The 51497-nt window shown below is 69.6% G+C and carries 48 protein-coding genes, 1 tRNA gene and 1 riboswitch (1 of these 50 only partly in view); of the genes, 20 read left to right on the top strand and 29 right to left on the bottom strand.

Annotated features, from left to right (window positions below; genetic code table 11):
* Positions 1-494: 494 nt before the first annotated feature.
* From G361_RS47585 to G361_RS0138255, 3 genes are all read right to left on the bottom strand, one after another.
* Positions 495-914 carry a DUF4189 domain-containing protein gene (locus tag G361_RS47585; protein WP_081635754.1) on the bottom strand — a complete coding sequence of 140 codons (420 nt, stop codon included), beginning with the start codon at positions 912-914 and terminating at the stop codon, positions 495-497.
* A gap of 160 nt (positions 915-1074) precedes the next feature.
* Complete coding sequence (gene groL, locus G361_RS0138260) at positions 1075-2700, bottom strand: chaperonin GroEL (protein WP_026344017.1); 1626 nt, start codon at positions 2698-2700, stop codon at positions 1075-1077.
* A 331-nt stretch (positions 2701-3031) separates the two neighbouring features.
* Positions 3032-3322: a DUF222 domain-containing protein gene (locus tag G361_RS0138255; protein WP_019932438.1), complete on the bottom strand. Its 291-nt coding sequence runs from the start codon at positions 3320-3322 to the stop codon at positions 3032-3034.
* Positions 3323-3415: 93 nt separating this feature from the next.
* On the opposite strand from G361_RS0138255, the gene G361_RS0138250 reads away from it, so the two are divergent.
* Positions 3416-4180, top strand: coding sequence for a trans-aconitate 2-methyltransferase (locus G361_RS0138250; protein WP_026344016.1), 765 nt, complete (start codon positions 3416-3418; stop codon positions 4178-4180).
* A gap of 217 nt (positions 4181-4397) precedes the next feature.
* Here G361_RS0138250 and G361_RS0138245 read toward each other — a convergent pair whose 3' ends face one another.
* The 7 genes from G361_RS0138245 to G361_RS50010 form a co-directional block, all read right to left on the bottom strand.
* Positions 4398-5147, bottom strand: a complete 750-nt coding sequence (locus G361_RS0138245; RefSeq protein ID WP_019932436.1) for a Clp protease N-terminal domain-containing protein — start codon at positions 5145-5147, stop codon at positions 4398-4400.
* Between the two features lie 91 nt (positions 5148-5238).
* Entirely contained in the window at positions 5239-5409 is a 171-nt protein-coding gene (locus G361_RS50015) for a hypothetical protein (RefSeq protein ID WP_019932435.1), read from the bottom strand.
* Positions 5410-5549: 140 nt separating this feature from the next.
* The gene (locus tag G361_RS0138235) at positions 5550-6002 is read right to left on the bottom strand and encodes a hypothetical protein (protein WP_063711931.1); all 453 of its coding nucleotides are present in this window, start codon (positions 6000-6002) and stop codon (positions 5550-5552) included.
* Positions 6003-6100: 98 nt separating this feature from the next.
* Entirely contained in the window at positions 6101-6451 is a 351-nt protein-coding gene (locus G361_RS0138230; RefSeq protein ID WP_019932433.1) for a UBP-type zinc finger domain-containing protein, read from the bottom strand.
* 1 nt (position 6452) lies between these two features.
* Positions 6453-7916: an ATP-binding protein gene (locus tag G361_RS0138225; RefSeq protein ID WP_019932432.1), complete on the bottom strand. Its 1464-nt coding sequence runs from the start codon at positions 7914-7916 to the stop codon at positions 6453-6455.
* Positions 7917-7935: 19 nt separating this feature from the next.
* Positions 7936-9609, bottom strand: coding sequence for an FAD-dependent oxidoreductase (locus G361_RS0138220; protein WP_026344014.1), 1674 nt, complete (start codon positions 9607-9609; stop codon positions 7936-7938).
* A gap of 90 nt (positions 9610-9699) precedes the next feature.
* The gene (locus G361_RS50010) at positions 9700-9882 is read right to left on the bottom strand and encodes a hypothetical protein (RefSeq protein ID WP_155981988.1); all 183 of its coding nucleotides are present in this window, start codon (positions 9880-9882) and stop codon (positions 9700-9702) included.
* A gap of 224 nt (positions 9883-10106) precedes the next feature.
* Here G361_RS50010 and G361_RS0138210 point away from each other — a divergent pair, with 224 nt between their 5' ends.
* The gene (locus G361_RS0138210; RefSeq protein ID WP_019932429.1) at positions 10107-10559 is read left to right on the top strand and encodes an SRPBCC family protein; all 453 of its coding nucleotides are present in this window, start codon (positions 10107-10109) and stop codon (positions 10557-10559) included.
* Positions 10560-10590: 31 nt separating this feature from the next.
* Here G361_RS0138210 and G361_RS0138205 read toward each other — a convergent pair whose 3' ends face one another.
* Positions 10591-11619 carry a beta-ketoacyl-ACP synthase III gene (locus tag G361_RS0138205; protein ID WP_019932428.1) on the bottom strand — a complete coding sequence of 343 codons (1029 nt, stop codon included), beginning with the start codon at positions 11617-11619 and terminating at the stop codon, positions 10591-10593.
* A 419-nt stretch (positions 11620-12038) separates the two neighbouring features.
* On the opposite strand from G361_RS0138205, the gene G361_RS0138200 reads away from it, so the two are divergent.
* The 10 genes from G361_RS0138200 (at position 12039) to mnhG (ending at position 23611) form a co-directional block, all read left to right on the top strand.
* Positions 12039-12755 carry a phosphatidylserine decarboxylase gene (locus G361_RS0138200; protein WP_019932427.1) on the top strand — a complete coding sequence of 239 codons (717 nt, stop codon included), beginning with the start codon at positions 12039-12041 and terminating at the stop codon, positions 12753-12755.
* Entirely contained in the window at positions 12752-13621 is an 870-nt protein-coding gene (locus tag G361_RS0138195) for a phosphatidylcholine/phosphatidylserine synthase (RefSeq protein ID WP_019932426.1), read from the top strand. The genes G361_RS0138200 and G361_RS0138195 overlap by 4 nt, the downstream gene beginning before the upstream one ends.
* 14 nt (positions 13622-13635) lie before the next feature.
* Complete coding sequence (locus G361_RS46155; protein WP_052172958.1) at positions 13636-15897, top strand: AAA family ATPase; 2262 nt, start codon at positions 13636-13638, stop codon at positions 15895-15897.
* A gap of 102 nt (positions 15898-15999) precedes the next feature.
* Complete coding sequence (locus tag G361_RS0138185; protein WP_019932424.1) at positions 16000-17373, top strand: hypothetical protein; 1374 nt, start codon at positions 16000-16002, stop codon at positions 17371-17373.
* A 252-nt stretch (positions 17374-17625) separates the two neighbouring features.
* Positions 17626-20460, top strand: a complete 2835-nt coding sequence (locus G361_RS0138180) for a Na+/H+ antiporter subunit A (RefSeq protein WP_019932423.1) — start codon at positions 17626-17628, stop codon at positions 20458-20460.
* A complete protein-coding gene (locus G361_RS50600; RefSeq protein WP_019932422.1) occupies positions 20457-20837 on the top strand; it encodes a Na(+)/H(+) antiporter subunit C in 381 nt (126 codons plus the stop codon). The genes G361_RS0138180 and G361_RS50600 overlap by 4 nt, the downstream gene beginning before the upstream one ends.
* Positions 20834-22450 (top strand): Na+/H+ antiporter subunit D, encoded by a 1617-nt coding sequence (locus G361_RS0138170; RefSeq protein ID WP_019932421.1) that lies wholly within the window; start codon positions 20834-20836, stop codon positions 22448-22450. Before G361_RS50600 ends, G361_RS0138170 begins: the two co-directional genes overlap by 4 nt.
* Entirely contained in the window at positions 22447-22986 is a 540-nt protein-coding gene (locus G361_RS0138165; protein WP_019932420.1) for a Na+/H+ antiporter subunit E, read from the top strand. Before G361_RS0138170 ends, G361_RS0138165 begins: the two co-directional genes overlap by 4 nt.
* The gene (locus tag G361_RS0138160; RefSeq protein ID WP_019932419.1) at positions 22983-23243 is read left to right on the top strand and encodes a monovalent cation/H+ antiporter complex subunit F; all 261 of its coding nucleotides are present in this window, start codon (positions 22983-22985) and stop codon (positions 23241-23243) included. The genes G361_RS0138165 and G361_RS0138160 overlap by 4 nt, the downstream gene beginning before the upstream one ends.
* Positions 23240-23611, top strand: a complete 372-nt coding sequence (mnhG, locus tag G361_RS0138155) for a monovalent cation/H(+) antiporter subunit G (protein ID WP_019932418.1) — start codon at positions 23240-23242, stop codon at positions 23609-23611. Before G361_RS0138160 ends, mnhG begins: the two co-directional genes overlap by 4 nt.
* 22 nt (positions 23612-23633) lie before the next feature.
* On the opposite strand, the gene G361_RS0138150 is transcribed toward mnhG, so the two are convergent.
* From G361_RS0138150 to G361_RS0138130, 5 genes are all read right to left on the bottom strand, one after another.
* A complete protein-coding gene (locus G361_RS0138150) occupies positions 23634-24920 on the bottom strand; it encodes a phosphatase PAP2 family protein (protein WP_019932417.1) in 1287 nt (428 codons plus the stop codon).
* Positions 24921-25149: 229 nt separating this feature from the next.
* Positions 25150-26295 carry a glutamate--cysteine ligase gene (locus G361_RS0138145; RefSeq protein WP_019932416.1) on the bottom strand — a complete coding sequence of 382 codons (1146 nt, stop codon included), beginning with the start codon at positions 26293-26295 and terminating at the stop codon, positions 25150-25152.
* Positions 26296-26307: 12 nt separating this feature from the next.
* Complete coding sequence (locus G361_RS0138140) at positions 26308-27006, bottom strand: superoxide dismutase[Cu-Zn] (protein ID WP_026344011.1); 699 nt, start codon at positions 27004-27006, stop codon at positions 26308-26310.
* A 160-nt stretch (positions 27007-27166) separates the two neighbouring features.
* On the bottom strand, positions 27167-27769 hold the full coding sequence (locus tag G361_RS0138135) for a LytR C-terminal domain-containing protein (RefSeq protein ID WP_019932414.1): 603 nt from the start codon (positions 27767-27769) through the stop codon (positions 27167-27169).
* A gap of 39 nt (positions 27770-27808) precedes the next feature.
* Positions 27809-28168: a DUF3263 domain-containing protein gene (locus G361_RS0138130; RefSeq protein ID WP_019932413.1), complete on the bottom strand. Its 360-nt coding sequence runs from the start codon at positions 28166-28168 to the stop codon at positions 27809-27811.
* A 194-nt stretch (positions 28169-28362) separates the two neighbouring features.
* On the opposite strand from G361_RS0138130, the gene G361_RS0138125 reads away from it, so the two are divergent.
* Genes G361_RS0138125 through G361_RS0138115 form a run of 3 tightly spaced genes read left to right on the top strand, consistent with a single transcriptional unit; the run spans position 28363 to position 30806 of the window.
* Positions 28363-28971, top strand: a complete 609-nt coding sequence (locus G361_RS0138125; protein WP_019932412.1) for a peptide deformylase — start codon at positions 28363-28365, stop codon at positions 28969-28971.
* Positions 28961-29956 (top strand): GNAT family N-acetyltransferase, encoded by a 996-nt coding sequence (locus tag G361_RS0138120; RefSeq protein WP_019932411.1) that lies wholly within the window; start codon positions 28961-28963, stop codon positions 29954-29956. Before G361_RS0138125 ends, G361_RS0138120 begins: the two co-directional genes overlap by 11 nt.
* Before the next feature lie 25 nt (positions 29957-29981).
* Positions 29982-30806: an exodeoxyribonuclease III gene (locus tag G361_RS0138115; RefSeq protein WP_019932410.1), complete on the top strand. Its 825-nt coding sequence runs from the start codon at positions 29982-29984 to the stop codon at positions 30804-30806.
* On the opposite strand, the gene G361_RS0138110 is transcribed toward G361_RS0138115, so the two are convergent.
* Positions 30787-31425: a hypothetical protein gene (locus G361_RS0138110; protein WP_019932409.1), complete on the bottom strand. Its 639-nt coding sequence runs from the start codon at positions 31423-31425 to the stop codon at positions 30787-30789. The two genes, G361_RS0138115 and G361_RS0138110, sit on opposite strands and share 20 nt — an antisense overlap.
* 94 nt (positions 31426-31519) lie before the next feature.
* Positions 31520-33352 carry an acyl-CoA dehydrogenase gene (locus tag G361_RS0138105; RefSeq protein ID WP_019932408.1) on the bottom strand — a complete coding sequence of 611 codons (1833 nt, stop codon included), beginning with the start codon at positions 33350-33352 and terminating at the stop codon, positions 31520-31522.
* Positions 33353-33547: 195 nt separating this feature from the next.
* Between G361_RS0138105 and G361_RS0138100 the strand changes: the two genes are divergently transcribed.
* Entirely contained in the window at positions 33548-34183 is a 636-nt protein-coding gene (locus tag G361_RS0138100; protein WP_036496227.1) for a TetR family transcriptional regulator, read from the top strand.
* 26 nt (positions 34184-34209) lie between these two features.
* Here G361_RS0138100 and G361_RS46150 read toward each other — a convergent pair whose 3' ends face one another.
* The gene (locus tag G361_RS46150; protein ID WP_063711930.1) at positions 34210-35706 is read right to left on the bottom strand and encodes a hypothetical protein; all 1497 of its coding nucleotides are present in this window, start codon (positions 35704-35706) and stop codon (positions 34210-34212) included.
* Between the two features lie 198 nt (positions 35707-35904).
* Positions 35905-36033: riboswitch (TPP riboswitch) on the top strand.
* On the opposite strand from G361_RS46150, the gene thiC reads away from it, so the two are divergent.
* Positions 36026-37684, top strand: coding sequence for a phosphomethylpyrimidine synthase ThiC (gene thiC, locus G361_RS0138090; protein ID WP_019932405.1), 1659 nt, complete (start codon positions 36026-36028; stop codon positions 37682-37684). It overlaps the preceding riboswitch by 8 nt.
* 143 nt (positions 37685-37827) lie before the next feature.
* Here thiC and G361_RS0138085 read toward each other — a convergent pair whose 3' ends face one another.
* Positions 37828-38481 (bottom strand): TetR/AcrR family transcriptional regulator, encoded by a 654-nt coding sequence (locus tag G361_RS0138085; protein WP_019932404.1) that lies wholly within the window; start codon positions 38479-38481, stop codon positions 37828-37830.
* An 86-nt stretch (positions 38482-38567) separates the two neighbouring features.
* Here G361_RS0138085 and G361_RS0138080 point away from each other — a divergent pair, with 86 nt between their 5' ends.
* The gene (locus G361_RS0138080; RefSeq protein WP_026344009.1) at positions 38568-39704 is read left to right on the top strand and encodes an epoxide hydrolase family protein; all 1137 of its coding nucleotides are present in this window, start codon (positions 38568-38570) and stop codon (positions 39702-39704) included.
* 31 nt (positions 39705-39735) lie between these two features.
* On the opposite strand, the gene G361_RS0138075 is transcribed toward G361_RS0138080, so the two are convergent.
* Entirely contained in the window at positions 39736-40737 is a 1002-nt protein-coding gene (locus G361_RS0138075) for a 2-hydroxyacid dehydrogenase (protein ID WP_019932402.1), read from the bottom strand.
* 180 nt (positions 40738-40917) lie between these two features.
* On the opposite strand from G361_RS0138075, the gene thiD reads away from it, so the two are divergent.
* Together thiD and G361_RS0138065 are read left to right on the top strand one after the other, a co-directional pair.
* A complete protein-coding gene (gene thiD / locus G361_RS0138070) occupies positions 40918-41787 on the top strand; it encodes a bifunctional hydroxymethylpyrimidine kinase/phosphomethylpyrimidine kinase (RefSeq protein WP_019932401.1) in 870 nt (289 codons plus the stop codon).
* 121 nt (positions 41788-41908) lie between these two features.
* A complete protein-coding gene (locus G361_RS0138065; protein WP_019932400.1) occupies positions 41909-43150 on the top strand; it encodes a bifunctional glycosyltransferase family 2/GtrA family protein in 1242 nt (413 codons plus the stop codon).
* A 1-nt stretch (position 43151) separates the two neighbouring features.
* Here G361_RS0138065 and G361_RS0138060 read toward each other — a convergent pair.
* The 8 genes from G361_RS0138060 to G361_RS0138025 form a co-directional block, all read right to left on the bottom strand.
* Positions 43152-43224: transfer RNA gene (locus G361_RS0138060), tRNA-Glu, on the bottom strand.
* A gap of 59 nt (positions 43225-43283) precedes the next feature.
* Positions 43284-43919: a TetR/AcrR family transcriptional regulator gene (locus G361_RS0138055; protein ID WP_019932399.1), complete on the bottom strand. Its 636-nt coding sequence runs from the start codon at positions 43917-43919 to the stop codon at positions 43284-43286.
* A 6-nt stretch (positions 43920-43925) separates the two neighbouring features.
* Positions 43926-44714 (bottom strand): enoyl-CoA hydratase family protein, encoded by a 789-nt coding sequence (locus G361_RS0138050; protein WP_019932398.1) that lies wholly within the window; start codon positions 44712-44714, stop codon positions 43926-43928.
* A 9-nt stretch (positions 44715-44723) separates the two neighbouring features.
* On the bottom strand, positions 44724-45884 hold the full coding sequence (locus G361_RS0138045; protein WP_019932397.1) for an acyl-CoA dehydrogenase family protein: 1161 nt from the start codon (positions 45882-45884) through the stop codon (positions 44724-44726).
* A 4-nt stretch (positions 45885-45888) separates the two neighbouring features.
* Entirely contained in the window at positions 45889-47949 is a 2061-nt protein-coding gene (locus G361_RS0138040; RefSeq protein WP_019932396.1) for a biotin carboxylase N-terminal domain-containing protein, read from the bottom strand.
* 8 nt (positions 47950-47957) lie between these two features.
* Positions 47958-49556 carry an acyl-CoA carboxylase subunit beta gene (locus tag G361_RS0138035; protein ID WP_026344007.1) on the bottom strand — a complete coding sequence of 533 codons (1599 nt, stop codon included), beginning with the start codon at positions 49554-49556 and terminating at the stop codon, positions 47958-47960.
* Entirely contained in the window at positions 49553-50701 is a 1149-nt protein-coding gene (locus G361_RS0138030) for an acyl-CoA dehydrogenase family protein (protein WP_019932394.1), read from the bottom strand. Before G361_RS0138030 ends, G361_RS0138035 begins: the two co-directional genes overlap by 4 nt.
* Positions 50698-51497 carry the 3' portion of an acyclic terpene utilization AtuA family protein gene (locus G361_RS0138025; RefSeq protein ID WP_081635786.1) on the bottom strand. It continues 970 nt past the right edge of the window, so 800 of the gene's 1770 nt are visible here — the last part of the coding sequence; the start codon falls outside the window, past its right edge; the stop codon is at positions 50698-50700. Before G361_RS0138025 ends, G361_RS0138030 begins: the two co-directional genes overlap by 4 nt.

Genomic DNA, 51497 nt, shown 5'->3' with positions numbered 1-51497 from the left:
AGGCGAATCAGAAAAATTCAAAGGCCAGAGTCCGAAAACCCGACATTCAAAAACAACGCCAGCTCAAAAAAGCTGACTAAATGTCCAGTCCCCCACACGGGGGTATGAGAAACCGGAACCAAAAATATTTGGCACTGACATTCATCGACACACTATTGAGTTCTCAAAGAACACACGCACAAACAAAACCCACCAGCAACAACCAGAGAGTCTCAGTAAGGCAACTTTTCAAGCTTAGCCCACCCCGTGATCCCGATCCAAATCGGGGTCCCGGTCGAGCCGTGTGATCCTATCAGGCGCTCATCGTCCGGCCTCGTGTCCCGGGCCTTTCGGCTCCGGGTCGGCGTCCGTGTCACTCTGACCTGGAATAAGTTACGTGCGAACCACTTTCGATGTCAAATCGCCTGGTCATCCGGCCAAAATGAGCGGAGCCGACCCGCCCGCACAGGGGCGAATCGGCTCCGAAAAGGTCGATCGGCAATTCAGCGCGGACCCTAACCGTTGCAGGCGGAGTCGAGCAGTTCGGTCTGGCTGCCGTCCGAACTCAGTGTGGACGGCGTCGGCGGTCCGAACAGTCCCATCGCCGCGTTCTCGGCGTCCCGCTTCGACGATCCGAGCGCGCCGAGAACCCGGCCGTCCCGCGCCGAGATCGCACCGCAGCCATCCACATAGCGCAGCACCACCCAGCAGTTGGCGTAGTGACACTGCCCCATCGCGGCCGCATCGGCCTCGGCCTGGCTGCCGTAGTTCCGGGCGCCGCCGATGATGTAGGCGTCGTCCGGGTTCTCCGTCGATACGGCGAAGGCGCCGTAGAGGTGCCCGTCGTCCGCCGCGGCGGGCCCGGCGGTGGCCGTCAGTGCGACGGCCGCCGCCCCCAGCGCGAGACCCGCGATCGTCTTCCCCGACACAAGCATGTTCGTCTCCCGTTCCCATGGCCACGTTGCGAGGCCAACGGAACATCATCACGAAACCCACCGACAAATCCAAATCATTTGGCGCCCAGTAACGCCGGGAGCCAGCCCGTCCCGTGGGACGGACCGGCTCCGCGGTCGAGAAAGTGCCTGGCGGCGGGACTCAGAAGTCCATGCCACCCATGCCGCCGGTCGGATCGCCGGCCGGGGCGGCCGTCTTCTCCGGCTTGTCGGCGACGACGGCCTCGGTGGTGAGGAACAGGGCCGCGATCGACGCCGCATTCTGCAGCGCGGAACGGGTCACCTTCACCGGGTCGGCCACGCCGGCCGCCAGCAGGTCCTCGTAGACGCCGGTCTCGGCGTTGAGGCCGGAGCCGGACGGCAGGTTCGAGACCTTCTCGGCCACCACGCCGGGCTCCAGGCCCGCGTTGAAGGCGATCTGCTTCAGCGGCGCGCCCAGCGCGACGCGAACGATGTTCGCGCCGGTGGCCTCGTCGCCGGTCAGCGACAGCTCGTCCAGAGCCGGGGCGGCCTGCAGCAGGGCCACGCCACCACCGGGGACGATGCCCTCCTCGACGGCGGCCTTGGCGTTGCGCACCGCGTCCTCGATGCGGTGCTTGCGCTCCTTGAGCTCCACCTCGGTGGCGGCGCCGGCCTTGATCACCGCGACACCGCCGGCCAGCTTGGCCAGGCGCTCCTGCAGCTTCTCACGGTCGTAGTCCGAGTCCGAGTTCTCGATCTCGGTGCGGATCTGCGCCACGCGGCCCTGGATGGCCTCCGCGTCGCCCGCGCCGTCGACGATGGTGGTCTCGTCCTTGGTCACGACGACCTTGCGCGCCTGGCCCAGCAGCTCGAGGCCCGCGGTCTCCAGGGAGAGGCCGACCTCTTCGCTGATGACCTCGCCGCCGGTCAGGATGGCGATGTCGGCCAGCTGCGCCTTGCGGCGGTCACCGAAGCCCGGCGCCTTGACGGCGATGGACTTGAAGGTGCCACGGATCTTGTTCACGACCAGGGTCGACAGGGCCTCGCCCTCGACGTCCTCGGCGATGATGAGCAGCACCTTGCCGGCCTGGATGACCTTCTCCAGCAGCGGCAGCAGATCCTTGACGGTCGAGATCTTCGAGCCGACCAGCAGGATGTACGGATCCTCGAGGACCGCTTCCTGACGCTCCGGGTCGGTCACGAAGTAACCGGAGATGTAGCCCTTGTCGAAGCGCATGCCCTCGGTCAGCTCCAGCTGGAGACCGAAGGTGTTGCTCTCCTCGACGGTGATGACGCCTTCCTTGCCGACCTTGTCCATGGCCTCGGCGATCAGCTCGCCGATGGACGGGTCGCCGGCGGAGATCGCGGCGGTGGCGGCGATCTGCTCCTTGGTCTCGACCTCCTTGGCGGAAGCCAGCAGGCGGCTCGTGACCGCTTCCACGGCCTTCTCGATGCCGCGCTTCAGACCCAGCGGGTTCGCGCCGGCCGCGACGTTGCGCAGACCCTCACGCACCAGCGCCTGCGCCAGCACGGTCGCCGTGGTGGTGCCGTCGCCCGCGACGTCGTCCGTCTTCTTGGCGACCTCTTTGACCAGCTCGGCGCCGATCTTCTCGTACGGGTCCTCGAGCTCGATCTCCTTGGCGATGGACACACCATCGTTGGTGATCGTGGGGGCGCCCCACTTCTTCTCCAGGACGACGTTGCGACCCTTCGGGCCGAGCGTCACCTTGACAGCATCGGCGAGGCTGTTGAGGCCCCGCTCGAGGCCGCGACGGGCCTCTTCGTCGTACGCAATTGTCTTGGCCATGGCGTTGTTGAGATCCTCCACGTGTATGGCTGACACACAGAGCGACCGCAGGGTTGGATCGCTCCATTGACGCTGGCCAGGTTTCGGTGCCCGCGACGGACGACCGGGGGTGTCGTGGTACCCGGTCTCACCGTCCCGACCTGGCACTCACATGAAGGGAGTGCCAGGTCCATTTTTAGCACTCGCCGATACCGAGTGCAAGGCTGTGTCCTTGGCCTCCGCTCCGCTCCGGCGGGTTCGCGGCCCCCTTTGCCCCGGTCCTTCCCTCCTCCGGTCGGTCGCTGCGCTCCCTCCCTCCGTCAGTCCAGGACCGGGACGGGCCGCGAACGCCTCAGGTGTCGGTGACTCGGAGGGCGAGGGCGAGGAAGGCGTCGGCTCGGCGCTCCTCGGGGGTGCGCGGCTCGCCGCGGTCGATGGTGACCTGCTCCGCGTCGTGCAGCAGCAGTTCCGCCTCGATGCGCATGATGGCGCGGATGAACGGCGGAGCGACCTCCGGGGGGAGGTCTCCGTTCACTATGTAACTCCCGTCGGGACCGGACTCCGTGGACACATAGGTCAACGCATGCAGCAGGTCACCGCGTGATTCTCCGGCAATCATGTCGGAATCCCGGTCATCCGCCATAGCTACATGGTATCCATATCGCCCTTGTGGGAGCGGCATATGGCTAATACAGTACGTACGTACGGTTTGGTGAATGACGCGACGGGAGTCACCGTGTGGGATCCACAGCAGTATCTGACCTTCGATGATCACCGATCCCGCCCCTTTTTCGAACTGCTGAATCGGATCGGCGCCGAACGCCCCCGGCGTGTCGTGGACCTCGGGTGCGGACCGGGACATCTCACCGGCGTGCTGGCCGAGCGGTGGCCCGAGGCGGTGGTCGAGGCCTCGGACTCCTCGCCGGAGATGGTGGCGGCGGCGCGGGCGCGGGGTGTGCACGCGACCCTGCTCGACGTGCGCGACTGGCAGCCCGAGGCCGATACCGATGTGATCGTCACCAACGCGGTGCTGCAATGGGTGCCCGGCCATCCCGATCTGCTGCGGCGATGGGCCGCCGAACTGCCGGTCGGCGCCTGGCTGGCGTTGCAGGTTCCGGGGAATTTCGACGCGCCCTCGCACAGCAGCATCCGTGAGGTGGCGGGTCGGCCGCACTGGCGGGATCGGCTGGCGGACACCGGCATCCTGGAGGCCCGCAGCGTGCTGGAGCCGACGGAGTACGCGGAATTGTTCGCGGCGGCCGGGCTGACCGTGGACGCCTGGGAGACCACCTATGTTCAGCACCTCTCCGGGGAGAACCCGGTACTGACCTGGGTCACCGGCACGGCGCTGCGGCCGGTGCGGGATGCGCTCGACGATGCCGATTGGGACCGGTTCACCACCGAACTCGGCACCCTGCTGCGCGCCGCCTATCCACAGCAGCCCGACGGTGGCACCTGGATGCCGTTCCGCCGGGTGTTCGCCGTCGCGCATCGGCCCTGACGGCTAGCGGCATCCTCACCGAGGCATAGGCAGCACCGCCACCAACGCGCGGGCAGCACCGCCACCAAAGCGCGGGCAGCACCGCCACCGTGGCGCAGACAGTACCGCCGCCGCGGTACAGGGCCGCCCCACCGTCATGCACAGGGCCGCACTACCGCCGAGGCACGGACCGGCACCGCCGCCGCCGGACCGTTCGGTTCGAACGATCCCACCTGCTTCAGGCGGAGGGTTCCGGCGGGTTCGGAGACTGTGCGGGGCCGGTGGGTATCGTCGCGAGCAGTGCGGCCAGATCGCGTTCGATATCGGGTTTGTTCAGGCCGAGGCCGGAGAGCACGCCGGTACCGTCCTCCAGTTCGAGCAGTGCCAGCAGCAGGTGTTCGGTGCCGATATAGTTGTGCCCCAAGCGAAGTGCCTCGCGGAAGGTCAGTTCCAGGGCCTTGCGCGCCGGGCCGTTGTAGGGGACGAGGGCGGGTACCTCACCGGCCGCCGGCGGTAGCGCCGCGGTGGCGACCCGGCGGACCGCGTCCAGTCCGATGCCCTTGCCGACGATGACCGCCGCCGCCAGCGAGTCGGGCTCACTGAGCAGTCCGAGTACGAGATGTTCCGGCGCGATCTCGGCATTGCCGGCGGTCCGCGCCTCCTCCATGGAGGCCACCACGACGTGCCGGGCTCGTGTGGTGAATCGCGCGAAGCCGGCATTCGGATCCAGCGCCGCCGGATTACTCGATTCCTTGGGTACGAAGCGTTTCTGGGCGGCCTGTTTGCTCACACCCATGCTGGTACCGATCTCGGTCCAGGACGCACCCGAGCGCCGGGCCTGATCGACGAAGTGACCGATCAGATGATCGGCGACCTCGTCCAGATGGCCCGCGACCACGACGGCGTCCGACAGTTGTTCCAGTGCGTTGTCCGGCCGGGCCCGCTTGATTCCCTCGATCAGATCGTCGAGGCGGAGATTGTCTGCCATTCGTCAACGATAGGTTGACCATCGCGGCTTCGTCAACACTTGGTTGACGATTGTGCGGGTGCGGATTCCGGGTCGGCCGATGGGGTCCGGTTCAGTGCGGCGGGCGGACCGTGAAGTGCGGGAGGTGCCCGCGCAGGCCCGGGGCGCCGGAGGTCGGTGTCGGGTGGGGATGTGTGTGCACATCGCGGTTCGCCGCCGGACCGCAGGCGGCGCACAGGGTCAGGACGCCGCAGGCCAGGACGGCCACCACCAACTTCTTCACGGGACTCTCCCAGGCACGGCAGCGCCGCGCGTTCGACAGCGTTCGGTGTGCGCGGAGCGCGCCACCGCTGCCCTCACGGTCCCTCGCGATCCTTATCGCCGGCCCATCGATCACTTAACGGGTCGGGTTCCGCCGCGAAACTATCCGGCGGCGATACCGATCGCGACGGCGACGGGAGTGTCGGCGCGGCTGGCCGACAGGCACACCAGCTTCGCGGTACCCAGCGCGACGTTCGGGCTGCCCTCGAACTTCGATCCCGGATTCTCCGCCAGCACCTGATTCATCAGCGTCTTCTCCGCGTCGACGTCCAGGGCCTTGAACTGGCTGCAGGGCGTGCGCGAGGCCGGGCCGAGCGTCCCGCCGGCGACCGGCGTGGTGCTCGCGGCAGCGGAAGTACCGGCGGCGGCAGGGGTTTCGGGGACGGGGGTCGCGGACGCGACGGGTGCGGGGCTACCCGGCGCCGGGGTGACGGCGGCGCCGGCGGTGGACGCCTTCTGGCGCAATCCGCTGGCGTCGGTGGGCGAGTCGTTCCCGCCACACGCGGCGAGCGTCACCGTGCCCGCCACGACGGCGAGTATCGCGATTCTTCTCATCACCGATTCATTCCCCGCTACGGTCGACATACACCGAGAGTGCCCGGCGCGCTGGCAGCGTACCCGGCACGGCGCGGCGAGGTGACGCGACCTGGGCCTCAGTGCACGTGTTCGCGCCAGTCCGCCGGCACCCGCTCGCGCGGGCCGGGGACCGTCTGCTCACGCGGATGATGTTGCGGCGGAACCAGTTTCGGGCCCTCGTCGAACATCTCGTTGGACCCGTAGTCCCAGAACCACTGCTCGCCCGGCTCGAAGCTGCGGACGAACCGATGGCCGGTCTCCGCGAAGTGTTTCGTGGCGTGCTGGGCCGGGGAGGTATCACAGCAACCGATGTGGCCGCACTGGGCACATCGGCGCAGATGCACCCACCAGCCCTGGGCCTGTTCACATTCCACACAGCCGGTGCCGCTGGGCGGGACCGCCGGGTCGATGCCCTCGATGTTCGCCATATCACTCACTTCCGGTAATCGGCTGTGCCGGTTCGGGTTCCGCCTGCTCCAAAGGCAGGCGGACAACGAACCGGGTATCGCCGGGGACCGATTCCACCCGAATGTCGCCACCGTGCTTCTTGGCCACGATCCGGAACGAAATGTCCAGGCCGAGACCGGTTCCCTCGCCTACCGGTTTCGTGGTGAAGAACGGTTCGAAGATGCGATGCCGCAGCTCCGGTGGGACGCCGGCACCAGTGTCGCAGATTTCCACTGCCGCGCAGTCGTTCTCGCGATATGTGCGGACGGTGAGTGTGCCCCGGCCGGACATCGCGGCCACCGCGTTGTCGATCAGGTTGGTCCACACCTGGTTCAGCTCCGCCGCGTAGCAGGGCACCGGCGGCAGCGTGCGGTCGTATTCCTTGACCACCTCGATGCCGTCGCCGATCTTGCGGGCCAGCATCACCAGCGTGCTGTCGAGCAGGTCGTGGATGTCGACCACCTGGAACGGGGCCCGATCCATCTGCGAATACTGTTTGGCCGCGTTCACCAGCGAGGAGATGCGGGTGGTCGAGTCGGTGATCTCGTTCATCAGCAACTCGGTCTCGACCGTGTAGTTCAGCCAGCGGATCGCGCCCTCCACGGTGCCGCTCTCACAGCCCTCCAGGGTGCCGGCCACCTTCTCCAGCCAGTCGATGTCGAATCCGGCCTGGACGAAGTTGGGGGCGATATCCCAGCCGCCGCCGATATCGTGGTCCTCGAGCCAGCCGCCGAGCTCGTCCTCCCGGTCGGCGGCCTCCAGCGGGGTCAGCACGGGGGCCTTGCCGACCTGCGCGGCCGCCTCCTCCTGGAGCTGGACCAGCGCCTCCAGGGTGTTCGAGTCGAACTTGCCGCGCGCCATCATTTTCAGCTTGCTGCGCATCCCGGCGACCCGCTCGCGCAGCGAACCGGTGGCCCGGACCGCGGCGGCGGCCGGATTGTTCAGTTCGTGTGTCAGCCCGGCGGACAGCTGGCCCAGCGCGAGCAGCCGCTCCCGCTGGCCGATGATCTCGTTGGAATTGCGGTTACCGAAGAACAGGCCCTCGAGCAGGTGCACCGCCATCGGGAACCACTCGTGCATCATCTCCGAGAAGGTGGACGCGTCGACGACGAAGAACGTGGACGGTTCGGTGACGTAGAACGAGCCGGTATAGGTCGTCTCGGCCCGATCGCCCAGGTAGGCGGTCCAGGCGCCCGCGTAGGAGCCGCGGTGGCCGGTGCGGACCAGTTCGATCTCCTCCCCGGCGGACAGCCGGGTGAGCACGACCTCGCCGGACATCAGCACGTAGAAGTTCTCCGCCGGATCGCCCTCCCGGAAGACCAGGCCCGGTTCGAACTCCTCCATGCGGCCGTCGCGGCACAGCCAGGCCAGCTGGTCGGGGCCGAGCTTCTCGAACAGGAACAGCGACCGCAGTTCGTCGGGGTCGCACACCACACGCGTGCCCATGTCCGTTTCCTCCTACCTGCTACTGCTTCGCCAGATACCGGTGGACGAGCATCACCGCCATGGCGCCCTCGCCGACCGCGGACGCCACCCGCTTCGCCGACTCGGAGCGCACATCACCGGCGACGAACACACCCGGGACGTTGGTCTCCAGGTGGCCCGGCGGTCGCGGCAGCTCCCAGCCGGGCGGCCGCGCGCCGTCGACCATCAGATCCGGACCCGCCAGCACGTATCCATACTCGTCCCGAATGACCAAACCGTCCAGCCAGTCGGTTTCGGGGGCCGCGCCGATGAACAGGAACAGCCGTTCCGCGTCCACCTTCTCCTCGCTGCCCGTGGCGTTGTTGCGCAGCACGATCCGCTCCAGGTGGTCGTGGCCGTCGGCGGACACCACCTCGGTGCAGGGGTGCACCACGATGTTCGGGATCTGCTCGATCTGCTGGATCAGGTAGTGCGACATGGACTGCTCCAGCGAGGCGGCGCGCACCAGGATGTGCACCGCACGCGCGTTGCGGGACAGGAACACCGCCGCCTGACCGGCGGAGTTCGCGCCGCCGACGATGTAGACGTCACGGTCGGCACAGTCCGCGGCCTCGGTCATGGCCGACCCGTAGTACACGCCCCGGCCGGTGAAATCGTCCACCCCGCGCGCCGGATGGTGCCGGTAGTTGACCCCGGTGGCGATGAGCACCGAATGCGCGGCGATGGAACTGCCGTCGCCGAAGTGCACCACGCGCGCCGAACCGCAGGCCTCCAGCGCGGTCACCTCGCGCGCGGTGATCAGCTCGGCGCCGAATTTCACCGCCTGCCGCCGCGCCCGGTCGGCCAGCTGTGCGCCGGACACGCCGTCGGGGAAGCCCAGGTAGTTCTCGATGCGGGAGCTCTGCCCGGCCTGACCACCGGTGGCCGTGCGCTCGACCAGGACGGTCCGCAGACCCTCCGACGCGCCGTAGACCGCGGCGCCGAGTCCGGCCGGTCCGCCGCCGACCACGATCAGGTCGTAGAACTCACCGACCGGATCGGTGTTCAGGCCGACGCCGACGGCCAGTTCGCTGTCGCTGGGTGTGATCAGCGCGCGGCCGGTGGCATCGATCACCACCGGGCACTGGTCGGGACCGGCGCCGGCGGCCTCCAGCAGACGTTCGCCCTCGGGCTCGTCGGCCAGATACCAGCGATACGGTAATTGGTTGCGCGCCAAGAACTCCCGGACCTCCGAGCAACGCGCGGACCAGCGATGGCCGATCACCTTGGTCTCGTGCACCGGGCGGCGTTCGTCGCTGCGCCACGAATCGAGCAGCGCGTCGATCACCGGATAGAGCTTCTCCTCCGGCGGATCCCACGGCTTGAGCAGATAGTGGTCCAGATCGACCACATTGATCGCATCGATCGCCGCGCTGGTGTCGGCGTAGGCGGTGAGCAGTACCCGCCGGGCGTAGGGATGCAGATCCATCGCCTGTTCGAGGAATTCGATGCCGTCCATTCCCGGCATCCGGAAATCGGCGATCAGAACGGCCACCGGCTGACCACGCAGTTTCATCTCGCGCAGCGCCTCGAGTGCCGAGGCTCCGGACTCCGCGCGGATGATCCGATACTCCTCGCCGTAGCGGCGGCGCAGGTCCCGCACGACAGCGCGGGAGACGCCGGGATCGTCGTCGACGCTCAGGATCGCGGGTCTGGCCGCTGCTGGTGAAGTCACGTCAAAAGTATGGAGGTCACCGGCGCCGGTGACGAGCCGAGTTCTCTACCAGTGGATTTTCCACCGGCGCCGGGACGGGATCGAAGGGGTTCACAGGTCGTGGTGTTCGACGAGGTCACGTTCGGTGGGCGTCAGCAGACGTTCCAGTCGTTCCTCCCGTTCTGCGCGCGCCTGCCGCGTCCACTGACCCGGACGCCGGCGGGCATCTTCGGAGAGCGGTAGGAGCGGTAGGGATTCCGCCTGCCGGCGGTTGAGGAGAAAGCGCAGCTTCACGGCCGATCACCTCACGTCTGAATGAATAGCTCGGGTCGGATGCTTCGTTTGCCTGCGGCTTGTCTATGGATAATTGTCCGTCGCGCATTACGTGCTCGGGTACCTCCGGACGCAGACTGTGATGCAGTTGATTTTCAACGAGGTGACACCTGCCGGGCCCTTCCGCGGCGACGACCCGCCGGTAAGCTGTGTGGTACTTGACGTCACACCTCTCGGAGTCAGCGTTGCCGAACATTCTCGAAGCCACCGTCGACATTTCCGCGCCCCCGGAACAGGTCTGGCGAGTCATCTCGGATCCGAAGCGGATGCCGGAGTTCAGTCCGACCACCAAACGCATGATCCCACTCGGCACGCCCGGAGCCGGGACCTGGACGATCAATCTGAATCGAGTCGAGGGCAAATACATCTACCCCACCACCTCTCGCATCGTCCGATACGTGCCCAACCACACGTTCGCCTTCCGGATGAACGAGAACGGCGTGGTCTGGAGCTACACGATCGAGCCGATCGAGACCGGCACCCGGCTGATCGAACGCCGCGACGTCCCCAACGGCGTACGCCGGCCGGTCCGGGTGCTGATCAATTCCTTCCTCGGCGGTGAGCAGAAGTTCGAGGCCGATCTGGTGCGCGGCATGAACGAGACGCTGGAACGGATCAAGGCCGTCGTGGAGAGCTGAGATCCACACGGCCGCAACACTTTCCGGTGGGTCACTGCCAGTTCGGCAGCTTCACCACCTGCGCGGCCCAGGACAGTCCGGCGCCGAACGCGACCAACAGCGCGTCGGCGCCCGGCTTGGCGTCGCCCTTGCGCAGCAGCGCCTCCATCGCCAGCGGGATCGAGGCGGCGGAGGTGTTGCCCGAATCCTCGATGTCGTGGGCGAGCGCGCAACTCGGCGACAGATCCAGTTCCCGGGCCATGATCTCGATGATCCGGCCGTTGGCCTGATGCGGGATCATCGCCTCCAGGTCGCCCGGGACCAGCCCGGCGGCCCCGATCGCGTCCAGGCAGACCTGCTTCAAAGAGTGTGCGGCCCAACGGAATACCGCGGTGCCCTCCATCGCGAGCCAGGGCCGTACCGCGTCCGCGCCTCGCTCGTCGAATTCGGCGAAGAACTCCACCCAGTTCTTGTCCTGCCGGATGGCGTGGTGCTGGGTACCGTCGGAACCCCAGACGGTCGGGCCGATGCCCGGCTCGTTTGCCGGGCCGACGACCACCGCGCCGGCGCCGTCGCCGAACAGGAACGCGGTCGCCCGATCGGCGGGATTGACCGTGGCCGACAGCAGTTCCACGCCGATCACCACCACGTGCCGGGCGGTGCCGCCCTTGATCAGGTCGGAGGCCACGGCCAGGCCGTGACAGAAGCCGGCACAGCCGGCGGCCAGATCGAAGGCGGGCGGGTGGCCCATGCCGAGTGCGGTGGCGACCTGCGGCGCCGCCGCCGGGGTGAGCAGCGGCCAGGTGGAGGTGGCCAGGACCACACAGTCGATCTGCTCGGCCGCGACCTGCGCGGATCGCAACGCGCCGCGCGCCGCCTCCGTGGCCATGGTGACGACGGTCTCCGAGCCGGTGGCGAACCGGCGGGTGTGGATGCCGGAGCGCGTGCGTATCCATTCGTCGCTGGAGTCGATCGGACCGGCGACCTCGTCGTTGGTGACGATCCGCTGGGGGCGATACGCCCCCAGCCCGAGTAGTGCGGTGTGTTCGGAACCAGTGATGTGCGCGAGTCGAGCAGCCATCGTGCGTCTCCTAGGTACACCCTGGCAGGTGTCGCCACGACTCGCGGCCGCACCCGCGCATGGAACGTTTCCTTCGTCGGACCCGCGCTGCGACACCGCGTCGACACGAATCACGCCGACACCGCAACCGGATGAACACGCACTGCACCGTCCACCGCGGAAGCCGCAGACATGAGGCCACCTCATATTACCGGCAAATCGGTCGCCGGCACCACGTTCTTCCCGGCAACCGACAGGTCCAGTGTGCGCCGCCCGCGGTCGCCGCTGCGCCCGGCGGGGTGCCGCGGCGCCCGGATCGCACCTGTTCCCCCGCTCCGACCGGCGGAACGGGCCTTGGGCACGGCCACACAACCGGGCCCCGGGGGACCTCGGTCCCGTAAGGTGTGAACGCGATTACCCCCAGCACGAAAGAGGAGCCTGTGGCCCGCCGACCCACCCCGCCCGGCACTCCCGAACGCACCGGACTCGGCCATGTCGCCGATCTGGTCCGGGATGCGATTCCGCCGCTGCACCCGGCCGGCCTGCCCTTCGTGGCGGGTCCGCTGGCGGTCGCGGCGCTCGCGGGCCGCCGGAAGTGGTTGCGCCGGGCCGGACTGGTGACCGCCGCGGCCTCGGCGGCCTTCTTCCGCCACCCGGACCGGGTCCCGCCCAACCGGGCGAATGTGGTGGTGGCGCCGGCCGACGGGCAGATCGCGCTGGTCGACACCGCGGTCCCGCCCGCCGAGGTGGATCTCGGCGAGCAGCCGCTGCCGCGGGTGAGCATCTTCCTGTCGGTGCTGGACGTGCACGTCCAGCGCACCCCGGTGTCGGGCATCGTGCGGGAGGTCGCGTATCAGCGCGGTCAGTTCCGTTCGGCCGACCTGCCCGAGGCCAGCTCGGTGAACGAGCGCAACACGATGCTGTTGGAGACCGAATCCGGACAGCTCGTCACCGTGGTGCAGATCGCGGGCCTGCTGGCGCGCCGCATCGTGTGCGACGCCCGGACCGGCGACAAGCTCACCATCGGTGACACCTACGGCCTGATCCGCTTCGGTTCCCGGGTCGACACCTACTTTCCGGCCGGGACCACGCTGCTGGTCGAACCCGGTCAGCGGACGGTCGGCGGGGAGACGGTGCTGGCCGAACTGCCGTCATGATCGGTAAAACCGCGATCGGCAACGGCCGGCGCCGCACGGTCCTGCTCCTGCCCAGCGTCGTGACGATCCTGGCGCTGTGCGCGGGTCTGTCCGCGGTGAAATTCGCCCTGGACAACTCGCTCGGCGGCGCGCTGGCGATGATCGGCGCCGCGGCCGTGCTGGACACCCTCGACGGCCGCCTGGCCCGCATGTTGTCGGCGACCACCAAGATCGGCGCCGAACTCGATTCGCTGTCGGACGCCATCTCCTTCGGCGTCGCGCCGGCGCTGGTGCTGTACGTGACGCTGCTGCGGCAGGAGGGCGCGGGCTGGATCATCGCGCTGATCTACGCGGTCAGCATCGTGTTGCGCCTGGCCCGGTTCAACACGCTGATGGACGACGACACCCGGCCGGACTGGGAGCGGGACTACTTCGTCGGGGTACCCGCCCCCGCGGCCGCGCTGATCTCGCTGCTGCCGGTGGCGCTGCACGAACAGTTCGGCGCCGGCTGGTGGGCCGACTTCCCGGTGGCCGCGGCCTGGACGGTGTTCGCGGCGCTGCTGGCGGTCAGCACGATCCCGACCCTGGCGATGAAGTCGGTGTCGGTGGCGCCGCAGGCCGCGGCCCTGCTGCTGGTCCTGGTCGCACTGGCGGCGGCCGCGCTGATCACCTATCCGCTGATCCTGCTGGTGGTGCTGGTCGTGCTGTACATCGTGCACATCCCGTTCGCGTGGCGCTCACAACGCTGGGTCGCCGCCCGCCCGGAGACCTGGCATCACAAACCGGCCGAGCGCCGGGCCCAGCGCCGCGCCTCCCGCCGCCGACCGGCCGTCCTCGACTACTCCTCGGCGCGGCTGCGGCTGCGGCGTCCCGGCGGACGCCGCTGAGCCGTACGGGCAGAATGGGGTCCGTGCCCGAACTGTCGCTGACTGCCCGGTTGAACCATTCGGCTGCGGATGCCCGGCGGGGGGTGGTCCGGGTGCACCCGGAGGTACTGGCCGCGCTGGGACTGCGGGAGTGGGACGGGATCGCGCTCGTCGGATCGCGGCGGACCGCCGCGGTGGCCGGGGTCGCGCCGGCCGAGACGCCGACCGGGGTGATCCTGCTCGACGATGTGACGCTGTCCAACGCCGGTGTGCGGGAGGACGCGACGGTGGTGGTCTCGCGCGCGACCGTCTACGGCGCGCGGCAGCTGTCGGTGACCGGATCGGCGCAGGCCACCCGGGCCATCGCCGAATCGACGCTGCGGCAGGCGCTGCTCGGGAAGGTGGTGACCGTCGGCGACGCGGTATCGCTGCTGCCGCGCGACCTCGGGCCGGGGACCAGTACCGCCGCGGCCAGCCAGGCGCTGTCGCGGACCTTCGGCATCGCGTGGACCTCGGAGCTGCTCACCGTCACCGCCACCGATCCGGCGAACGGGCCGGTCAGCGTGCAGCCCAACAGCGCGGTGGTGTGGGGTGCGGGGGTGCCGGAGACGCATCGCGCGCCCGAGGTGCGCAGCGGCCGGGAGCCGGACGCGGCCGAGCCGGTGCCCGGTACCCGGATGCGGGTGCGGGAACGGCCCTCGGTGGTCCCGATCGCGGAACTGACCGGCGTCCGCGCGCAGGCGGCGAAGCTGTCCGAATGGCTGAGCCTGGCGCTGGACAAGCCGGAGCTGCTGAAAACCCTCGGCGCGCCACCGCATCTCGGGGCACTGATCACCGGCCCGGCCGGCGGCGGCAAGGCGACGCTGGCCCGGGCGGTGTCCGCACCGCGGCGCATGGTCGAACTCGACGGGCCGACCGTGGGCGCCACCGATGCGGGAACCCGGCTGCGCGAGGTCGGGCTCGCGGTGTCCGAGGTCTGCTCCGGCTCCGGCGGGGTGCTGCTGATCACCGATATCGACGCGCTACTGCCCGCCGAGCCGGAACCGGTCGCGGCCCTCATCCTCGATCAGCTGCGCGCCGCGGTCGCCACGGCCGGGGTCGCCTTCCTGGCCACCACCTCGCATCCGGCCGGTGCCGACAGCCGGTTGCGCGCCCCGGAACTGTGCGATCGCGAGGTGGCGCTGACGCTGCCGACCCCGGCCGTGCGCAAACAGCTGCTCCAGCAACTGCTGCGCAAGGTGCCCACCGACAACGCGCCGCTGGACGAGGTCGCCGCGCGCACACCGGGATTCGTGGTGTCGGATCTGGCGGCGCTGTGCCGGGAGGCCGCCCTGCGCGCGGCCTCGCGGGCCGACCGCGAGCACACCGAGCCGGTACTCACCCTGGCCGATCTGCTGAGCGGCCTGGAGGTGATCCGGCCGCTGTCCCGGTCGGGCACCGAGGAGTTGTCCACCGGCGGTCTCGGTCTCGACGACGTCGGCGATATGACCGAGACCAAACAGGCCCTCACCGAGGCGGTGCTGTGGCCGCTGCAACATCCGGACTCGTTCGCCCGGCTCGGCATCGATCCGCCGCGCGGCGTGCTGCTGTACGGCCCGCCCGGCTGCGGTAAGACCTTCCTGGTCCGGGCGCTGGCCGGCAGTGGGCAGCTGAGCGTGCACGCGGTCAAGGGCGCCGAGCTGATGGACAAGTGGGTCGGTTCGTCGGAACGCGCGGTGCGCGAACTGTTCCAGCGGGCCCGGGACTCGGCGCCCTCGCTGATCTTCTTCGACGAGGTGGACGCGCTGGCGCCGCGGCGCGGGCAGAGCGGCGATTCCGGCGTCGGCGACCGGGTGGTGGCGGCGCTGCTCACCGAACTCGACGGGGCCCAGCCGCTGCGCGACGTCGTGGTGCTGGGTGCGACCAACCGGCCGGAGCTGATCGATCCCGCGCTGCTGCGGCCGGGCCGGTTGGAGCGGCTGGTATTCGTGCCGCCGCCGGATGCCGCCGCCCGCGCCGCGGTGCTGAAGACCGCGGCCCGCTCGGTGCCGCTGGCCGCCGATATCGACCTGACCGCGCTCGCCGCCGAGCTGCACGGCTATTCCGCCGCCGATTGCTCGGCCCTGTTGCGCGAAGCGGCACTGGCCGCGATGCGCCGCGATGTCGACGCCGCCGACATCACCTCCGCCGATATGGCCGCCGCGCGCGCCGCGGTCCGGCCGTCACTGGACGAACAGCAGGTGGCGGCGCTGCGGCGGTACGCCGACCGCCGGGCCGGCATCGACGATCCCGAGGCCTGGCCCCGCGACTATATGTAGCTGACAATTTGCCACCGTTGCCTTCGCGTGATCTGAAATGCGGCTATACGGTTATCCGGCAAGTTGATCTCACCCTGTCCGTTTTTGGGGTATTTTCAGGTCGTGGCGACCAATCGCAGCATCTTCGAGATGGTCACGGCCTTTCTGGCCATGATGGTTGCTGGAATGTCGCTGCTACTGCCCATCGACTTCCCGTGGACGACCGGGGCGACCGCTGTCGAGCTGGATCTGCTGGCCTACAGCCTGCCGCGATCGATCGCCGCGGGTTGCCTGATCGCCCTGATCGTCGCGGTGTTCGCGACCACGATCAACCACGGCCTGGCCGCCTGGGGGGCGGCCTCCTGCGGGATCGTGATCCTGTTCCTGAACCATCTGATCGGGCATTTCGGCAATCCGACCGGCTCCCTGTCCACGGTCAACTTCCTGGATTCGGTGGCCGGGGGCATCCTGCTCGGCGGCATCGCGACGGCCGTGCTGCACGGGCGATTACAGGTGTTCGGGTGGACCCTCGGCGCACTCGGCAGCGTCGTGGTCGGCGCCGCCGGACCGGTGCCCTCCGTCGGCGAGATCGATATGCCGGCCACCCCGCACAGCGACTGGCCGGCCGTCGATTCGATCCCGCTGTGGCTGCTCGCGGTGACCCTGGTGCTGGTGGCCGCCGGCACCTTCGTCAACCGGCATCGGCAGGGGCTCGAGCGGCGCACGGTCGAACTGCCGCTGGCGCCGGTCGTGGCGGGCGTCCTGTTCGTCGGGGTGACCCTGCTCGTCTCCGAGTGGCTGGCCCGGCACGCCGACAGCCTGGCCGCCATCGTGCTGAGCGTGGTCGCGACGGTGCTCTCCGGTTTCGTCGCGGCGATGTTGTTGCCGCGCCGGGACGGGATCCTGGTACTGCTGGCCATCGCCGCCATCGCGGTCGACAGCGCGATCCAGCCGCCCTCCTTCCCCACCTGGTCGATCTGGCCGCTGGTGGCCGTCATCGGGGTGGGACTGGTCCTCGGTTTCCGGCTGCCCGGCCCGCTGACCGCCCTCGGCCTGCTCGCTGGGCTGGCCGCCTACGCCGCCGCCACCGAATACAGCCAGACCCGAGCCGGCACCGCGGTGTCCGGAGTGCTGCTGGCACTGGTCGTCGGCTACGCCTTCGGCAGCGCGTCCCCGCGCTACAACCCCACCCGAGTGCTCGGCGTGACCATCGTGCTGCTGCCGTCGGTGGTGCTGGCGCTGCGCGACCACGTCGACCGCGGCGATATCGCCTCCGGCACGATCGACGGCAACCATTGGCATATCCTGCCCGCGCCCGCCGCGAGCTCGCCGACACCGGACTGGGTGGCCCTGGCGATCACGCTCGGCTGCGCGGCGGGCCTGCTGGCCCTGCGGCACTGGCGCGAGCCGGTCGTGTACGGACCGCCGCCGGTGGCGGCCGACACGTCCGAGACGACGGCCCGAGCGGGTCATCGGCCGAAACCCACAGGTCACTGAGGCGAGCCGAACCTTTAGGCACTGAGGGAGCCGAACCGCAGGTCACCGAGGCGAGCCGAACCATCGGCACCGAGGCGAGCCGAACCACAGGCACCGAGACGCACCGAAAGTTGCAGGCGCATAGCCTCTCCGGCGGATATGCGCCGGGCGGCGGGAACATGGCCGACGCCATACTGTGGCCGGTCTCGAAACGTCCTGGCGGCACGTAGGATCGACAACGCCCACCCCGCCGCCGACCCGACGGAGTGATGTTTGCTCGCGATCCTGCTCGCCCATGCCGCCGCCGCTGCCGTCGCGCTGCCGTGTGTGCGACTGCTGGGCCGGCGGGCCTTCTACGTCCTGGCGCTGGCGCCGCTGGGTGGCCTGGGCTGGGTGGCCGCGCATTGGAACGACGGACAGCGGCTCGCGATCGGCTGGGCGCCGGCCATGCACATGGACCTGGATCTGCGCTTCGACGCGCTCGCCTCGATCATGTCGGCGCTGGTACTCGGCATCGGCGCGCTGATCCTGATCTACTGCGCCGGCTACTTCCACGACGACGACGCGCAGCGGCTGGGTATCTTCGCGGGCTATCTGGTGGCCTTCGCCGGGGCGATGTTCGGCCTCGTCGTGAGCGACAACATGTTGCTGCTGTACACCTTCTGGGAGGTCACCACCGTCCTGTCGTTCCTGCTGGTGGGACACCATTCGGAACAGGGACCGGACCGCCGCGCGGCGATGCAGGCGCTGCTGGTCACCGCCGCGGGCGGGCTCGCGATGCTGGTCGGCATCGTCATGGTGGGTGAGCACTACGGCAGTTATCTGCTGTCGGACGTCCTGCTGCGGGTGCGGCCGGGCGACGGGTGGACCGCGGTCGCGCTGGTGCTGATCCTGGTGGGCGCGCTGAGCAAATCGGCGATCGTCCCGCTGCACTTCTGGCTGCCCGGCGCGATGGTCGCGCCGACGCCGGTGAGCGCCTATCTGCACGCGGCGGCGATGGTGAAGGCCGGCGTCTACCTGGTGGCCCGGCTCGCGCCGGGATTCGCCGGGAGCGCCCCCTGGCATCCGATCATCCTGTGCCTGGGCCTGTTGTCGATGATCCTGGCGGGCCTGCGCGCACTCCAGGTGACCGATCTGAAACTGGTGCTCGCCTTCGGCACCGTCAGCCAGCTCGGCTTTCTCATGGTGCTGCTGGGCGTCGGCACCGCCGGCGCCGCGCTGGCGGGTGTGACCATGGTCGTGGCGCACGCGCTGTTCAAATCCGCGCTGTTCATGGTGGTGGGCATCATCGACCACAGCGCCGGGACCCGCGATCTGCGCCGGCTGTCCGGACTGGGCCGGCGCGAACCGGTGCTGTGCGCGATCGCGATCCTGGCCGCGCTGAGTATGGCCGGTATTCCGCCGCTGCTGGGCTTCGTCGGCAAGGAGAGCGCGCTGGAGGCCCTGCTGACCGCCGACGATCTGTCCGCGCCGGTGCGCGGGCTGGTGACCTTCGGCGTGGTGATCGGTTCCACGCTGACCGTGGGCTACAGCCTCCGATTCCTGTGGGGCGCTTTCGGAACCAAATCGACCCCGGCGGAACCGCCGGTGCCCGAACGACTTCGGCGTCGGACGGGCCCGATGTCGCTGCTGCCCCCGGCGATCGCCGCGGTGCTGAGCCTGGTCGCGGGGGCGGGTGCGCCCTGGCTGGATCGGCTGCTGCGGCCGTACGCGCAGACCCTGCCCGGACACCCGCCCGCCGGGCTCGCCCTGTGGCACGGCTGGGGACACGCCCTGGCGTTGTCCATGGTCGTGATCGCCTGCGGCATGGTGCTGTTCGAGATCCGCGACCGGTTCGGCGAATCGGCGAATCCGCGTCTGGGCAACGCGGACCGCGTCTACGACCGGGTGCTGGCCACGATGGACATCCTGTCGCTGCGGATGACCGGCGCCACCCAGCGCGGTTCGCTGCCGCTGAACCAGGCGCTGATCCTGATCACCCTCGGCGTACTGCCGACGGCCATGCTGCTGTCCGGCGCGCGGGCCCGAGTCTCGTTGCGCTGGTGGGATTCTCCGGCCCAGCCGGTGATCGCGCTGATCATGGCGGCGATGGCGATCGGCGCCACGGTGATGCGCAACCGCCTGGCCGCGGTGCTGCTGGTCGGGGTCACCGGCTACGGCTGCGGCGTGATCTTCGCGCTGCACGGCGCCCCCGATCTCGCGTTGACCCAATTCCTGGTCGAGACACTGACTCTGGTGATCTTCGTGCTGGTGCTGCGCAAATTCCCGGCGGACGTCGAGCCGAGCCGCACCGCGGCGCTGCGGTTCCGCCGGGCCGGGCTCGCGATCGCGGTCGGCGCGGTGGTCGCGGTGCTGGGCGCGTTCGCCACCGCGGCGCGCACCGCCGAGCCGATCTGGCACCGGATCCCCACGGCCGCTTATCAATTCGGCGGCGGCAAGAACGCGGTCAACGTCCTGCTGGTGGACGCGCGCGGCTGGGACACCCTCGGCGAGATCTCGGTGCTGGTGGTGGCCGCCACCGGGGTGGCCTCACTGGTGTTCCGCAGTCGCCGTTTCGGTCTCGCTCCCCGGGTCGCCGACGCACCCGGCTACCACCCGGATCCGGCCACGCCGGACTGGCTGACCGCCGCCTCGCTGCTGCCCGCCCGCGAGCGCTCGATGGTGCTCGCGATCACCACCCGGCTGGTCTTCCCGACGATCATGGCGATGTCGGCGTACTTCTTCTTCGCCGGGCACAACGCGCCGGGCGGCGGCTTCGCGGGCGGCCTGACCGCCGGCTTGGCGCTGGTCCTGCGCTATCTGGCCGGCGGCCGTTACGAACTGGGCGAGGCGCTGCCGCTGGACGCCGGGCAACTGCTCGGCACCGGGCTGGTATTCGCCGCCGGTACCGCGACGGGATCGATGTTCCTCGGCGTACCGCCGCTGTCCTCGGCCGTCGTCCAGGTGACCCTGCCGGTACTCGGCACGGTGAAATTCGTCACCGCGATGCTGTTCGACCTGGGCGTCTATCTGATCGTGGTCGGACTTGTGCTCGATGTGCTGCGCAGCCTCGGCGCCGGCCTCGACAGCGATGTGCACGTACCCGCTCGTGAGCAGGAGATGCGATGACCTCCAATCTGACGCTGCTGATCCTGATCGGGATACTCGTCGCGGCTGGCGTGTATCTGGTGCTGGAGCGCGCGGTCTCGAAGATGCTGCTGGGGATGATCCTGTTCGGCAATGCGGTGAACCTACTGATCGTGACCGTCGGCGGTCCGGACGGCCGCGCGCCGATCCTCGGCGAGCAGGACCGCGTCCACCGGGACACCGCCGATCCGCTGGCCCAGGCGATGGTGCTGACCGCGATCGTGATCACCATGGGCGTGGCCGCGTTCGTCATGGCGCTGGCCTATCGGGCCTACCGGCTGACCACCACCGAGACCGTGGAGAACGATCCCGAGGATCTGCGGGTCGCCGCGCAGCGGGAGGGGGACCGCGACACGTGACCCCCTCGCCCGCGCTGGCACCGATCCTGACCCCGCTGCCGGTGCTGATCCCGCTGCTGACCGCCGCCGGGACGCTCATCGCCGGCCGCAAACCGCGCCTGCAGCAGACGATTTCGGTGGCCGCCCTGATCGCGGTGGTGGCGATCGACGGACTGCTGCTGTGGCTGGCCGACCGCTACGGCATGTCCGCGCTGCAGATCGGCGGCTGGCGCACCCCGATCGGCATCACCCTGGTGGTGGACCGGCTCTCGGCCGCCATGCTGCTGGTGTCGGCGATCGTGCTGCTGGCGGTGCTCGTGTACGCCGTCGGGCAGGGCATCAGCGACGGCGCCGAACGCCAGCCGACCTCGATCTTCCAGCCCACCTATCTGGTGCTGAGCGCGGGCGTGTCGATCGCGTTCCTGGCCGGGGACCTGTTCAACATGTTCGTGGGCTTCGAGGTGCTGCTGACCGCGTCGTTCGTGCTGCTGACCCTCGGCGCCAGCGCGGACCGGGTGCGGGCCGGGGTGTCGTACACGATGGTGTCGATGCTGTCGTCGCTGGTCTTCCTCATCGGTATCGCGCTGGCCTACGCGGCGACCGGCACGCTGAATCTGGCCCATATGGCCACCCGGCTCGGCGAGGTGCCGGGCGGGGTGCGCAACGCCATCTACGCGGTGCTGCTGGTGGCCTTCGGCATCAAGGCGGCGGTGTTCCCGCTGTCGAACTGGTTACCGGACTCGTATCCGACCGCGCCGGCGCCGGTCACCGCGGTGTTCGCGGGCCTGCTGACCAAGGTCGGTGTGTACGCGATCATCCGGATGCACACGCTGCTGTTCCCCGCCGCCCGCTTCGACCGGGTCCTGCTGATCTGCGGACTGCTGACCATGCTGATCGGCATCCTCGGCGCGGTCGCGCAGAGCGATATCAAGCGGCTGCTGTCGTTCACGCTGGTCAGCCACATCGGCTATCTGATGTTCGGCGTGGGGCTCAACACCGTCGCGGGCCTCACCGGCACCGTCTACTACGTGGCCCACCACATTCTGGTGCAGACCACCCTGTTCCTGGTGGTGGGGCTGATCGAGCGGCAGGCCGGATCGGCGTCGCTGGAACGGCTCGGCGGGCTGCTGGCCGCGAGTCCGGTGCTGGCCGTGCTGTTCGGCATCCCGGCGCTGAATCTCAGTGGCATACCGCCGTTCTCGGGCTTCATCGGCAAGACCGTCCTGCTCGAGGCCGGCGCCGCGGACGGCAGTGTGCTCGCCTGGGTGCTGGTGGCCGGCGCGGTGCTCACCAGCCTGCTGACGCTGTACGCGATGGCCCGGGTGTGGAGCAAGGCGTTCTGGCGGCCCCGGACCCAGGCCCCGGAGGGCGAATTCGCCGATGCCGCACCGTCGGCGCTGATCGACGAGTCCACCGATGTACTGTTCGCCGATCGGCGCGATCCCGGCCGGATCCCGCGCCTGATGTTGCTGCCGACCGTCGCGCTGATCGCCGTCGGGCTCGGCCTCACCGTCTTCGCCGGACCCATTCTCGACATCGCCGGGCGGGCGGCCACCGATCTCGGCCATCGCAGCGACTATCTGAACACCGTGCTGGGACCGGCCGATTCGTGGCAGTCCGGGGGCGACCGATGAGCCGGGAGATCGCGGTCCGGATCGGCGTGCTGGTGTGGCTGGCGGTCGTCTACACGGCACTGTGGGGCGATGTCAGCGTCGCCAATCTGCTGGCCGGCTTCGCGATCGGGGCGGTGGTGATGCTGACGCTGCCGTTGCCGCGGGTGTCGGTCACCGGCCGGGTGCGCCTGCGGCCGCTGCTCGAACTGCTGGTCGCCGGAACGTATTACGCGCTGGAATCCAGTCTGCAGATCGCCTGGTTCGCGATCCGGCCGGCCGGTGCGCCGACGTCGGGGGTGCTGAGGGTGCGGCTGGCCATCCGCTCGGATCTGGTGCTGGTGTTGTGCGCGGATGTGCTGAACCTGATCCCCGGCACCATGGTGCTGGAGATCGACCGGACGAATCCGACCGTCTGGGTGCACGTCCTGAACGTCGGCAGCGATGCGGCGGTGGCGAAGTTCTACCGCGACACCCGGCGGCTGGAACGGTTGCTGATCGACAGTTTCGAGCGGCCGCCGGACCCCGGAACACCACCGATCCCGGAGGAGAGACCATGATCGTCGCCGCGACCGTCGCGGGGGTACTGCTGGCCGCCGCGGCCCTGCTCACCTCGTATCGCATCCTGGCCGGGCCGAATACGCTGGACCGGGTCGTGGGCATCGACTCGCTGATGGCGATCGCGGCCGGCGGACTGGCGGTCTGGGCCGCCTACACCGAGGACACCATGGTGCTGCCCGCCATCGCGGCGCTGATGCTGGTCGGCTTCCTCGGGTCGGCCGCCGTCACCCGCTTCCGGGTCCGGGACGACCGATGACGGCCTCGCTGCCGGCCACCGCGCCCTGGGTGCACGCCGCCGCGCACTGGGTGGCCGGCACCCTGATCGTGTCCGGTGCGGCGCTGGCGTTCACCGCGGCCCTGGCCATGATCCGCTTCCCGGACACCCTCTCCCGCATGCACGCCGCCACCAAACCCCAGGTGGTGGGGCTGGTCCTGATGCTGGCCGGCACCGCGATCCAGGTGCACGGCCATCGCAGCGTCTGGGTGCTGTTGCTGGTCGGCCTGTTCACGGTGGTCACCGCCCCGGCGATCGCACATCTGGTGGGCCGCACCGCCTATCGCGAACAACGCCATCGCGACGGCCTGCTGCTGGTCAACGAACTCGGCGACGACGAACTCGAATAACCCTCGCGCACAAGGGTTCCGGCTATCCGGCGGCGGGCACCGCCGGCCGCGCCGGTTCGGCCGTCCGGGTCCGGGCGAACCAGGTGGCATGAAAGGCCCACGCGTAGCCCGCGACCAGGCCCACCGCGATGAGACCCGCGGGCAGCGCGTGCTGCGACATCCACACCGCCAGGTACCGGTAGGACAGCAGCAGCCCGGCGAGCAGCGCCACGCCGCTACCGACCAGGGTGATCCGGGTGCGATCCCAGCCGCGGGCGGGGGCGCGCAACGCCGACTCGACGGTGAGGCACAGCACGAATCCCGCGACCAGATCACTGCCGTAGTGGTAGCCGAAGCCCAGCGTGGCCGTCAGCGTGCACACCAGCCAGAAGGCGCCGGCCCAGCGCAGCCAGCGCGGCGCGCGCGCCTCGTCGGTATCGCGGCGGGAGTGCAGGAACAGCGAGGTCGCCCAGGCCGTGTGCATCGAGGGCATGCAGTTGCGCGGGGTGTAGGTGTCGAACGGCAGCGCGGCCGGCGCGTGATCCAGCGGCGGCACGGCGTGCGGCCAGTAGTCGCCGAGTTGCAGGCCGTGGCCGTCGGGCCCGAATGCGAAGGCCGGGCCCACCACCGGGAACAGCACGTAGATGATCGGCCCGACCAGGCCGACGGTCAGGAAGGTCCGGACCAGGTAGTGTTGCGGCCACACGCCGGTGCGCACCACATGGCGCAACTGCCACACCGCGACCACCATCGCGGCCACCGGCAGTTCGATGTACACCCAGTGCAGCACCGCGTAGACCTGCGGCCCGAGCGCCGCGACCACCCGGCCGAGCAGCCAGGACGGTTCGCCGAAGGCGTGATCGGCGAGCACCACGTAGCGATCCAGCACCCGCGGCCCGGCCAGCACCGTGATGTGCAGCCAGACGTCGCCCACCTTGGTGGCGAGGATCAGCAGTGCGCCGAGGGCGGCGGCGTGCAGCGCGTTGCTCTTGTCCCGGCCCTCCCAGCCGAACCAGGCCACCAGCGCCAGGCCGGTCAGCGCCAGTACCGGACCGTTGCCGAAGGTCAGCGGGCCGCCGAGCAGCACCCGGACGATCGCGTACGCCGCGTCCAGGGCGATCGCCGCGCCGAGGGTGAGAAAGCGCCGCCGCCAGGACAATCCGATCAGCGCCAGCGCGAGACCCGCCCACGGCACCGAAACCGAGGCGGGGGTACCCGCGTAATCCGACCAGAGGCTCTGCAGCGGACCCTCGAATCCGCGCCGGGCCGCCACGAATTGCAGGGCGAGCAGGAACAGGGGTACGGCCGCGACCGCGGCGACCACCAGCATCTGCCTCGACGGCATCCGGGGTCGACCACGGCGAGCCACACCACCGAGGTCGGAGCGGGGGTCGTCGAGAAGCACGACGACAATAGTAAACATACGATGAACGTCACCCCCCTGGGCAACTGAATCAGCGGCCACCGTACGGCAACGACAACCTCACCGCGGGTCACGAAACGCACCCGATCGCGATCCGGCCGGATGATCCGGCCGAGCGCCCCGGGCAGGGGACGGTTCAGGAATCGAGTTCGCGCACCAAGGCGTCGACGACGGCGACCAGATCACCCTGGGTGGCGGCCGCCACCCGGCGTTGCCGCTGGTAGGAGGCGCCGCGCTTGGGGATTTCGGCGACCGAGGCCAGCTCCTTCTCGCAGCCGAGCAGCTTCGCGGTGGGCTCCAGCCGGTTGAGCAGATCGGTCAGATCCTCGGTGACGAGCCGCTCGTTGCTGTCGGCGTCGGTGATGACGATCGCGTCCAGTCCGTAGCGAGCCGCCCGCCACTTGTTCTCCTGGACGTGCCATGGCGGAATAGTGGGCAATGTCTCACCGGCGCCGACCCGCGCATCGATATCCACGACCAGGCAGTGGATCAGCGCCACCAACGCGGAAAGTTCGGTGCGCGTGGGCATTCCGTCGCACACCCGGACCTCGATGGTGCCCCACTTCGGCGCCGGGCGGATATCCCAGTGCATACCGCCGAGCTGCTCGATCACCCCGGTCTTCAACTGATCGCGCACGAAAGACTCGAACTGCGACCAGTGCTCGAACTGGAACGGCAGTCCGGCGGTCGGCAGCTGCTGGAACATCAGCGCGCGGTTGCTGGCGTATCCGGTGTCGAGACCGGACCACATCGGCGACGAGGCCGACAGCGCGAGCAGATGCGGATAGGACAGCAGCAGGTGGTTGAGGATCGGAAAGACCTTGTCCGGGTGCGAAACTCCCACGTGCACATGCACGCCCCAGATGAGCATCTGCCGGCCCCACCACTGGGTGCGCTCGATCAGCTCGTCGTAGTGCGGGGACCGGGTGAGCACCTGCGTCGACCACTGCGCGAAGGGATGCGTTCCGGCACAGAACAAGTCGACGCCCAGCGGATCGGCGGCGCGGCGGACCGCGTCCATCGTGCCGGACAGATCGTCGACGACCTCCGCGACGGTGTCGTGGATACCGCTGACGATCTCGACGGTGTTGCGCAGCAGTTCCTTGGTGACCTGCGGGCGGCCGTCCGCGGCGCGCAGATCACCGACCTCGTCGAAAACCGCTGCGGCGGTGTTGGACAGATCGCGCGTGCGCTTGTCGACGAGCGCGATCTCCCATTCGACGCCCAGAGTGGGGCGAGGCGAGCTGTTCCAGTGAACCGTGTGATGGCCTGCCCCGCCCATGTTCTCCCCCGTTTACCCGACGACGCCGCAGGCCACCCGGGCGCCCGCGTCACCCGTGGCCATGGTCTCCGCATCCGGGCCGGTGGCGCCACCGGCCTGCGTGTACCGGCTGGGAATGTTGCCGAAATTGTCCGCACCGGCGTGGACGATGACGGCCTTACCCTTCACATCGTCCAGGGTGACGGAATCGGTGGTGGTGACCAGCTTCGCGGTGCCGTCCTGACGCACCTCCAGCGAGGTCAGATCACCGCTGGCCGGCTTGGTCATCGTGTCGCCGAGCTGCAGATGTCCACCGGCGGAAAGGAAGTCGCCCGCCGGGCCGCCGGTCGGGGCGACCGAATTGGCCTCGCACTTGCCGACCGAATGGAAGTGCAGACCGTGGAAACCCTGCTTGAGTCCGTGCGCATCGATGGTGAGCTCGAGGTGGTTACCCGACTTCACGATGGTGACGGTGCCGACCGAGGCGCCCCCGGCGTCCTTCAGATCCGCCTTCAGCGAATCGCCCGGGTTGGCGCCGTGCTCGCCGCCCTGCTGACCCGTGGCCGTCGCGGCGCCGCTCGGCGCCGCGGCGCCGGTCCACACCGGGGGCGTGGTGCCCTTGACGTCACTCGACTCCTGGCTGTTGGAGCAGGCCGCGAGGCCGAGCACCGCGACCGCCAGCACCGGGGTCACAGTCCACCAGGAGGGGCGACGAGTTGTGGACGGGGCCATCGGGGAACTCCTTTACGAGTACCGAGTTTACGAGGTTGAGCTGCCTATCGGATTCGTTACCGGACAAGATGATGCCAGAGCCGTTATGCAGTCCGCGCAGGGGCTCGCTTGCCTGTGCTGCCGCGCTCCGGTACCACCCGGGTACCCCGCGATCAGTGTTTCAGTTGCCCGTGACGATCACGATCACGCCCGGCGGCGAGTCGGCTATCCCGGGGAACCGGGGCTCGGCCGTGACACCCAGATCGGCCGCGATGGCCTGCGCCGCCGCCTTCTCCTGCGGCGATGTGCCGTAGTAGACGGTCGTGCGCGCCACCACGCCCTCCGGATAGTTGCCCGTCTCGGTGACATTCCAGCCACCGGAGGTCAACTGGGTACCGGTCTTCGCGGCCAGGCCCGCGATGGTGCTGTTGTTGAGCACCCGCACCGGCACCGACTTGTCCACCGGCGCAGGGGAATTCGCAGGTGGCGGGGGCGGGGCGGGGGCCGCGGTGGTGGTCGGCGCGGCGGGAGCCTCGGCGGCCGGGGACGATTCGGCGGTTGTGGTGGATGTCACCACCGGCGCGGACGTGGCGGCGGGCACCGCGGAGCGCGATACCGGGACGGTCGAGGTGGGCGCCTGCGCGACCGTCGTCTGCGAGCCCGAGGACTCGGACTTGGACAACGACATCGCGCCGAGACCGGCGAACACGATGGCCACGGCGATCAGAACCATCGCGAGCGCACGCAGCGGCGGTCCACCCGATGGCGGATTCGGGGTGCTCACCGGCTCAACCCTAGTAGCGACCATGTCCGGATGCCCGCATCACACCTGGAAGCCGAGCTTGCGTGCCGCTCGGGCCTTCTGGCGGCTGGCCCGCAACCGGCGCAGCCGTTTGACCAGCATGGGGTCGGCCTCCAGCGCCTCCGGCCGATCGACCACGGCGTTGAGTACCTGGTAGTAGCGGGTGGCGGACAGGCCGAACAGCTCGCGGATGGCCTCCTCCTTGGCGCCGGCGTACTTCCACCATTTGCGCTCGAAGGCGAGGATGTCGAGTTCGCGGCGGCTGAGGCCGTCGGCCTCGTCCGGGTCGGAGGCCGCGGCGGATGCCGCAGTGACGTCGGAGGAGGCCGGAACCGAATCGTCCACCGGTGCGGACAGATTCCGAGCCGCTGCGCCGTCCATATCGCTCCCTCGCCGTAGAACCACCAGACCGATACGTTGCCGCCCATTGAACCACGAATGCGCGCGTACCCAGATCCGCTCCGGCGTGTCCGGGCCCGATCGGCGCGTATCCGGGCGCGTCCGCATCGCCGGGGCGAGGGTCGGCGCCGGTAGGGATTCGGCGGCGCAATCGCTCCTCAGTAGAGTGACCCCTTATGGCGATTCTCCCGATCCGCATCGTCGGCGACCCGGTACTGCACTCCCCGACCCATCCGGTCACCGCGTCCCCGGACGAGCTCGCCCAACTGATCGCGGACATGTACGAGACCATGGACGCCGCCCACGGGGTGGGCCTGGCGGGTAATCAGGTCATCATCGAGCACGAGGACGAGAAGTCACCGCGGCTGTTCGTCTTCGACTGCCCGGATCCGGCCGCCGACGGCGCGACGACCCACCGCCGCGGCGTGGTGGTCAATCCGGTGCTGGAGACCTCGGAGATTCCGGAGACCATGCCCGATCCGGACGACGACGACGAGGGCTGCCTCTCGGTGCCGGGCGAGCAGTTCCCCACCGGCCGCGCCGATTGGGCGCGGGTCACCGGCACCGACGAGACCGGCGCGGAGGTGACCATCGAGGGCCGCGGCTTCTTCGCGCGCATGTTGCAGCACGAGGTCGGCCACCTGAACGGATATCTGTACACGGACGTGCTGATCGGCCGCAACGCCCGCGCGGCGAAGAAGGCCATCAAGCGCAACGGCTGGGGGCAGCCGGGGCTGAGCTGGGTGCCGGGCACGGTGCCGGATCCGTTCGGGCATGACGACTGAGTTCTCCGGCGATCCGATGTTCGAGCAGAATCCGATCGGGCACCGGGTGGTGGTGCGTTATCGCCTGCCCGCCGGGCAGTCCCATGCGTTCACCGATGTGATCGGCGTACTGGTGGCCCTGGATCCACCGACCGTGCGCACCGCCGACGACGCCGTCATCGCCATCGCGCCCGATTCGATCGTGGCGCTGAAGCCCTTGGGCCCCAGGCCGATTCGCATCGGTGAGATCCGCGCGCTGGAGGCCGCGGCCGCCGACGGCTGGCCCGGACTGGAGTACGAGCTCATCGACGGCTGGCTCGCGGCGGCCGGTCACGGCTATACCGGCCGCGCCAATTCCGCTGTGCCGCTGGGTGATTCGCACACCGGCGCACCCGCGGCCGAGCTCGACCCGAATGTGCTGCTGCGGCTGGACCTCTGGTATTCCGGGCACAGCCTGCCGCTGCGCCTGCGGCTGCCGGACCGGCTGGGTACGGTGCCGCCGCACTGGCACGTCTGGGGCGAGACCCGGGTGCTGGGCGTCGACATCGGGAACGTGGTGCTGCCGCAGGGACCGGCGATGGTGCGGATCGATCCCGTGCCGGCGCCGGAATGGCTGGAGCTGCGCCGCTTCTCGGGTGAGGACGCCGCCGACGTGGTCCCGCCGGAACCGGACGAGGCGGTGCTCACCGCGGTGCGCGACGGCGTCGTCGGTTTCGCGGCGCTGGGCCTGCCGAATCCGCTCGCGATCGGCCGCGGCGCGGTGACCACCGCACCGGACGGCCGGCGCTGGGTGGGCCTGACGGGCATCACGGTCGCGGCCCCGCACCGCCGCCAGGGTCTGGGCACGCTGGTCTGCGCGGAACTGCTGCGCTGGGGCCACAAGCACGGCGCCACGCACGCCTACGTCCAGGTCGACGCCGCCAACGAACCGGCCCTGGAGTTGTACCGCGACATGGGTTTCCTGGACCATCACGGCTACCGCTACGCTGCACCGACACCTCCGTGAGCCGAGAGAAGGCGGGGCGCCCCTGATGCGGTTGGCCACCTGGAACGTGAATTCGATCCGGTCCCGGCTGGATCGGGTCGTCGACTGGCTGGATCGCGCCGATATCGACGTGCTGGCGATCCAGGAGACCAAGTGCCGCGACGATCAGTTCCCGGCCGAGCGCTTCGCCGAGGCCGGATACGAGGTGGCGCACATCGGGCTCAGCCAGTGGAACGGGGTGGCGATCGCCTCCCGGATCGGCCTCGACGACGTCGAGATCGGCTTCCCGGGTCAGCCCGGATTCGACAAGGACGCGGCGGATTCGCTGTTGAGCGCCCCGGTGGTCGAGGCCCGCGCGATCGGCGCCACCTGCGGCGGGGTCCGGGTATGGAGCCTGTACGTGCCCAACGGCCGCGCACTCGACGATCCGCACTACACCTACAAGCTGGAATGGCTTGCCGCCCTTCAGGAGACGAGCGAGCGATGGCTGGCCACGGATCCGGAGGCGCAGATCGCGCTGGTCGGCGACTGGAATATCGCACCCACCGACGACGATGTCTGGTCACCGGCCTTCTTCGCCGGGAAAACCCATGTGTCCGTACCGGAACGGAACGCCTTCGCCGCCATCGTGGACACCGGATTCGCCGATGTGCTGCGCCCGTTCGCACCCGGCCCCGGCGTCTACACCTACTGGGACTACACCCAGCTGCGCTTCCCCCGCAAGGAGGGCATGCGCATCGACTTCGTCCTCGCCTCCCCGGCGCTGGCCGCCCGGGTCACCGACGCATCGGTCGACCGGGAGGAGCGAAAGGGCAAGGGCGCCAGCGATCATGCGCCCGTCGTGGCCGAACTCAGGCCGGACGGGTCTTGATCGCGTCCTGCGAGATGTACACGTCCCAGCTGCCGGTGGTGGCGATCACCGCGTTGCCGTAGGCCGAGCGCACGAACGGTTTCGTGTACCAGGAGTGCTGCTGCATGTCGTTGAAGAAGTTCTCGTCGCTGCCGCCGACGAAGGTCTGGTTCTGCTTCACCGCGACCCCGTCGAGCCGCTCACCGAACAGCCGGGTCACCTGATAGCCGGAGTGGAATCCCATGGTGTTGACCCAGTGCTGCAATTCGACGATATCGGCCTGCAGGACCCACATATCGCCCTCGATCCGATACTTCTGGTGCTGCTCGGCGTGACCGCGGTCGCCGAACAGTGTGAGATCCACATCCAGGCTGTGCGGCGTCCCGGCGACCGGCGTGGCCACCACATGCGCGGCCTTCACCTCGCCGGTGAGACCGAGATAGGTCTGGAGCAGGGTGGTACCCCACAGGACCACCCCGGCGAGCAGGATCAGTACGATCCCGCCCGAGCCGTGCCGGGCGAGGGCGCCCCGGCCGACCTTGCGCATGCGGACGAACCCCAATACGAACAGTGCGAGTGCCAGCACCACCATCGCGATGAGCAGCGTTTGAATCCAGCCGAAGGCCACCGGGTAGACCATGCCCTAGTTGTACCGCCAGCGGCCGTATTTACACCAGAGTGGAAAAGTCTTCTGTCGGAACGCCGCCGGAACGGCCGGGATCACCGCCCCATGATCAGAACGCGTCCTCGTCCAGGCGCATGATGTCGCAGTCGATGGTCTCCAGTACCGCCCGCACCCCGCTGAGCAGCGGCAGCCGGTTCTTCGCGAACCACGAAGCGACAGCGGCCTTTCCGGTGTAGAACAGCCGGTCCTTGTCGCTGGGCCGCGCGTCCAGCGCGGCCAGCGCCACCTTCGCCTGTTCCAGCAGCCGCCAGCCGATGACGAGATCGCCCGCCGCGTGCAGGAAGCGCACCGAGCCGAGCCCGACCTTGTAGATCTCCTCCGGTTCCTGTTGCGAGAGCACCAGATACTTGGTCAGCACGGAGACCATGGCCTGGACGTCGGTGAGGGCCGCGTTCAGCAGCGCCTGTTCGGTCTTCAGCCGGTCGCCCGGGATCGGCGTCTCGGCGAACTTCTGCACCAGCCCCGCCACATGCGCCAGCGATCGGCCGTTGTCGCGAATGATCTTGCGGAAGAAGAAGTCCTGGGCCTGGATCGCGGTGGTGCCCTCGTACAGCGAGTCGATCTTCACGTCCCGGATGTACTGCTCGACCGGATAGTCCTGCAGATATCCGGAGCCGCCGTAGGTCTGCAACGTCTCGGTGAGGGCCTCGTAGGCGCGCTCGGATCCGACGCCCTTGACGATGGGTAGCAGCAGATCGTTGACGTGCGCGGCGGTTTCGGCGTCCGCGCCGAAATTCGCCGCGGCCAGGTCCGCGTCCTGATACGCCGAGGTGTACATGTACAGCGCCCGGATGCCCTCGGCGTACGCCTTCTGCAGCATCAGGCTGCGCCGCACGTCCGGGTGCCGGCTGATGGTGACGCGCGGCGCGGTCTTGTCCGTCATCCGGGTCAGATCGGCGCCCTGGATGCGAATCTTGGCGTATTCCAGGGCATTCAGGTAACCGCTGGACAGGGTGCCGGCGGACAGCACGCCCACCATCATCCGGGCCCCCTCGATCACCCGGAACATCTGCGCGATCCCGTCGTGCATCCCGCCGACGAGGTAGCCGACCGCGGGATGTGTTGCGCCGAAGGTCAATTCACAGGTAGGCGAGGACTTGATGCCCATCTTGTGCTCGAGGTTGGTGACGTACACGCCGTTGCGTTCGCCGAGTTCCATGGTCTCGGGGTCGAATCGGACCTTCGGCACCACGAACATGGACAGGCCCTTGGTGCCGGGCCGTGCGCCCGCCGGCCGGGCCAGCACCAGATGCAGGATGTTGTCCGCGGTGTCACCGACGTCACCGCCGGAGATGAATCGCTTGACGCCCTCCAGATGCCAGGTGCCGTCGGGCTGTTCGATCGCCTTGGTCCGGCCCGCGCCGACATCGGAGCCGGCGTCCGGCTCGGTCAGCACCATCGTTCCGCCCCAACGGTTCTCCCACGCGTGGGTGGCCCAGCGCTGCTGCTCCGCGGTGCCCTCGTGGTACAGCACCCGGTGCAGGGAGGGGCCCATGTTGAAGAAGCTCGCGGCGTTGTGCGCGGCGACGATCATCTCCTGCACCGCCCACACCACCGGCGGCGGCACGTCCACGCCGCCCATCTCCGGCGGCATGCCCAGCGCCGACCAGCCCGCCTCGTTCACGGCGGAGACCGTCTTGCGCATGGAATCCGGCACGATGACGGTGTGGTTCGCCGCGTCGAACTGGACCGGATTGCGGTCGGCGTCGACGAACGATTCGGCGACCGGGCCCTCCGCCAGCCGCAGCACCTCGTGCAGCATGCTGCGCACGGTCGCGGCGTCGAGGTCGCCGTATCTGCCGGACTCCAGCGCCTCCCCCACCCCGTGCATCTCGAACAGGTTGAACTCGATGTCGCGCAGGTTCGCCTTGTAGTGCCCCACGTCGCTCTCCTCGCCGTCCCGGTGATTCGCCTCGTGCGTCCGCTTCGTGAGGTTGCCGCATCCGCGCAGGACTACGCAACCGTAAGAAACAACACTGCCTACCTGCGGTTATCGAATGTTTGCCAAATATTGCCGCTACCGGTCTTGCCGCCCGGCCGGGCGTGTCGGCGATCGCTCGCTGCTATCGTCTGGCCCATGGCTGGCACGGGTTCGGAAGCGGTGGCACGACCGCGGGCGCGAGCGCAGCATCTGGGCCCCGAACGCCGGCGTCCGCACGTGCTCGACACCGCACTGCAGATCGCGGTGTCGGAGGGTATCGCCGCGGTGACCATCGCGGCGGTCGCGGAGCGCATGCACGTCACCCGGCCCGTGGTGTACGCCTGCTTCGCCGACCGGGTGGAATTGATCGATGCGCTGATCCAGCGCGAGGAACGGTATCTCGTGCGCGGTATCACCGACGCGCTGCCGCGGCGCCGGGTCGAGGCCGACGAGACGGTGTTCGTCGAGGGCTTCCGGGCGCTGCTGGATACCGTGTCGGCCCGTCCCGACACGTGGAAACTGTTGTACGGCAACCCGGATCCCGCGGTGGCGGGCTCGTTCGGCCGGGGCCGCCGGCTGGCGGTCGAGCGCTGCACCCGGCGGTTGCGGCCCACCCTGCGGGCATGGGGCACCGCCGACGCCGAGCGCAAACTGCCCGCCCTGGTGGAGCTGTGGGTGTCCGCCGGTGAGGGCGCGGTCCGCACCCTGCTCGCCGGCGACAATTTGTGGAGCACAACGGAACTGGGTGCCCTGGTGGGTACCGCGGTGTACCGCGCGCTGCGGCACTCCTGACCGCTGCGGCCCCGGCCGACCCCGGATCAGTTGCGGCCGAATCGGTTTCGTACCGCCCGGGTGGTCCGGGCACCGACGCCGGCCAGGGCGACCAACGGCAGTACCGATTTCGGATCGTAGGGCTGCCGCCAGAAGCCGCCGTGCGCGGCGTCCCCGTACAACAGCGCCTCCGGCTGGCCGTCCAGGTCGGATACCGGGGCGGCGAGGTCGGCGACCAGCTTCGCGGCCATCAGATAGCGCGCGGTATCGGCCGGGAAGATCCGCACCCCGAAGAATTCGGCGCCGGAGTAGGCGATCTCGAACATCGCGTTCCTCGTCACCGAGCGGGTCCAGGCGGCCGGGGCGACGTTGCACGAGACCGGATGCCCGGCCGCGGCGGCGGTCAGGGCCCGCCAGCGCTGTAACCGCTTGGCCAGCGCGTAGTTCGGGCCCTGCAACGGCAGCAGCATGTCGGCGACGCCCCAGCGCGAACCGCCGGGTCCGGCGTGGGTGATCGGATACGCGCGCCGCCCGATCCGGCCGCGGCTGACCGCGCGCAGCCCGTCGCAGGTGGCGGCGGTCAGCCGGCCGGGCGGGCGCCGGATGCCGTCCACGATCGGGCCGGGCACCAGATAGGCGTCGGTCGGCGTGCCGAGGTAGGCCAGCGCGGTACCGGGCCGCTGCTCGAGCAGCCGGGTGGCGAGCAGATCGGCGGCCGCGGTGAGCGTGACGTGCCGCGGGCCGTCGGCGTAGCCGTACATGCCGAGCACCAGTTGCCGGTCGCCCGCGGCGGCCGCCCGGATCCAGGCGGCGACCTCGCCCACCGCCGCGGCGACGTTCAGCCCGGCGACGCCGTCCGAATCCCGTTGCGGCACAGTCACCGAACCGGCGCCGCGGCGCGCGATGCCCGCGATCCGATCGGCCACCGCGGGCACCGGCACATCCAGCGCGAGTAGTTGCGCGCCCCATTCGCTCAGCGGCTCCAGCGGGCCCATCTCCGCGCCCGCGCCGATCAGCACGAGTTGCCGGCCCGGCAGCGCCAGCAGCGACGGATCATCGATCACCCGCTCCAGCGCGGCGACGAATCCGGGTTCCAGCGCGCCGAGATCGCGCCAGCGGTACAGCCGGTCGCGCAGGGCGGCGCCCGCCAGCCGAATTCCGTGATACGGCACCGACAGCTCCCGAGCCGGATCCGATTCCCCGTGCACCGTCACGGTTTTCGCGGTGACGGTGTCCGGCCAGACCAGCTCCGTCAGTGGCGCCTCCCCGGATTCGCCGCGGTGGTGCAACATCCGGCGCATCGCGGCCAGGCCGTCGGCCGCGATGCCGAGTACCGGGGCGCCGCCGCGCGCGCCGGCCGCGGTGACCGCGACGTAGTGGTCGATGTACTCCGTGCGCCAGTTGCCCGCCGCCGCGATCCGGTCGGCCTGATAGGGATCCCAGCCCCGAACCGCCGCCGCCAGGATCGCCGCACCGGTCGCGGTGGAGGACCGGGAACCGTCCACCTCCGGAAAGACCACACCCCACTCGTCGCCAGCTGACATCTCCGCCGCCTTCGCTCGTATTTCTCGGGTAGCCGTCTCGCAGTGCCCGACAGGGTACCGCCGGGCGGCGGTCGCACCCGGGACCCGAATCGGTCGCGGCGCGCGGGGGCGGCCGAGTATCGTCGACGGTCGTACCTCCGGGTACGGCACAACGACATATCGGCAGTAAGCACTGCGCAGTAGGTCACTGCGCAGTGAGCAGTGATCAACGGGGGCTCGCACCAGCGGGCTGAGAGGACGGCTAGCCCTTCTACGGGCGGATCAGGGCCGTCGACCGTACGAACCTGACCGGGTAATGCCGGCGTAGGGAGGATTTCGAATGTCATCGAACCGTGTCGCGGCCGACCAGGTCGTGGATACCGTCACCACGGGTCCCATTCAGGGCAGCGCCAAACACTATCGGGAGATCGACGCCGACGGCACCGCACTGCGCATTCCGGTGCGGCGGGTCGGGCTGAGCACCGGCGACCATTTCGACGTGTACGACACCTCCGGCCCGTACACCGACGACGCCGCCGTCATCGATGTCGAGGCCGGCTTGCCGAAACTCCGCGATTCCTGGGCGAAGCCGCAGGTCCCCGGCCCGCGGACGCAGCTGGCCTGGGCTCGGGCGGGGATCGTCACCACCGAGATGCGTTATATCGCCGAGCGCGAGGGCGTCTCCCCCGAATTGGTGCGCGCGGAGGTGGCCGCGGGTCGCGCGGTCGTCCCGGCGAATCATCGCCATCCCGAATCCGAGCCGATGATCATCGGCAAGAAGTTCGCCGTGAAGATCAACGCGAACATCGGGAATTCCGCCGTCACCTCCTCGATCGCCGAGGAGGTGGAGAAGATGGTGTGGGCCACCCGCTGGGGCGCCGACACCATCATGGACCTGTCCACCGGCCGCAACATCCACGAGACCCGCGAGTGGATCCTGCGCAATTCGCCGGTCCCGGTCGGCACCGTGCCGATCTATCAGGCGCTGGAGAAGACGAACGGCGATCCCACCGAGCTCAGCTGGGAGTTGTACCGCGACACCGTGATCGAGCAGTGCGAGCAGGGTGTGGACTACATGACCGTGCACGCGGGCGTGCTGCTGCGCTACGTGCCGCTGACCGCGAAACGGGTCACCGGCATCGTCTCCCGCGGCGGATCGATCATGGCGGCCTGGTGCCTGGCCCACCACACCGAATCGTTCCTGTACACGAATTTCGAAGAGCTGTGCGAGATCCTGGCGCGCTACGACGTCACGTTCTCCCTCGGTGACGGCCTGCGGCCCGGTTCGATCGCCGACGCGAACGACGAGGCGCAGTTCGCCGAGCTGCGCACCCTGGGCGAGCTGACCGGGATCGCGAAATCGCACGGCGTCCAGGTGATGATCGAGGGCCCGGGTCACGTGCCGATGCACAAGATCGTGGAGAACGTCCGGCTCGAGGAGGAATGGTGCGAGGAGGCGCCGTTCTACACGCTCGGCCCGCTGGCCACCGATATCGCGCCCGGCTACGACCACATCACCTCGGCCATCGGGGCGTCGATCATCGCGCAGGCCGGCACGGCGATGCTGTGCTACGTCACGCCGAAGGAACATCTGGGCCTGCCCGATCGCGACGACGTGAAGACCGGCGTGATCACCTACAAGATCGCCGCCCACGCCGCCGATCTCGCCAAGGGGCATCCGCGGGCCCAGGAGCGCGACGACGCATTGTCCAAGGCGCGCTTCGAATTCCGCTGGCGCGACCAGTTCGCGCTGTCGCTGGATCCCGACACCGCCCGCGACTTCCACGACGAGACCCTGCCCGCCGAACCCGCCAAGACCGCACACTTCTGTTCCATGTGCGGGCCGAAGTTCTGCTCCATGCGCATCTCCGCGGATGTCCGGGAGTACGCGGAGAAGCACGGGCTCACCGGTGAACAGGCGCTGGGCGCCGGCATGTCGGAGAAGTCCGCGGAATTCGCGGAGGCGGGCAACCAGGTGTATCTGCCCGTCGTTTCCTGACCCGCATCGGAAATCGCTGCGGCGCAGTCGCTTCGCTGCGCCGCGGCCTCCGCGGGCGCCCGTCCCACCGCGGAGGCCGGGGCCGCCGCCAGGCCCCGGCCTCCGCCCTGGGACGGGAACCGCGACGATCCGCCGGGCCCACCTCACTGCGGGCCGGTGGTACGCCACCGATGCGCGAATTCGCCCGGTCGCGGTGGCGGACCGGGTAATTCGCCCGCGGTGGCGAGTCCGTCGATCAGCAGCGCCAGCACCCGGCGCCGCAGCACCGCGGTCCGCTCCGGATCGGGCAGGGTCACCGCGGCACACGCCTCCAGGATCAGCCCCAGATCGGCGATCGTGACGCCGGCGCGCAATCGCCCGGATCGCTGTGCGCGGGCGAGGATCCGCTCGTTCAGCTCGCCCGAGCGGCGTACCTCCGGCGCGAATTCGGCACTGGGCGTGAAGGTTCCGGCGAGCCGGACGGTCAGCGAGTGCACGTCGGCGGCCACCACCCGGTCCAGGAATTCCACCAGCGCCGGCCAGTCGTCCGGATTGTCCAGGGCCGCTTCGGCTTCCGTGTTGTAGCGGCGCAGCCCGTCGAGGCAGAGGGTACGCAGCAGCACCTCCTTCGAGGCGTAGCGGCGATAGAGCGCGCTGATGCCGACCCCGGCGCGCTCGGCGACGGCGGCGATCGGCGCCCCCGGATCGGTCAGGAAGACCTCGCGCGCGGCGGCCAGGATGATCCCGTCGTTGCGGGCGGCCTCGGCCCGGCGGCCGGACAGACCCGGTCGGACCGGGGGTTTCGCAGTCTCGGACATGTCCCCAGTCTACCGCTTGAAACGGAATGATCCGTTCTGTTATGGTCGAAACAGAACAAAGCATTCCGTTCCGACAGGAGAACACGATGACCGCGATCCACCCCTCCCGCATCGACATCCCGCAGTCGCGCGTCGACGATCTGACCGACCGGCTGCGCCGGACGCTGTGGCCGGACGAGCTGCCCGGCGCCGGCGACGGATACGGCGTCCCCGGCGACCGGGTGCGCGGGCTGGCGAAGTACTGGCTGGACGAATTCGACTGGCGGGCACTGGAATCGCGGCTGAACGCGTACCCGCAGTTCACCACCGCGATCGACGGCGAGGACATCCACTTCCTGCACGTCCGGTCGAGCCGGGCGGATGCGACGCCGGTGATCCTCACCCACGGCTGGCCGGGCTCGATCCTCGAATACCTGGACATCATCGCGCCGCTGACCGAGCCGGCGGACCCGCGGACGCCGGCCTTCCACGTGGTCCTCCCGTCGCTACCCGGCTTCGGATTCTCGGGCCCGACCCGCAGCACCGGCTGGAACCGGTACCGCACCGCGCGGGCCTGGCTGGAGCTGATGGACCGGCTCGGGTACCGGCGCTTCGGCGCCGTCGGCAACGACGGCGGTTCGTTCGTCTCCCCCGAGATCGGCCGGCTCGCGCCGGAGCGGGTGATCGGCGTCCATGTCACGCAGCTGTTCTCGTTCCCCTCCGGCGATCCGGCCGAATTCGAGGGGCTGCCGGCCGAGGATCACGCCGCGCTCGCCCATCTGCAGTGGTTCCTGGACAACAAGATGGCGTTCAACACCCTGCACAGCCAGCAACCGCAGACGCTGGCGTACGCGCTGGCGGATTCCCCGGTCGGCCTGCTGGGCTGGAACGCCCAGCTGTTCGGCGAATCGCTGGATCCGGAGTTCGTGATCGGCAATGTGGCGATCCACTGGCTCACCGGCACCGCGGGTTCCGCGATCCGCTTCTACTACGAGGATGCGCACACCGCCGAACATCCGCAGGGACCGACCACCGCGCCGACCGCGCTGGCCATGTTCGCGGGCGATTTCCGGTCGATCCGGCGCTTCGCCGAGCGCGATCACGCGGGCCTGGTCCGCTGGAACTCCTACGACGCCGGCCTGCCTGCCGGGGGCGCGAACGACGCCGCCGGGCACTACGCCGCGCACGAGGCGCCCGAGGTGCTCGTCGGCGACATCCGCGAATTCTTCGGCGGCCTCGGCTGAGTCGCGTCGCCGGATACCGCGGGCGAGACGGTCAGCCCGCGGCCGGGACCAGGGTGTTCGCCGAGCGGCGGCCGGCCAGATAGTCCTCGACGTTCGCGGCGGTCGTCGCGACGATCTGGCCGACCGCGGTCGCGGTGAAATACGCCTGATGCGAGGTGACCAGGACGTTCGGGAAGGTCATCAGGCGGGCCAGGGTGTCGTCGGCGATCCCCGCGAGGGATCGGTCGGTGAAGAACAGGCCCGTCTCCTCCTCGTACACGTCCAGGCCCACCCCGCGCAGCCGGCCCGCGCGCAGCGTTTCCACCAGCGCGTTCGCATCGACCAGTCCGCCGCGGCTGGAGTTGACGAGGATCGCGTCGTCGCGCATCCGACTCAGCGCGGTCGCATCGATCAGGTGGTGGGTGTCCGCGACCAGCGGCACGTGCAGGGACACCCGGTCCGATTCGGTGAGCAGCCGATCCAGCGCCACGTACTCCATACCCAGTTCGTCCCGGCAGAACGGGTTCTCGGCCACATCCCAGCCCAGCAGCCGGGCGCCGAATCCGTAACCGATCCGCGCAAAGGCGGCGCCGATCTTGCCGGTGCCGATGACACCCACCACGCTGCCGTGGATGTCGCGGCCGATCAGTCCGTCCAGCCGGAAGTCGAATTCCCGGGTGCGGTTGACCGCGCGCACCAGCCGCCGGTCGATCGCCGTCGCCAGGGTCCAGGCGAATTCGGCCACGGAATACGGTGAGTAATAGGAGACCCGCGCGACCGTGAAGCCCAGCTCCGCGGCGGCGGTCAGGTCGATGTTGTTGAAGCCGGTCGACCGCTGCGCGATCATCCGGGTGCCGCCGGCGGCGAGGATCCCCAGCGCGGCGGCGTCGAGCCGGGCGTTCACCCCGGTGCTGATCACCTCGTGCCCCGCCGCCAGCGGGGCGGTGTCGGTACTCAGGAATTCGGTCAGGCAGTGGACCCGGTGCCGATCGCCGAACGCGGCGACCAGCAGCGGCTGCTCGTCGGCCTGCACGCCGAACGCGAGGATCTCCATGCCGGTGACGCTAACCCGGTGTCACCGCGCCGGGCGGCGGCCGGGCGACTCGTTAGGCGGCCGTCACGCAACCGTTGCCGGAGTCCGGGCGGACCGTCCGGGCCCGCGGCGCACCTCGGCCCGGGACCGCATACCACCGACCCGGCTCCCCGAGCGGGGGCGGTCGCTAGGGTCGGTAGCGTGAAATTGCTGCCGCTGACGCCCGACGGACAGACCCCGGTCCGAGTACTCACCATCGCGGGAACCGATTCCGGCGGAGGCGCCGGAATCCAGGCCGACACCCGCACGATGGCCCTGCTCGGGGTCCACGCCTGCGTCGCGGTCGCCGCCGTGACCGTCCAGAACACGGTCGGCGTGAGCGGTTTCCACGAGATCCCGCCGGAGACGGTGGCCGGGCAGGTGCGGTCGGTGGTGAGCGATATCGGCATCGGCGCCGCGAAGACCGGGATGCTGGCCTCGACCGCGATCATCGAGGCGGTGGCCGAGGTGTGCCGCGAGCTGGGCATCGGGCAGGCCGGGCACGTCCCGCTGGTGGTGGATCCGGTGGCGGCCTCCATGCACGGCGATCCACTGCTGCACGCCGAGGCGCTGGATGCGTTGCGGCACACGCTGATTCCGCTGGCGACCGTGATCACGCCGAATCTGGACGAGGTACGGCTGCTCACCGGTGTCGAGGTCACCGACGATGTCACCGCTCGCGACGCGGCCGTGGCGCTGCACGCACTCGGGCCGCGGTGGGCGATCGTCAAGGGCGGTCATCTGCGGACCTCGGATTTCAGCACCGATCTGCTCTACGACGGCGACCACTTCCACGAACTGTCGGCGCCGCGCATCGACACCGGCAACGACCACGGCGGCGGTGACACCCTCGCCGCGGCGACGGCCTGCGCGCTCGCCCACGGCTACGAGGTACCGGACGCGGTGGCCTTCGCGAAGGAGTGGACCACCCACTGCCTGAAGGCCGCCTACGATCTCGGCGCGGGGCACGGGCCCGTCTCGCCGTTGTGGCGGCTGCACGCCGATCAGGTTGTGCGCCATCCCGTTCCGTGACCCGGAGGTGAAGCACAACTGCACAATCGGGGTCGTTTCGGCATCGTGACCAGTATGTTTCCCAGGAAATTCCCAGCTGTGCCGCAGCGCTGGTTCAGTGACATGATCGAACGTTGGTGACATGACCGACACAGCCACAGCGGTGCAGGCCACGACCACTCCCGAGCCGGTGCAGACCCCGATCCTGGATGTGGTCATTCCCGTCTACAACGAGGAACACACGCTGGACGACTGTGTGCGGCGATTGTCCGCTCACCTGCGTGGCGGTTTCCCGTTCACGGCCCGGATCACGATCGCCGACAACGCGTCGACCGACGCCACCCTCGAGGTCGCGCGGCGGCTGGCGGCGGAGCTGGACGGGGTCCGCGTGGTGCACCTCGACCGCAAGGGCCGGGGCCGGGCCCTGCGCGCGGTGTGGGAGGCCTCCGATGCCGAGGTCGTGTCCTATATGGATGTGGATCTGTCGACGGATCTGAACGCGTTGCTGCCGTTGGTGGCGCCGCTGGTGTCGGGGCATTCGGATCTGGCGATCGGTACCCGGTTGTCGCGGTCTTCGCGGGTGGTGCGAGGGCCGAAGCGGGAGTTCATTTCCCGGTGCTACAACCTGATTCTGAAGGCGTCGTTGCAGGCGCGGTTCTCGGATGCGCAGTGCGGGTTCAAGGCGATGCGGACCGAGGTGGCGCGGAAGTTGTTGCCGTTGGTCGAGGACGGGGAGTGGTTCTTCGACACCGAGTTGCTGGTGCTGGCCGAGCGGTCCGGGCTGCGGATCCACGAGGTCCCGGTGGATTGGATCGATGATCCGGATTCGCGGGTGGACATCATCGATACCGCTCGCAAGGACCTGCTCGGGGTCTGGCGGGTCGGCCGGGGGCTGACCACGGGCACGCTGCCCATCAACGAATTACGCGTGGCGATCGGGCGGGAGCCGCTGGTCGACGGGGTGCCGCTGGGGATGGTCGGGCAGTTGGTGCGCTTCGGCATCATCGGCGCGGTCTCGACGGTCGCCTATGCCCTCCTGTACGTGCTGTTCCAGGCGGCGGCCGGCGCGCAGGTCGCGAATTTCCTGGCCCTGCTGATCACGGCGGTCGGCAATACCGCCGCGAACCGGGCGTTCACGTTCGGGGTGCGGGGATCCTCGCGGCTGGTGTCGCAGCACTTCCAGGGACTGCTGATCTTCGTCTTCGCCTGGGTGCTGACCAGCGGCTCGCTGTTCGCGCTGCATCGCTGGGCGCCGGACGCGGCGGTCCACCTGGAATTGTTCGTCCTGGTGGTGGCCAACCTGGTGGCGACGCTGACCCGATTCATCGGGCTGCGCTGGGTGTTCCGGAATGCGGTGCAGGGCTCGAAAAGCCCTGTGATGTGAGTAGTCCCGACGGGATTTGAACCCGCGCTACCGCCTTGAGAGGGCGGCGTCCTAGGCCGCTAGACGACGGGACCCTGAACCGCTCGCCCAGCTTAACGGCCCGGCACCGGTGAACCAAATCGGGTGATCACGGTCACCGCGGTGGTCCGGGCCGGGCCCGCAGGGCCTCGTGCAGGGTGGTCGCCCACTGCGCCACGATGGCCTTGCGGCGGGTGGAGTCGTCGGTCAGCACATCGGCGAGGCCCAGTCCGCGGGCCAGGTCCAGGGTCGCCTGGACCAGATGATGGGTGACCGGATCGGAGTCGTCGACGCCGAGCGCCTCGACCGCCATCCGATGCGAGACCCGGCCGAAGTGCGCCTCCAGCGGCACGATCCGCTCGCGCAGCGCCGGATCGGCCGCGGCGTGCGTCCAGACCTGAAGTGCCGCTTTGAAAATCGTGCTGGTGTAGGACTCGACCAGCGAGATCACCACCGCCCGGGTGCGATCCGCGCCCTCGGCGATCGCGCTGAGCATCGCCGACTCGGCCCGGGACGACATCATGCGGGTGTCGAACATGTACTCGAGCGCCGCGGTGATGAGGTCCTCCCGGGTCGGGAAGTGATGCTGCGCCGCGCCCCGCGACACCCCGGCCCGCTCGGCGACCACGGCGACGGTCGCCGCCGCCCAGCCCAGTTCGGCCAGGCAGTCGATGGTGGCCTCCAGCAGCCGCTGCCGGGTGGCCCGGCTGCGGTCCTGTTTGGGTTCGTGGGGTTCCCGGGGCGCGACCATGGCGATCTATTCTGCCCAGTTCGGGGTGCGCCGCTGCAGGAAGGCCGTCATACCCTCGATCACGTCGGGGGTGCCGAAGCAGGCGCCGGACCGTTTCGCCAGCTCGTCCGCGGAGCGGTCGAATTCGGCCAGCAGCGGCGCGGTGACGAGCCGCTTGCTCTCGGCCAGGCCCTGCGGCGAGGCCAGCCGCAGCTGTTCCCGCAGCGCGGCCACCTCGGCGGCGGGGTCGGCCGCGGCGACGGTGATCAGCCCGGCCCGTTCGGCGGCGGCGGCGTCGAAGGTCTCGCCGGTCTGGAAGTACCGCGCGGCCGCGCGCGGGGTCAGCCGCGGCAGCAGGGTCAGCGAGATGACGAACGGCGCCAGACCCAGTCGCGCCTCGGTGAGCGCGAAGGTGCTGTCCGGGCCCGCGACCGCGATGTCGCAGGCCGCGACGATACCCATACCGCCCGCGCGGACGTGGCCGTTCACCTGGGCGACAACGGGTTTGGGCAGTTCCAGCACCGCGCGCAGGATCGCGACGCCCCACCGGGTGCGTACGTCGGCGGCCGCCGCGGGATCGGCGTCCAGCGCCTCCTTCAGATCCGCGCCGGCGCAGAAGGTGTTGCCGGTGTGGGTCAGCACCACCGCGCGCACCGCCGGATCGGCGCCGGCCCGCGCCAGCCCGTCGAGCAGTTCGGTCACCAGCCGCGACGACAGCGCGTTGCGGTTGTGCGGGCAGTCCAGGGTCAGGACGGCGAAGCCGTCCCGCACCTCGTAGCGCACCACCGGCGTTGCGCCGCTGTCGGTTTCGCTCATCGCGCGCTCCTAGTAGGACCGGGGCAGGCCCAGCGAGTGCTGGGCGACGAAGTTGAGGATCATCTCGCGGCTGACCGGGGCCACCCGGGCGATGCGCGCGGCGGCGAGCATCGCGGCCAGGCCGACGTCCCGGGTCAGGCCGGAGCCGCCGTGGGTCTGGATGGCCTGGTCGAGCGCCTTGATACTGGCCTCGGCCGCAGCGTATTTCGCCATGTTCGCGGCCTCGGCGGCGCCGAAGTCGTCGCCCGCGTCGTAGAGGACGGCGGCCTTCTGCATCATCACCCTGGCCAGCTCGAGTTCGATCTTCACCTGGGCCAGCGGATGCGCGATGCCCTGGTGCGCACCGATCGGCGTCTTCCACACCTGCCGCTCCCGGGCATATTCGACGGCCCGGTCCAGCGCGTAGCGGCCGATGCCGAGCGCCATCGCGGCGCCCATGATCCGCTCCGGGTTGAGGCCCGCGAACAGCTGGGCCAGCGCCGCGTCCTCGCGGCCGACCAGGGCCGTGGACGGCACCCGGACATCGTCGAGGAACAACGTGAACTGGTTGTCCGGCTCGATGATGTCCATCTCCTGCCGGGTCTTCTCGAATCCCGGGGTGTCGGTGGGCACGATGAACAGCGCCGGCTGCAGCTTGCCGGTCTTGGCGTCCTCGGTGCGGGCGACGATCAGCACCGCCTCCGCCTGGTCCACTCCGGAGATGAACACCTTGCGGCCGTTGAGGATCCAGTCGCCGCCGTCGCGGCGGGCGGTGGTGGTGATCCGGTGCGAGTTGGATCCGGCGTCGGGTTCGGTGATGCCGAAGGCCATCTTCGCGCTGCCGTCGGCGATGCGCGGCAGCCACGCCCGCTTCTGCTCGTCGGTACCGTATTTGGCGATGATGGTGCCGCAGATGGCCGGCGACACCACCAGCAGCAGCAGACCGGCGCCCTGGGCCGACAACTCCTCCTGCACCAGCGCCAGTTCGTAGATACCGGCCCCGCCGCCGCCGTACTCCTCGGGCAGATTCACCCCGATGAAGCCGAGTTCGCCCGCCGCCGACCACAATTCGTCCAGCGGCTGGTTCGCGCGGGATTTCGCGGCGGCGTAGTCGCGGTAGTTGTACTTGGCCGCGAGCCCGGTGACGGCGGCGCGCAGCTGTTTCTGTTCGTCGGTCTCGAGGAAGCTCATCGCGCTACTCCTGCGTCTCGGTGGTGGTGTCGGAATCATCGGTGACGACGGCCAGCACGGCGCCGACCTCGACCTGTTGTCCCACGGTCACATTCAGTTCGGTGAGTACGCCGTCGGCGGGGGCGGCGATGGTGTGCTCCATCTTCATCGCCTCCAGCCACAACAGCGGCTGTCCCTTGGTGACCGCGCTACCCGGCTCGGCGCCGAGGCGGATCACGGTGCCGGGCATGGGCGCCAGGAGCGATCCGGCCGCCACCTGATCGGCGGGGTCGGTGAAGCGGGGCAGCCGGCGCAGCGCGACCGGGCCCAGCGGCGAGTCCACCGCGATCGCGTCGCCGTAGCGGGCCACGTCGAAGCGGCGGCGCACGGGGCCGCGGTCGCCGGGCACCAGCAGGGTGACCGACCGCGGGGTGATCTCGGCCGCGGTCAGGCCCGCGTGCCCGTCCACCGCGACACCCGGCCGGGTGAACCGGTACCGGATCTCGTGGGTGCCGGTGGTGCGGCTCTCGTAGGTCTTGCGCTGCGGATCGGACGGCAGATTGCGCCAGCCGCTGGGCAATCCGCCGCCGACGCCGGCCGCGGCGCGGTTGGCGGCCGCCTCGGCCAGCGCGGCCGCCACGGCGGACAGCGCCTCGCCGGATTCCGAGATCAGCGGCGCGGCCAGCGTTTCCAGGCCGTGCGTGGCGAAGAAGGCGGTATCGGTGTCCCCGGCGAGGAAGGCCGGATGGCGCAGCACCCGCACCAGCAGATCGCGATTGGTGACCAGGCCGTGGATCCTGGCCCGCTGCAACGTGGTCGCGAGCAGATGTGCGGCCTCGTCGCGGGTGTCGGCGTAGGAGATGACCTTCGCCAGCATCGGGTCGTAGTGCACGCCGACCACGGAACCGGGCACCACCCCCGAGTCCACTCGCACGCCGGTCTCCGACAGGACGGCGAATTCGGTTGTCCCCGGGCCGAAGTCGACGTGGTGGACGACCCCGCTCTGCGGCTGCCAGTCCTGCGCCGGATCCTCGGCGTACAGGCGCACCTCGATCGAATGGCCGCGCAGCGGCGGCGGTTCGGCGGGCAGCCGGTGGCCCTGCGCCACCCGGATCTGTGTCCGGACCAGATCCAGCCCGGTGGTGCACTCGGTGACCGGATGTTCCACCTGCAGACGGGTGTTCATCTCCAGGAAGAAGAAGTCGCCGCGCTCGTCGGCGAGGAATTCGACGGTACCCGCACCCCGATAGCCGATGGCCTCGGTCGCCAGCCGCGCGGCGTGGAACAGCCGCCCCCGCATGGTCGGCTCTTTCGAGCCCTGATCGCGTGCGCCGTCGATCCGCTCCACCAGTGGCGAGGGGGCCTCCTCCACCACCTTCTGGTGCCGGCGCTGGATCGAGCATTCGCGTTCGCCGACCGCCCAGACGGTGCCGTGCGCGTCGGCCATCACCTGGACCTCGATGTGGCGGCCGGTCTCCAGGTAGCGCTCGCAGAAGACGGTGGGATCGCCGAAGGCCGATTCCGCCTCGCGCCGTGCGGCTGCCAGCTGGGCGGGCAGTTCGGCGAGTTCGCGGACCACGCGCATACCGCGGCCACCGCCGCCCGCGGACGCCTTGATCAGCACCGGCAGTTCGGCCGCGGTGACCTCGGCCGGGTCCAGTTCGCGCAGGACGGGAACCCCGGCGGCGTCCATCATCTTCTTGGATTCGACCTTGGAGCCCATCTGCTCGATCGCGGCCACCGGCGGGCCGATCCACACCAGCCCGGCGGCGAGCACCGCGCGCGCGAATTCGGCGTTCTCGGAGAGAAATCCGTAGCCGGGATGGATCGCGTCCGCACCCGCGGCGAGCGCGGCCGCGACGATCAGGTCGCCGCGCAGATAGGTCTCGGCGGCGGTGTTGCCGGGGAGCCGGATCGCCGCGTCGGCCTCGCCGACGTGCGGTGCCGCGGCGTCGGCGTCCGAGTACACCGCGACGGTGCCCAGGCCCATCCGGCGGCAGGTGGCGAACACCCGCCGGGCGATCTCGCCGCGGTTGGCGACCAGGACGGAGGTGATCGTCGTTGCCGCGCTGTCGAATTCGCTCATCGGGGGCCTCACATCCGGAAGACGCCGAAGCCCGCGGCGCCCTCGATCGGGGCATTGTGGATGGCGGACAGCGCCATTCCCAATACCGTGCGGGTATCGCGCGGGTCGATGACGCCGTCGTCGTAGAGGCGGCCGGACATGAACATCGGCAGCGATTCGGCCTCGATCTGCGCCTCGATCGCGGCCCGCAGCTGGGCGTCGGCGGCCTCGTCGAACGGCACGCCGCGGGCCTCGGTGGCGGCCCGGCCGACGATCGAGATCACGCCGGCCAGCTGAGCGCCGCCCATCACCGCGGATTTGGCGCTGGGCCAGGCGAAGACGAAGCGCGGATCGTAGGCACGGCCGCACATGCCGTAGTGCCCGGCGCCGTAGGAGGCGCCCATCAGCACCGAGATGTGCGGCACCTTCGAATTGGATACCGCGTTGATCATCATCGCGCCGTGTTTGATGATGCCCTTCTGCTCGTACTCCTTGCCGACCATGTAGCCGGTGGTGTTGTGCAGGAACAACAGTGGTGTGTTCGACCGGTTGGCCAGCTGGATGAACTGCGCGGCCTTCTGCGCCTCCTCGGAGAACAGCACGCCGCGCGCGTTCGCCAGGATGCCGACCGGATAGCCGTGCAGTTCCGCCCAGCCGGTGACCAGGCTGGACCCGTACAGCGGCTTGAACTCGTCGAAATCGGAGTCGTCGACGATCCGGGCGATCACCTCGCGCGGATCGAACGGGATCTTCAGATCGCCGGGCACGATGCCGAGCAGTTCCGCCTGGTCGTAGCGCGGCTCGCGGATCCGCGTGCGCGGCGCCGGGCCCGCCTTGTGCCAGTTCAGCCGGCGCACGATGGACCGGCCGAGCCGGATGGCGTCCTGCTCGTCGGCGGCGAGATAGTCGGCCAGACCGGAAGTGCGGGCGTGCATCTCGGCGCCGCCGAGGGATTCGTCGTCGGACTCCTCACCGGTGGCCATCTTCACCAGCGGCGGGCCGCCGAGGAACACCTTGGAGCGGTCCTTGATCATCACCGTGTAGTCGGACATGCCGGGGATGTAGGCGCCGCCGGCCGTCGAGTTACCGAAAACCAGTGCGATGGTGGGAATTCCGGCCGCCGAGGCGCGGGTGAGGTCGCGGAAGCCGCGGCCGCCCGGCACGAAGACCTCCTTCTGCGTGGGCAGGTCCGCGCCGCCGGATTCCACCAGGCCGATGATCGGCAGCCGGTTCTCCAGGGCGATATCGTTGCAGCGCAACGTCTTCCGTAGCGACCACGGATTGGTGGTACCGCCGCGCACGGTCGGGTCCGAGGCGATGACCATACATTCGACGCCCTCGACGATGCCGATGCCGGCGATCACGCTGGCACCCACCTGGAATTCGCTGCCCCAGGCCGCGAGCGGGCACAGCTCCAGGAACGGTGAATCCTCGTCGAGCAGCAGTTCGATGCGCTCGCGCGCGGTCAGCTTGCCGCGCTTGCGATGCCGCGCCAGCTTGTCCGGGCCGCCGCCGGCGACGGCCTTGGCGAATTCGCCCTCGATCTCGGTCAGCTTGGCCCGCATGGCCGTCGCCGCCGCTTCGTAGTCGGCCGACGCCGGGTCTACCGATGTCCGCAAGATGCTCAAGACTGGAACCCCAATCGTTTTGCCGCCAGAGCGGTCAGAATCTCCGTGGTACCACCGCCGATACCGAGGATGCGCATATCGCGGTACTGCCGCTCCACCTCGGATTCGCGCATGTAGCCGAGGCCGCCGAACAGCTGTACGGCCTGGTTGGCGACCCATTCGCCGGCCTCGACCGCCGTATTCTTGGCGAAGCAGACCTCGGCGATCAGATCCGTCTCCCCGGCGGCGGCGCGTTCGGCCACGTGCCGGGTGTAGACCCGGGCGACATCGATGCGGCGGGCCATCTCGGCCAGCGTGTTCTGCACCGACTGCCGGCCGATCAGCAGACGGCCGAAGGTCTCGCGCTCGCGGCACCAGCGCACGGTCAGGTCGAGGCAGCGCTGCGCCTGGGCGTAGGCCTGTGCGGCCAGCCCGACCCGCTCGCTGACGAACGCCGTGGCGATCTGGGCGAATCCGCTGTTCTCGGCGCCGACCAGATTGGCCGCGGGTACCCGGACGTCCACATAGGACAGTTCCGCGGTGTCGGAGGCCAGCCAGCCCATCTTCTCCAGCTTGCGGCCGACGGTGAAACCGGGCGTGCCCGCCTCCACCACCAGCAGCGACACCCCGGCCGCGCCGGGGCCGCCGGTGCGCACGGCGGTCACCACGAAATCGGCGCGGGTGCCGGAGGTGATGAAGGTCTTGGCGCCGTTCACGATGAAATGGTCGCCGTCGCGCACGGCTGCGGTGGTGAGATGCCCGACATCGGAACCGCCGCCGGGCTCGGTGATGGCCAGCGAGCCGATCTTCGCACCCGCCAGCGTGGGCCGCACCCAGCGCTCGATCTGGTCCGGATCGCCCGCCCGGATCAGGTGCGGCACCGCGATACCGCAGGTGAACAGCGAGGCCCACAGGCCGCCGGAGACACCGGCGTAGTGCATCTCCTCGCAGACCACCGTCGCATCGATCGGGTCGCCGCCGGAACCGCCGGCGGCCTCCGGGAATCCGATCCCGAGCAGGCCGAGTTCGCCTGCCGCCCGGTGCAATTCGCGCGGGATGGCGCCGGCGCGCTCCCAGTCGTCCAGGTCGGGCAGGATCTCGCGTTCGACGAAACCGCGCACCGTGGCGCGCAATTCGCGCCGTTCGGGGGTGTCCCAGACCGTCACGACCGCCCCCGTTCCGGCGCGAGCAGGCCGACCGGGACGTCCACGTGCCGGGAGCGCAGCCATTCGCCGAGCCCCTTGGCCTGCGGATCGAAGCGCGCGTTGTAGGCCACACCCTGGCCGAGCAGGCCCTCGATCACGAAGTTCAGTGCCCGCAGATTGGGCAGGACGTGCCGGGTGATCGGCAGTTTCGCTGTCTCCGGCAGCAGCACTCGCACCTCGTCGACGGTCAGCGCGTGCACCAGCCAGCGCCACTGCTCGTCGGTGCGCACCCACACGCCGATATTGGCGTTGCCGCCCTTGTCCCCGCTACGCGCCGCCGCGATGGTGCCCAGCGGCACTCGCCGGGCCGGTCCGGCCGGGAGTGGTTGCGGCAGTGTCGGTTCGGCGACCTCGGCGAGTTCGGTGGTGGTCACGGCCGGGGCGATCGCCTGCCGTGTGCCGTCCGGTAGTACCGCGGTGTGCGCCGCCGCCGCGGCGTCGACGTAACCGGCGGTGAACACCCCGTAGGGCGAGCCGTCGCCGGGGGGCGAGGTGAGCGTGCAGCCGGGATAGCTGCCCAGCGCCAATTCGACCGCGGTATTGGAGAATCTGCGGCCCACCACCTTGGGATCCGGGTCGCGGGCGACGCAGCGCAGCAATGCGCTGGCCCGCTCCTCGGTATCGGCGTCCGGGCGGTCCAGGCGGCTGAGCGTCCACTCCAGTTCCGCGGGCCGGGCCGGCAGCTCGGACTCCAGTTGCCGTTGCGCCAGTTGCGCTTTCGCCTCGATGTCGAGTCCGGTGAGGACGAAGGTCATCT

It is taken from the genome of Nocardia sp. BMG111209 (genome assembly GCF_000381925.1).
Taxonomy (GTDB): Bacteria; Actinomycetota; Actinomycetes; order Mycobacteriales; family Mycobacteriaceae; genus Nocardia.
The sequence above is the reverse complement of the archived record's forward strand: the minus strand, read 5'-3'. Positions and strand labels throughout refer to the sequence as shown.

Bases quoted from the DNA above. Each gene is read 5' to 3' on its own strand.
- G361_RS47585 (WP_081635754.1), bottom strand. From the start codon at position 914: ATGCTTGTGTCGGGGAAGACGATCGCGGGTCTCGCGCTGGGGGCGGCG.
- groL (WP_026344017.1), bottom strand. From the start codon at position 2,700: ATGGCCAAGACAATTGCGTACGACGAAGAGGCCCGTCGCGGCCTCGAG.
- G361_RS0138255 (WP_019932438.1), bottom strand. From the start codon at position 3,322: ATGGCGGATGACCGGGATTCCGACATGATTGCCGGAGAATCACGCGGT.
- G361_RS0138245 (WP_019932436.1), bottom strand. From the start codon at position 5,147: ATGGCAGACAATCTCCGCCTCGACGATCTGATCGAGGGAATCAAGCGG.
- G361_RS0138235 (WP_063711931.1), bottom strand. From the start codon at position 6,002: ATGAGAAGAATCGCGATACTCGCCGTCGTGGCGGGCACGGTGACGCTC.
- G361_RS0138230 (WP_019932433.1), bottom strand. From the start codon at position 6,451: ATGGCGAACATCGAGGGCATCGACCCGGCGGTCCCGCCCAGCGGCACC.
- G361_RS0138225 (WP_019932432.1), bottom strand. From the start codon at position 7,916: ATGGGCACGCGTGTGGTGTGCGACCCCGACGAACTGCGGTCGCTGTTC.
- G361_RS0138205 (WP_019932428.1), bottom strand. From the start codon at position 11,619: ATGGCTGCTCGACTCGCGCACATCACTGGTTCCGAACACACCGCACTA.
- G361_RS0138195 (WP_019932426.1), top strand. From the start codon at position 12,752: ATGATCGGTAAAACCGCGATCGGCAACGGCCGGCGCCGCACGGTCCTG.
- G361_RS46155 (WP_052172958.1), top strand. From the start codon at position 13,636: ATGGGGTCCGTGCCCGAACTGTCGCTGACTGCCCGGTTGAACCATTCG.
- G361_RS50600 (WP_019932422.1), top strand. From the start codon at position 20,457: ATGACCTCCAATCTGACGCTGCTGATCCTGATCGGGATACTCGTCGCG.
- G361_RS0138165 (WP_019932420.1), top strand. From the start codon at position 22,447: ATGAGCCGGGAGATCGCGGTCCGGATCGGCGTGCTGGTGTGGCTGGCG.
- G361_RS0138160 (WP_019932419.1), top strand. From the start codon at position 22,983: ATGATCGTCGCCGCGACCGTCGCGGGGGTACTGCTGGCCGCCGCGGCC.
- mnhG (WP_019932418.1), top strand. From the start codon at position 23,240: ATGACGGCCTCGCTGCCGGCCACCGCGCCCTGGGTGCACGCCGCCGCG.
- G361_RS0138150 (WP_019932417.1), bottom strand. From the start codon at position 24,920: ATGCTGGTGGTCGCCGCGGTCGCGGCCGTACCCCTGTTCCTGCTCGCC.
- G361_RS0138145 (WP_019932416.1), bottom strand. From the start codon at position 26,295: ATGGGCGGGGCAGGCCATCACACGGTTCACTGGAACAGCTCGCCTCGC.
- G361_RS0138140 (WP_026344011.1), bottom strand. From the start codon at position 27,006: ATGGCCCCGTCCACAACTCGTCGCCCCTCCTGGTGGACTGTGACCCCG.
- G361_RS0138130 (WP_019932413.1), bottom strand. From the start codon at position 28,168: ATGGACGGCGCAGCGGCTCGGAATCTGTCCGCACCGGTGGACGATTCG.
- G361_RS0138125 (WP_019932412.1), top strand. From the start codon at position 28,363: ATGGCGATTCTCCCGATCCGCATCGTCGGCGACCCGGTACTGCACTCC.
- G361_RS0138120 (WP_019932411.1), top strand. From the start codon at position 28,961: ATGACGACTGAGTTCTCCGGCGATCCGATGTTCGAGCAGAATCCGATC.
- G361_RS0138115 (WP_019932410.1), top strand. From the start codon at position 29,982: ATGCGGTTGGCCACCTGGAACGTGAATTCGATCCGGTCCCGGCTGGAT.
- G361_RS0138110 (WP_019932409.1), bottom strand. From the start codon at position 31,425: ATGGTCTACCCGGTGGCCTTCGGCTGGATTCAAACGCTGCTCATCGCG.
- G361_RS0138100 (WP_036496227.1), top strand. From the start codon at position 33,548: ATGGCTGGCACGGGTTCGGAAGCGGTGGCACGACCGCGGGCGCGAGCG.
- G361_RS46150 (WP_063711930.1), bottom strand. From the start codon at position 35,706: ATGTCAGCTGGCGACGAGTGGGGTGTGGTCTTTCCGGAGGTGGACGGT.
- thiC (WP_019932405.1), top strand. From the start codon at position 36,026: ATGTCATCGAACCGTGTCGCGGCCGACCAGGTCGTGGATACCGTCACC.
- G361_RS0138085 (WP_019932404.1), bottom strand. From the start codon at position 38,481: ATGTCCGAGACTGCGAAACCCCCGGTCCGACCGGGTCTGTCCGGCCGC.
- G361_RS0138080 (WP_026344009.1), top strand. From the start codon at position 38,568: ATGACCGCGATCCACCCCTCCCGCATCGACATCCCGCAGTCGCGCGTC.
- G361_RS0138075 (WP_019932402.1), bottom strand. From the start codon at position 40,737: ATGGAGATCCTCGCGTTCGGCGTGCAGGCCGACGAGCAGCCGCTGCTG.
- G361_RS0138065 (WP_019932400.1), top strand. From the start codon at position 41,909: ATGACCGACACAGCCACAGCGGTGCAGGCCACGACCACTCCCGAGCCG.
- G361_RS0138055 (WP_019932399.1), bottom strand. From the start codon at position 43,919: ATGGTCGCGCCCCGGGAACCCCACGAACCCAAACAGGACCGCAGCCGG.
- G361_RS0138050 (WP_019932398.1), bottom strand. From the start codon at position 44,714: ATGAGCGAAACCGACAGCGGCGCAACGCCGGTGGTGCGCTACGAGGTG.
- G361_RS0138045 (WP_019932397.1), bottom strand. From the start codon at position 45,884: ATGAGCTTCCTCGAGACCGACGAACAGAAACAGCTGCGCGCCGCCGTC.
- G361_RS0138040 (WP_019932396.1), bottom strand. From the start codon at position 47,949: ATGAGCGAATTCGACAGCGCGGCAACGACGATCACCTCCGTCCTGGTC.